Source organism: Mesorhizobium sp. PUT5, assembly GCF_052216645.1.
In the GTDB taxonomy this organism is placed as follows: Bacteria; Pseudomonadota; Alphaproteobacteria; order Rhizobiales; family Rhizobiaceae; genus Mesorhizobium.
This window is the reverse complement of sequence record NZ_JBQOSO010000003.1, coordinates 3,512,155-3,566,222: the sequence shown is the minus strand read 5'-3', so window position 1 is coordinate 3,566,222 and position 54,068 is coordinate 3,512,155. Positions and strand designations below refer to the sequence as shown.

Below are 54,068 nucleotides of genomic sequence, written 5' to 3'. Positions count from 1 at the left end.
GCCAACGGCAGCACCGCCGCCGAAGCGGTGATGGACGTGCAGCACGTGGCAGACGCGGTGGTCCACATGGCCGGTCTGCCGCTCGACGCCAACGTGCTGTTCATGACGGTGATGGCCACCAAGATGCCGTTCGTCGGTCGGGGATAGTCGAGGCGCCGCTTCGGATCTACCAAGGACAGCAGCGTCGCCTGGACAGGAGGGACGGCAATGATCCTCGTGGCTGAAGAGCTGGCTTCCACCACGGATGCCCGCTGGTGCCTGGACCAATATGCGGCGAACCTGGAAAGGCTCTTTCCAGAAGGTTTCGACCAGTCGCGCGGCAACAAGCTCGAACCTTCCGACGTGCTGCCTCCGCACGGCTATTTCGTGATTGCGAGACTGGAAGGCCGCCCCGTCGGCTGCGGCGCGCTCAAGCGGCTGGATCGACGGACGGGCGAGATCAAGCGCGTCTGGACGGCGGAGGCGGTGCGCGGGCAGGGCGTGGCGACCAAGATCATGGCCGCCCTGGAGGAGATCGCGCAAACGCAGGGATTTGAGCGCCTGCGGCTCGACACCAACCGCGCGCTGGCGGCGGCCCAGGCGATGTACCGCAAGCTGGGCTATCGCGAAATCCCGGCCTACAACGACAATCCCTACGCCCACCACTGGTACGAGAAGCGGATATAGGGATTGCCGGGCTGCCCCTCCCCCGAGGGGGAAGGCGCAGGCAGTCGCCCCGAAAAAGGCCGGCCTCAGCGCTTCAGGAACGCCTCGATCCGCTCCAGCGCGCGCAGGATGTTCTCTTCCGAATTGGCGTAGGACAGGCGCATGTAGCCCTCGCCGAGAATGCCGAAATCGGGACCGCCGATCAGCGCCACGCCGGCCTCCTCAAGCAGGGCGGAGGCCAGCTTCTTGGCCTTCCAGCCCGTGCCCGACACATTCGGGAAGGCATAGAAGGCACCTTTCGGGGTGATGCAGGAGACGCCGGGCAGCGCGTTCAGCCCTTCCACCACCACCTTGCGGCGGCGGTCGAAGGCGGCGAGCATCTTGTCCACCTCGTCCTGCGGGCCGTCGATCGCCGCGATGCCGGCATATTGGCTCGGCGCGTTGACGCAGGACCAGCAATTGACCGCCAGCTTGCGGACCTTGTCGTAGAGATGCGCGCCCTTCTCCCCGTTCGGCCAGATCGACCAGCCCATGCGCCAGCCGGTCATCGCCCAGGTCTTGGACCAGCCGTTGAGCACGATCAGCCGGTCCCGGACCTCGGGAAAAGTCAGCAGCGAGCAGTGAACTTCGCCGTCATAGGTCATGACGTCGTAGATCTCGTCGGACAGGATGGCCACGTGCGGGTGCTTCTCCAGCCCCTTCACCAGTTTCTCGATTTCGGCGCGCGGGGTAACGCCGCCGGTCGGGTTGGCAGGTGAATTGAGGATCAGGAGCCGCGTCTTCGGCGTGATCAGGGAAAGCGTCTCCTCCGCCGAGAAGGCGAAGCCGTTCTCCTCGCGGATCGGCACGGGCACCGGGGCCGCGCCGGTGAACTCGATCATCGAGCGGTAGATCGGAAAACCCGGGTCCGGATAGAGGATTTCGGCGCCCGGTTCGCCGAACATCAGTATGGCCGCGAACATGGTCGGCTTGCCGCCGGGCAGGATCATCACGTTCTCGGGCGACACCTCCACGCCGGTCATGGTCAGCGTGCGCCGCGCCACGGCCTCGCGCGTCGCCAGCAGGCCGTTGGCGGGCGTGTAGCCGTGATGACCGTCGCGCAGGGCCTTGATCGCCGCCTCCGCGATATGCTGCGGGGTTTTGAAATCCGGCTGGCCGATGCCGAGATTGACGATGTCGCGGCCCTCATGGGCAAGCTGCGTGGCGCGGGCCAGCACCGCGAAGGCGTTTTCCTCGCCAAGGCGGTCGAAGGCGGCAATGGTGTGGAGCATTTTTGTCGTCCCTGTGGTCTTTGCGTGGGCCGCGCTTTTGTGAGCCTATGGCCGCAAATGTCAAACATAATGGAGCGTGCCATGGCGCAGGACCTCGAAAATTGGCAACCGCGGCCCAGGCCCGAACGCAAGATGATGGAAGGGCGCTACGTGCGGCTGGAGCCGCTGGATGCCGCCCGCCATGGCGACGGCCTGTTCGAGGCATCGAAGGTGCCGGACGCCGACGGCCGTTTCCGCTGGCTGTTCGAGACACCGCCCGAAAGCAGGGATGCCATGCAGCCATGGCTGGAAAAGGTGGCGGCAAGCACCGACCCCCTGTATTTCGTCGTCATCGACAAGGCGAGCGGCAGGATCGCCGGGCGGCAGACCCTGATGCGGATCGAGCCGGTCCATGGCGTCATCGAGATCGGCAGCATATATTGGGGGCCGCTGATCTCCCGCAAGCCGGCCGCGACCGAGGCGCAGTATCTGTTCGCGAAATATGTCTTCGACGACCTCGGCTACCGGCGCTACGAATGGAAATGCCACAACGACAATGCGCCCTCCAAGCGTGCCGCCGAGCGTTTCGGCTTCAAGTTCGAAGGCATTTTCCGACAGCACATGGTGGCGAAGGGTGAAAACCGCGACACGGCGTGGTATTCGATCATCGACAAGGAGTGGCCGGCGTTGAAGAAGGCGTATGAAGCCTGGCTCGAACCGGCCAATTTCGACGCCGAGGGCCGGCAGAGGAAGCGTTTAGAGGAGTTGCGCGCCGAATTCGGCGCCTGAAGGGATCGTTGCCGATGGCCCATGACCATTCCCACGAGCACGGTTCGCATGGGCACAGCCACGGCGGCCCCGGCCATGTGCATGGGACGACCGACAAGAAGCGCGTGCTGCTTGCGGCGTGCCTCACCGGCGGCTTCATGGTGGTGGAGGCGCTGGGCGGCTGGCTGACCGGCTCGCTGGCGCTGCTGGCCGATTCCGGCCACATGCTGACCGATGCGGTCGCGCTGTCGCTGGCATGGTACGCGTTCCACCTGGGCGACAAGCCGGCGACGAACCGGCTCACCTACGGTTTCGGCCGGGTCAAGACGCTGGTCGCCTACACGAACGGCCTCGCCATCTTCGTGGTGGCGTTGTGGATCTGCTACGAGGCCTGGCACCGCTTCCAGGCGCCGCCGCCGGTGCTGGGCGGACCCATGCTGGTGGTTGCCGGGTTCGGCCTTGCCGTCAATATCGCCGGCTTCCTCATCCTGCACGGCGGCGACCGCGAGAACCTCAACATGCGCGGCGCCATACTGCATGTGCTGGGCGACCTGCTGGGCTCCGTCGCGGCGATCGCCGCCGCCCTGGTCATCCTGGCCACCGGCTGGACGCCGATCGACCCGATCCTGTCGGTGCTGGTGGCGGTGCTGATCCTGGGCACGGCGTGGCGCCTGATGCGAGAGGCCGCGCATGTGCTGCTGGAAGGCGTGCCGGCCAGCCTCGACCGCGACGACATCGCCGGCGATCTCGAAAAGAACGTGCCCGGCCTGCGCGAAGTGCACCACATGCATGTGTGGACGATCGACGGCGACAGGAACATGGCCACCCTGCATGCCTGCCTGCACGAGGGCGTGGACGCACACCGGGCCGTGGCCGCCATCAAGGCGCGGCTGGCCGCCGAACACGGCATCGACCATGCCACCGTCGAGCCGGAATACGACCATTGCGCAGACGGTCACCTCGTCGCCCCTGTGCAAGAGGATGCGCCGGCCGACCGGCGGCACTATCATTGAACCGACATTGGACGACAGGAACCTCATGGATCGCGATACCCGCAACGCGGCATTGGCTGCGCTGAGCATACTTTTGCTGTTCGGCCTCTTCGCCTATTGGCTGCCCACTCTCATGAAGGCGGCCGTGGGCGTGTCGGTCTATCTGGCCGGTGCGCTCGCCGTCGTCTTCGTTGCGGCCTTCTTCATGATTTTCTGGCTGCGGAGCCGGCGACGGCGCGGAAAGGACGGCTGAAATGCGGATTCTCGTCACCGGCGCGGCCGGCATGATCGGACGCAAGCTCACGGCGCGGCTGGCGCGTGACGGCGTGCTTGGCGGCCGGCCGATCACGGCGCTCGACCTGCACGACATCGTGCCGGCCGCCGCGCCCGACATGCCGGGCGTGGACATCGCCGTCCACACCGGCAATCTTGCCGCGCCCGGCGCGGGCGAAAGCCTCCTTGCCGGCCGGCCCGACATGGTCTTCCACCTCGCCGGCGTCGTCTCGGGCGAGGCCGAGGCGAATTTCGACCTCGGCTACCGGGTCAACCTCGACGGGACGCGCGCTCTGTTCGATGCGATCCGGCTGGCCGGCCACGCGCCGCGCGTGGTCTTCACCTCGTCGATCGCCGTATTCGGCGCGCCGTTTCCCGACGTGATCCCGGACGAATTCCACCTCACGCCGCTGACGTCGTACGGCACCCAGAAACTGGTCGGCGAGGCGCTGCTTGCCGACTATACGCGGCGCGGCTTCCTCGATGGCGTCGGCATCCGCCTGCCCACCATATGCGTGCGGCCCGGCAAGCCGAACAAGGCGGCTTCCGGCTTCTTCTCCGGCATCATCCGCGAGCCGCTGGCGGGGCAGGAGGCTATCCTGCCGGTGCCGCGCTCGGTGGTGCACACCCATGCCAGCCCGCGCTCGGCGGTCAATTTCCTCATCCACGCAGCGGAGATCGACGGGGCGGCGGTCGGGCCGCGCCGCAACCTGACCATGCCGGGCGTGGCCGTCTCGGTGGGCGAGCAGATCGAGGCGCTGGAGCGCATCGCCGGCGCGAAGGCGGCGCGGCTGATCCGCGAGGAACACGACGAGACCATCTGGGCTATCGTCAAGGGCTGGCCGACGCGCTTTGCCGCCCGCCGGGCGCGGGAATTCGGCTTCAAGGCCGAGGAGAGCTTCGACGAGATCATCCGCGCCCATATCGAGGACGAACTGGGCGGGAAGATACCGGCTTAGGTGCTGAGGCTGGCCGACAAAAGCAGCAGGCCGAACAGGAAGACCAGCGCGGCCCCGCCGATCTCGACCGTGGTGTGCACGCGGTTGCCCAGGCGGCCGTCGCCGGCCAGCGCCACCGCCCAGTCCTTGGCCGTGACCGCCATTGTGGCGAGCAGCGACACGGTGATGGCCGTGCCCACCGCCATGGCCAGGACCGACAGGATGCCGCCGGCCCACAGCCCGTTGAGGAAGGCGAAGGACAGCACGATCAGCGCACCCGAGCAGGGGCGGATGCCGACCGCCACGATCGCCGTCCAGGCCGTGCGCCAGTCGAAACGGTCGCCGGAAAGCAGCGCCGGGTCGGGCGCATGCGCATGGCCGCAGGTGTCGCACACCTCGGTTGCCGCGTGGACATGATGGTGGGCGTCGTGGCCATGCCCGCAGGAATGGTCGTGCGAATCGTGAGCATGGGCATGATGGTGGTGATGCTGTGCGTGCCCGGCATGCGAATGGCCGGCATGGGCGGCCGACAGGCTGTGGGCAGGGGCGGCGCCAAGCAGGCGGCGCAGAGGCGGTCCGGCCTTCTTCCACAGCAGCCAGGCGCCGAACAGCGTGACCAGCACATAGGAGGAGATTTCGAGGAACCGGGCAGCGTCGGTCATCGAGATCGCGGTGCCGCGCAGCACGAAGAAGGCCAGCAGCATCACGGCAATGGCGGTGGCCGCCTGCAGGAAGGCCGAGATGAAGGACAAAAGAATGCCGCGTCTGAGCGCCACTTCGTTGGCGACCATGTAGGAGGAGATGACCGCCTTGCCGTGGCCTGGGCCGGCCGCGTGGAATATGCCGTAGAGGAAGGAAAGCCCGATCAGCAGCCAGAGCTTGGAGCCGTCCTGCCGCATCGCCTTCATGGCGTCGGCCAGCGCGCGGTAGAATTCCTGCTGCTTCAGGTTGATCCACATGAGCTGCCGGGCAAACAGGCCGGTGCCGGAGGGCATGGCGTCGTTGGTGCCGATGCCGAGCGAGCTTTGGGCATGGGCATGGCCGACAAGGGCGACGGTCACCAGGACGATGGCCGCGATGGCGGGCAGGGTGCGCGAGGGCAAGGGTCGCATGGCGGCTATCCTTCCGGCGGGCAGGTCAATTCCAGCCTGGTGGCGAAGATCTTGGACATGTCGGTGCCCATCGGATCGTTGAAGAAGGCCTCGGTCAGGGTCTTCTGGTTCTCGGCGATGGCGGTGCCCGGGTCCGGGCGGATGACGGTGCGGGTGCAGTTGGCCGGCAGGCCCTCGACCGCCATATTGGCGTCATCGGCGAAGTCGATCGCCGTGTAGAAGGTCGGGTCGTAGACGCCGAAATCGATCTTGCCGCCGAGCTTGAGCGGCGTGGCCGGTTCCGATTCGAACAGCACGATCAACTGGTTGTTGTCGAAATAGGCCATCAGATGCGATGGCGCCTTCATGTGGAAATCCTTGCCGTTGACGGTCACGACCTGGAAATAATCGTAGTCCGCCAACGAGGAGAAAATGGTGCCGGCCACCTCCTTCAATTCGGCGTCGTCCAGCGCCAGGTCGGCGTTCTTGTCGAACTCCATCAGCACGGTGGAGGAAAACAGCTCGTCGAAGCGCCACAGATGGCGAAGCGAAGCCACGCTGCCGTGGTCGGGGGAAAGCACCACGTCGAGGCGTGCCTCGGCAAAGACATGCGGGTGCACCTCGGCCGGCGCCGTCACGGCCAGCAAGGCCGCGCAGGTCGCGGCGGGCACGCAGATCGCTCGCGTCGGGCGCATGCTCGGGCGTGATTCCCCTCTTCTCGGCAGGTCGCGCCGACAGTTACCAGAAAGCAGGCGAAATTGGGACCTTGCCGGCCGCAAGTGTCAGGCCGCGCTGCGCGTCCGGAACCATTGCGCCAGGAAATCGACCAGTACCCGCACTTTCGCCGGCAGATAGCGGCGATGCGGATAGACCGCGAAGATGCCGCCGCCCTGGAGGATGCGGTCGTCCAGCACCGGCATCAGCCGGCCGCTGGCGATCTCCGGCGCGGCGATGAAGTCCGGCAGCACGGCAAAGCCCAGGCCGGCGACGGCGGCCGCGCGCGCGGCGATCGGGCTGTTCACCTCGATCGGTCCCGATACGGCGACGCTGATCGTGTCGCTCTCCTCGCCACGAAAGGGCCAGTTGGAAAGCCACCGGCCGTTGGTGTCGATGATACAGGGCAGCTTGGCCAGTTCCTGCGGGCGGGCGGGCATGCCCTTGGCCGAGATCAGCCCCGGGGCGGCGCAGATCCTCACCGAAAATGGGGCGAGGCGGCGCGCGATCAGCGAGGAGTTCTCCAGCCGGGTGATGCGCACGGCCAGGTCGAAGCCTTCCTCCACCATGTCGACGAAGCGGTCGTCGAGATGGATCTCCAGAACGATGTCGGGATGCTGCTTGGCGAAATCGATCAGCGACTGGCCGATATCGGCATCGGCGAAGGTGCGCGGCGCCGACAGCTTGATGCGGCCGCGCACGTCGCCCGATGATTCGCGCACGGCGTCGGCCAGGCTGTCCACCTCGCGCACGATCTCGGAGGCGCGGCGATAGTAGGTGTGGCCCGCCTCGGTCAGGGAGAACTGGCGCGTGGTGCGGTTGAGCAGCAGCGCGCCCAGTTCATCCTCCAGTTCGCGCACATATTTCGACAACAGCGCCTTGGAGCGGCCGATCTTGCGCGCGGCGGCGGAAAAGCCTTCCGCTTCAACGACATCGATGAAGGCGCGCATGCGCGTGAGTGTGTCCATTCCGGCTGGCCCCTTGCTGTCTTCGTCCAAGCGTCGTTCGCCCGCTGGAGACGATCGCAGCAAGGTTGTTCGATGAGCCGATTTTTTCAAGCCGCACGCGGATTTTATTTGATTGTAACGGCGCATGTCCCTATATCCGCCCCTGCCCAAAGTCGCACGTGCCTGTGGGCGTCCCCCGGCTCCTCGAATGGCGAGGACAGTCGGGACGGTACCCGGGAAGTAACGAGCCCGGTCGGTCAAGCGGCCAACCGCCTGTCCGAGGACGTCTTGAAGCAACGACGGTGCGGGCCTTTCTGGTGTCTGCCGATCGTCCATAGATCGGGGTTACTGAAGAGGCACACCTTCATTGCCGGCAGTGCGGACGGGATTCCCCTTCAAGGAAGCCTGGCCAAGCCAAGGCAGACAAAGCGAGCCGAAACCCGGCCGGGTTCAAATCCGGCAAGGTCAGGCTCAACGCCGCGAGACGGCGTTCCGTGGTTCCGGCACCTCCACCCGTCGGCTCCGCGGATATCCGCTTCGCCTTTGTCCACCGCGTGTTCGCGAGGCCGTGCGCCCGCGTGACCGCAGCCTTTGCGCGCGCCGGCATGGCGCGATGGGAGAAAACCGATGGCAACCCAGCGCATCCTCGATTTCCTCGCCACCCGACGTCCCGAAGGCCCCTGCCTCGTGGTCGACCTCGACGTCGTGCGCGATAATTTCCACGCCTTCGAAAAGGCGCTGCCGCAGTCGCGCATCTTCTATGCGGTGAAGGCCAACCCGGCGCCCGAGATCCTTTCGCTGCTCGCCTCGATGGGCTCGTGCTTCGACACGGCGTCCGTTGCCGAGGTCGAGATGGCGCTGGCCGCCGGCGCGACCCCGGACCGCGTCTCCTTCGGCAACACCATCAAGAAGGAGCGCGACGTCGCGCGCGCCTACGAACTCGGCATCCGCCTGTTCGCGGTCGACTGCGTGGAAGAGGTGGAGAAGGTGGCGCGCGCTGCACCGGGCGCGCAGGTGTTCTGCCGCGTGCTGACCGACGGCGCCGGCGCCGAGTGGCCGCTGTCGCGCAAGTTCGGCTGCGTGCCTGCCATGGCCGTGGACGTGCTGCGCCGGGCGCGCGCGCTCGGCCTCGACGCCTATGGCGTGTCCTTCCATGTCGGCTCGCAGCAGACCGACCTCGACGCCTGGGACCGCGCGCTGGCCGACGCCAAGGCGGTGTTCTCGGCGCTGGCCGAGGAGGGCATCGTGCTGCGCATGGTCAATATGGGCGGCGGCTTTCCCACCCGCTACCTGCGCGACGTGCCGGCGGCCGAAGCCTACGGCCAGGCGATCTTCGAAGCGCTGTCGAAGCATTTCGGCAACCGCCTCCCGGAGACGATCATCGAGCCGGGCCGCGGCATGGTCGGCAATGCCGGCGTCATCAAGTCGGAGGTCGTGCTGATCTCGAAGAAGGCCGACAACGACAATGTGCGCTGGGTCTATCTCGACATCGGCAAGTTCGGCGGGCTTGCCGAGACGATGGACGAGGCGATCCGCTACCCGATCGTCACCCCGCGCGACGGCGATGCGGTGGAGCCTTGCGTGCTGGCCGGCCCGACCTGCGATTCGGCCGACGTGCTCTACGAAAAGGCGCCCTATCCGCTGCCGCTGTCGCTGACCATCGGCGACGAGGTGCTGATCGAGGGCACGGGCGCCTACACGACGACCTATTCGGCCGTCGCCTTCAACGGCTTCGAGCCGCTCCGATCCTACGTGATCTGACGGCTCGTTCCGGGCGCCCGTTCGCGGGTGCCCGGCAGCCGCCAGATCATCCTGCCCGCCGGCGGAGGCCGCCGGCGGCGGGCTCGCTCGTGGAAAAGAACCTCCGCTTGTGAAGGATCGCGGAAATGGAATTCGCAGAAAACCTCCCGACCGCCGCACCGGCTTTCCAGATCGTCGCCGAGGCTCCGTGCGACGTCGCCGCGCGCGAGGCGCTGCTCGATCGCGCCATGGGTCCCGGCCGGCGACGCAAGTCGTCGGAGAAGTTGCGGCGCGGCCGCGAGCCGGCGCAAGGACTGGCCTTCGTCGCCCGCGACGCCATGGGCACGCTCGTCGGCACGGTTCGGCTGTGGGACGTGGGGTTCGAGCGGGATTTCTCGCCCTTTGAGGGGGAGATGGCCGGCAAGGCGCCGCGCATCTGGTCCGCCGCCTTCGGAGACACCTCCGCAAGGGGAGAGGGAAGGGCGCTGCTGCTGGGGCCGCTGGCGGTCGAGCCGGCGTGGAAGAATGCCGGCATCGGCTCGGCGCTGATGCGCCACGCCGTCGCCGAGGCCCGGCGGCTCGGCCATGGCGCCATCTTTTTGGTGGGCGACGCGCCCTATTATGCGCGCTTCGGCTTCTCGGCGGAAAGCACCAGCCAACTCTCCATGCCCGGGCCCTACGAGCGGCAGCGCTTCCTGGCGCTGGAACTGGCCGAAGGCGCGCTGGACGGCGCCCGGGGGACGCTCATGGCCACGGGCCGCCGGACGAGATCGGCGAAGTTTCGGCAGGCGGCCTGACCCGTCAGGCCGCAAGCCGGCGCTGTTGCGCTCAGCCGATCAACTGGCCGAGCGCCATGGCGACCGACATGTCACCTTCCACCTTCAGCTTGCCCTGCATGAAGGCCATGGTCGGGTTCAACTCGCCGGCGATCAGCGATTCCAGGTCGTCCAGCGAAAGCTTGATGGTGCAATCGGCGGGGCCGTCCTGCGTGGAGACGGTCGCGCCGTCGATGACGATGACGCCGTCGGCGCCAGTGTCGAGCTTCACCGACCGGTCGAAACCGGCACCTGCCACCTGCGGCTTGAGCTTGTCGGCAATTTCCTGGACGCTCATTTTCATCTTCCTCGCTGTCAGCCGGCCCCGATCGAGCACCCATCCATAAACGAGTATTTACGTTTACGTCAACGTTATTGTCGGCGTGGAGTGCCTATTCCTCGGCGGCATATCCGGAGGCCGCGTCCTGGGCGGCGGCGGCCGCTGCCTTGCGCCGCCGGATGGCGTTGTCGCGGATTTCGTCCTGCGACAGATAGCTCATCTGCTCGACCAGCACCTCATGCACGAAGGTGCCTCCGACGCGCGCGTTGATGGCGTCGCGCACGGAATTGCGGAACGTGTCCAGATCCAGCGGCGTCTTGCCGTCCAGGTCGATCTGCGGATGGGCGTAGAGATAGGAGTAGACCTCGTCGGTGATGAGGGCGGGCGCGGGAACGGACAGCTTGGCCAGTTCGGCGGGCTCGACCGTGTAGACCAGCTTGGTCAGGAAATAGCCCTGTATGGCGGAATCGCGGATGAGCGGCACCGAGATCATGCTGGTGCTGACATAGTCGAGCCCGCCCAGCAGTGGCTTCGGCGCCTCGTCCTTGCGCTCTCCCGCCGCCTGGAAGGAATAGAACACGGCGCCGATGGTGACGGCGCAGATCCACAGCGCTGCGACGATGAACTTGACCATCGGCTTTCAGTCAGCGCGCCCAGCCGAATTCGCCGGCGGAATAGGTACCGTCGGCTTCGGCATGCTGGATGGCTTCCTTGAGGAGGGTGGCGACCTCGTTGACGGCGTTGAGATGGGCCAGGATCGCCGCCTCGTTGCGGGCCAGCTTCTGGCGCAGCCGCAGCAGCCCCTCGCTGTGCTGGGTGAGATATTCGACGCTGATGCCCTTCATGGCGCGATTCAGCTCGTAGAGATAGCGGCTCTTGCGCGCGTTGGACGCCTTCAGGTCGTAGGAGGTGTCGATGCGGATCGCCGCAGTTTCCTCCTCCACCGCTTCCTCGATCCTGGCGAGCAGGCCCGCGAGGTTGCCGGGCTGGGCCGCAACCGCAATGGGCGCGGCGGCCGCCGTGCGAACTGATGGTTTCGGGTGGGATCGGATTTGATCGGTCATGGATTAAACCTTGTTGGCCGTCTCGGTTGTTGCCTGACCGTCGCCCAGCGAGCCGACGATCCTGCGTTGCAATTCCTGAACGAGCGAGGTCGACAGGCGCGTCTGCGCGTCGATCTCGGCCTTTTGCGGCCCGCCTGCGACGGGGCCGACAGGCACCTTGTGCTTGCCGTTCATGTAGTGGTCGGCCAGCATCGATCTGGCGATGCCGATGCCGCCGCGGTCGGCCATGACGTCGGCGAGGCGCTCGGCGAGCTGCGACTTCCACATGTCGCCGGCCAGCCCCTTGCCGTACACGTTCTCGGCATCCTTCGGCATCATGTTCTGGATGAAGGTCTGAAGCACCATGGCCTCGAACCGCTTGTACTGGTTGCCGGCGTCGGTCTCGGCCGGCGCGGCGGCGCGGTGCGGCGCGGCCGTTCCCGGCTCGAAGGCCGCGGCGGCGGCGCCTGCGCGCTGTTCCAGGCGGGCACGGGCCATTTCGATATCCGCCGGACCGGCGGCGCGCGCCACGTCCAGAACGATGTCGCTGGGGGGAGAGATCGCCAACTGATCCGCCTTCCTCAATTCCGTTTGCCGCATAATCGCCTTGCAAGCTTGTGGCAGGCTTACTCGGCCTTGCGTTTCTGCTCGATCAGCTCCAGCCGCTCGCGGTCGGCGCGCTGGCGCTCGTCCATGTCGCGCGCGTGACGGTAGGCGCGTTCCACGATCGTCGTGCGCGCCGTTGCCGTCGCCGCCATTCCGGCTTCCCGGCGCGCGTCCTCCAGATTGGCGTCGCGCCGTGCCAGCTCGCCGGAAATGCGGCGGTGATAGAGTTCCGGAAACAGCGCCGAAAGCGACCCGGCCTCGTCGAAGCGCTGCGCGAGCGCCTCCGCCTCTGCCTCGGCTGTCGCGGCGTCGGCCAGGAAACGCGCGCGGCGCGCCTCGTGCAGCGCCTTGAGCTGCTCCTGCACCTCGACCAGCTTCTTCAGGCGGTCCTTGCGCGCGCTCATTGGTTCACCTTGCCAGCGTGAGGTCGACGAAGCCGTTGACGAACAGCGACAGCAGCGCGCCGATGGCGAAGTAGAAGATGATGAGCCCGCCCGCCACCACGAAGGGCAGCGAGATGAAATAGACCGGAATCTGCGGCACCAGCTTGTTGACGAGGCCGATCGTCAGGTTGATCAGGATGGCGTAGGCGATGAAGGGGCTGCCCAGCCGGATGACGAGGAAAAAGGATTCCGAGACCGTGTCGGCGATGTCGACGAGGGCTGCCTGCGGATTGAAGAAGACGTCGAGCGGCGCCACGCCGTAGGAGGCGACCAGGGCCTTGATGACCTCGTGATGGAAGTCGAAGACGAACAGGAGAAGCAGCGCCGAGAACGAGATCACGGCCGCGAGCGCCGCCTGCGGCTCGGCTTCCTCGATGGCCGGGCCGCCCATGTTGTTGAAGCCGATCAGCATGGCCATGGACGAGCCGATGAAGCGCAGCGCCTCCATGTACAGCCTGGTCATGGCGCCGATGAGGCCGCCGACCAGCAATTCGGAGACAACCATCGGCACCAGCACCGACGGGCGGGGATCGACGAAGGGATAGATGCGGTCCCACAGAAAGGCGAGCAGGCCGCCGGTGACCGCCACCGCCACGTATAGGCGCACCTGCATGGGCACGCGCACGCTCGAAAGGCCCGGCATCAGCATGAAGCAGGCGCCGACGCGGCAGAAGGCCAGGAACGCCGCCAGGATGACGTTCTGCGCGAGGCCGGAAAGCGCGCCGCCGGTCACGAGATGGTTCCGAGCACCCTGATCTCGACCCCCCTGGCGATCTCGACATGCGAAAGCACCGGCAGCGTGGCGAAAAGCCGCTCGACGATCATGCGCACATAGGGTCGCGCGTCGGGAGCGGTGACGAGCACGAAGCGCTCGCCGGCCTCCAGATGCTGGCGGATCGCCTTGCTCGCCTCCTGCCCGAATTCCTCGAGTTGGCGCGGGTCGATGTCGAACTCGCGCACCTCGCCCTTGGCGTCGCGCTTGAGGCTCTGGTGGAAGGCGAGGTCCCAGCGGTTGCCCAGCCGCAGCACCTTGAGCACGCCGCCCTCGGTCAGGTCGCCGCAGATCTGCTGGGCCATGCGGATGCGCACATGCTCCACGATCTGCTCGGTGCGGCGCACATGCGGCGCGATCTCGGCGATGGCCTCGATGATGAGATGCAGGTTGCGGATCGAAACGCGCTCGGCCAGAAGCAGCTTCAGCACCGCCTGCAGGCCCGGATAGGAGATGTGCGAGGAACAGATCTCGTCGGCCAGCTTGCGGTATTCGGGGTCCTGCCGCTCCAGCAACGCCTTCATGTCCTTGTAGGAAAGAAGCTGCGGCAGGTTGTTGCGGATCACCTCCGACAGGTGGGTCAACAGCACCGACATGTTGTCGGCGAAGGTGTACTGCTCGCGCTTCAGGTCTTCCGCGAAGGTCTCCATGACCGAATAGGCGCGCATGCCGAAGGCCGGCTCGCGCACCTCCTCGCCCGGGATATCGGGCAGGTCGCGGGTGCCCAGCAGCACCATCAGCTCGCCCACCCGCAACTCGTGCGAGGCCACCACGGTGCCGTGGATCTTGATCTGGTAGCTCTTGGGCGGAATGGCGAAGTCGTCGGCCAGCCGCACCTCCGGCACGACGAAGCCGTACTGGGTGGCGAACTTCTTGCGCATCTTGGCCATGCGGAAGGCAAGCTCCTGATGCGCCGTCACCAGCCGCGTGGAAAGCTGCTTGCCGATCAGAAGCTCGATCTCGGCCGTGGCCAGCGAGGCCTTGACCGAATTCTTCTCCTCCTCGACCTTGGCCATCGCCTCCTTTGCCTTCATCTCCTGCTCTTCGGCGACGCGGCGGTTATGGCGCATCGGGATGATGTAGCCGAGGCCCGCCATGGCGCCGGCCAGCGTCATGAAGGGAAACATCGGCAGACCGGGCACCAGGCCCAGCACCGCCAGCAGCGCGGCGGCCACGTAGAGCGCGCGCGGATAGGCGCCGAGCTGGCCGAAAACGGCCTGGTCGGCCGAGCCGCGCGTGCCGCCCTTCGAGACCAGCAGGCCGGCGGCCAGAGAAACGATCAGCGCCGGGATCTGGGTGACCAGGCCGTCGCCGACCGACAGCTTGATGAACACGTCCGCCGCCTCGCCCATGCCCATGCCGTGGCGCAGGTAGCCGATGGCGATGCCGCCGACGATGTTGATGGCGGTGATGATGAGGCCGGCGATGGCATCGCCGCGCACGAATTTGGAGGCGCCGTCCATGGAGCCGAAGAAGGAGGATTCCTCCTCCAGTTCACGGCGGCGCGCCTGCGCGGTCTTGTCGTCGATCATGCCCGCCGACAGGTCGGCGTCGATCGACATCTGCTTGCCGGGAATGGCGTCCAGCGTGAAGCGGGCGCCGACTTCGGCGATGCGGGTGGCGCCCTTGGTGATGACGATGAAATTCACCACGATGAGGATCAGGAACACGATCAGGCCGATGACGAAATCGCTCGACATAACCAGCTTGGAAAAGCCGGAGATGACGTAGCCGGCCGCGTGCGTGCCCTCGTTGCCGTGCGACAGGATCATGCGGGTCGTGGCGATGTTGAGCGACAGCCGCAGCATGGTGGCGATCAGCAGCACGGTCGGGAAGGAGGAGAAATCCAGCGGGCGCTGGATCCACAGCGCCACCATGAGGATCAGCACCGAAAGCGCGATGGAGAAGGCGAGGCCGACGTCGATCATGAAGGCGGGGATCGGCAGGAACAGCACAGCCAGGATGACGACGATGCCGAGCGCGAAGAAGACGTCGCGGCCATTGCGCGGGGTCGCGCCCGTGGAAATACCGTCGCTGATGGCCATCCTGTCCCCGCGCATGCCTTGCCGGCGCCGCCGTGACGCCAGGGCGCCAACCTAGCTGGCCAAGCTTGCGCGAGGATTGGGCTGGGACGCGCAAGCCCGCGCACACGGAGCGGCCGGCGTTGCCGCAAGTGTGAGCAGGCTGCCGTTGTCATGCCACATTGCGCACTGTATCAGGCGCAATCGATTTCCACGCCGCCCTCACGTCCGCGAGCCGCCCGTTGCTGTCGCCCGACAAACTGCCTGTCCATGCCCGCCGGGCCCGAGCGCTGCTCGTGCGCTATCTGCCGATGCTGGAAGCGCGCGGCATCGTGGTGGTGCTGCTGGCCGCGCTGGTCGGCACCGTTTCGGGGATGCTGGTGACGGCGATGAGCCAGGCCGTGCAGTGGCTGCACTGGCTGCTGTTCGGCCTTCCGCCGGGCGCGCGGCTGTCGGCGATGTTCTCGCTGAGCAGCCCCGTCCAGGCGGCGATGCCGGCCATCGGCGGCATCCTGCTCGGCCTCACCTTCATCTGGCTGCGCAAGCACCGGTTCCGCACGCCGGTGGACCCGATCGAGGCCAATGCGCTCTATGGCGGGCGCATGTCGCTGACCGACACGGCCATCATCACCGTGCAGACCATGATCTCCAGCGGCTTCGGCGCGTCGGTGGGCCTGGAGGCGGGCTATACGCAGGTAGGCTCCGGCCTGGCCTCGCGGCTGGCGCGCCTGCTCAGGCTGCGGCGCAACGACGTGCGCGTGCTGGTGGGCTGCGGCGCCGCCGGCGCCATAGCGGCGGCGTTCGATGCGCCGCTGACGGGTGCCTTCTACGGCTTCGAGCTGATCATCGGCATCTATTCCATCGCCAATCTGGCGCCGGTGATGACGGCGGCTATCTGCGCCTCGCTCAGCGCGGAATTTTTCGGCGGCGTGCCCTTTCCCCTCGAGTTGGCCGGCCTGCCGCAACTGACGGCGAGCCAGTACCTGCCCTTCATCCTGCTCGGCCTGCTGGGCGGAGCCGTCTCCATCGCCATCATGCAACTGGTCACGCTGGTGGAACGCCTCTTTGCCGGCCTTTCGATCGATTCCTCGCTCAGGCCGGTCATCGGCGGCTGCGCCGTCGGCCTGCTCGGCCTCATCACGCCGCAGGTCCTTTCCAGCGGGCACGGCGCGCTGCACCGCGAGTTCGCCATGAATTACGGCCTCGGCGTCGTCGCCAGCGTGTTCCTGCTGAAGCTGGCCGCCTCGGCGATCTCGCTCGGCTCGGGCTTTCGCGGCGGCCTGTTCTTCGCCTCCCTGTTCCTTGGGGCGCTGCTCGGCAAGATCTTTGCCGGCGCAATGGCCTTCGTGTCGCCCGCAACCGGCATCGATCCGGCAGTCGCAGCCGTGGTGGGCATGACCTCGCTGGCGGTCGGCGTGGTCGGCGGGCCGCTGACCATGACGTTCCTGGCGCTGGAATCGACGCGCGACCTGACGCTGACGGGCGTGGTGCTGACGGCTTCCATCATGGCCGCGATGCTGGTGCGCGAGACCTTCGGCTACTCGTTCTCGACCTGGCGCTTCCATCTGCGCGGCGAGACCATCCGCAGCGCGCAGGACATCGGCTGGATGCGCAGTCTCACCGTCGGCCTGATGATGCGCAAGGACGTGCGCATGGTCGACGCCTCCATGACGCTGGCCGAGTTCCGCGAGCAGGTGCCGCTGGGCTCGGCCCAGCGCATCGTGGCGCTGGATGCCGAGGGCCGCTATGCCGGCATGCTGATCGTGGCCGAACTCCACAGCGAGCCGGCCGAGCCCGGAAGCACGGTGCTCACGCTGGCGCGGTTCAAGGATGCGGTGCTGGTGCCGGCCATGAACGTGCAGTCGGCGGCCGAGACGTTCCGGCGCGCCGGGGCGGAGGAACTGGCGGTGGTGGAGGATTTCGACGACCGCGTCGTGGTCGGCCTGCTCACCGAAGGCCACCTGCTGCGGCGCTACGCGGAAGAACTGGACAAGGCCAGGCGGGACCTTTCCGGCGAAGGGTGACCGGCGCGCCTCGTCGCTGGTGCGATCAATGATCGGCGGCGCCCTTGTGCGGGGCAAGCGAGCCGGCCACAGTGGTTGGGCGCTCGATCATGCGGCGCACGCGCGGCCGTTCCGGCCCGACATGCAGCGCGCGGATGCGCTCGGTGATGGCGGCATCGGCGTGGGTGGCGCGCTTGTTGTGGCGGATATAATCCAGCCATGTCGGCGTGTGATAGCTCTCCATCCACAGTTCCGGGTGTTCCAGGTCGCGGGCCAGCACCCAGTTGCGCGCGCCGTCGCGGCGGCGGATGCGCCCGCGCTCTGCCATCACCTTGAGGAATTCGGGCACGTCCTCCTCGCGCACCTGGTATTCGATCATGATGGCGATGGGGCCGCTGCGCGGCCTCAGGTCCAGTGCCAGCATCGGCTCGCGCCAGCGGTCGAGCGGGTCCAGATTGGGCGCCATGTGGCGCGGCAGGGGCAGGACGATGCCGATCGCACCGCCGGCCAGCATGGCCAGGCTCGACGCCATCAGCGCCACGTCGGCGCCGTGGACGTCGGCCACAACGCCCCAGATCCAGCTTCCGAGCGCGATGCCGCCGAAGGTGGCGGTCTGGTAGATCGACAAAACGCGTCCCACCACCCAGCGCGGGGTCGACATCTGGACGGTGACGTTGAAGTGGGAGAGCGCAAGCACCCAGCAGGCGCCGCCGACGACGAGGCCGAGCGAGGTCTGCCAGGCCTGGGAACTCACGGCCGCGACGAAGCCGCACAGCGCAAAGCCTGCAAAGGCCCAGCGCACCATGACCTCGCTCGTCAGGATTTGGCGCAGGCGCACGCTGGCGAGGGCCCCGCCGACCGCGCCAACCCCGAAGGCGCCCAGCATGACGCCGTAGGTCAGCGCTCCGCCATGCACGAGATCGCGCGCCACCAGAGGCAGCAGCGCCAGCACGGCGCCGGCGGTGCAGCCGAAGACGGCGGCGCGCACCAGCACCTTGCCGATGTCGGGCGACATGGCGACATAGCGCAGGCCGGCGCCCATGGCCGGCCCCAGGGCCTCGCGCGGCAGGCCGGAGGGCGGCTCCTGGCGCTTCCAGCGGGACAGCACGACGATCAGTCCGATATAGCTCAGCGCGTTGACCGCGAAGGCCGCCGCCGCCCCGGCCGCGGCGACGATGATGCCGCCGATGGCCGGCCCGACGCTTCGCGTCAGGTTGAAGCCCATCGAGTTCAGCGCCACGGCGGCCGGCACCTTGCGGCGCGGCACCATGTCGCCCACGGAAGCCTGCCAGGAGGGGCTGTTCAGCGCGGTGCCGCTGTCGATCAGGAAGGTGAAGGCCAGCAGCGTCCACGGCGTTATCAGGTCGTACCAGGTGAAGGCGGTCAGCAGCACCGAGGCGACCAGCATGAAGGTCTGCGCCACCAGCATGACCTTGCGGCGGTCGAAGGAATCGGCGATCGCGCCGGCGACCAGGGCAAAAAGCATGATCGGCAGGGTGGTCGAGGCCTGCACCAGCGCGACCTGAATCGAGGAGGTCGCGATGGTGGTCATCATCCACGCCGCGCCGACCCCCTGGATCAATCCGCCCAGGCTCGAAACCAGGTTGGCCGACCAGACCGCGCGAAAGATGGGGTGCTGGAACGGCGCCAGCGCGGATGCGCGCTCGACCTCCGGCTCGTCCTCGATCATCGGCTCGCTGTCGTGCGCCATTCCCTTCCTCGCAAATCATCGCCGCCGCAATGCTTGCCGACAAACTAGCCGAGCAGGGAAAAAACGCGAACGCCTTTTGCGCCCGACGCTGGTCCACCAGCGCTCGAGGACAGGATCAGAAGCCGGTTTCGATGCGCTCGAAAATGACGTTGGTGAAAGAGGATATCTGGCCGCCGATGAACGGTCCCGTCAGCGCCAGCACGAGCATGATGGCGACGATCTTGGGCACGAAGGTGAGCGTGATCTCCTGCACCTGGGTGAGCGCCTGGACGAGCGCGATGCCGATGCCGACGATCATGGCGACAAGCACGACCGGCGCGGATGCGGACAGCACGGTCCACACCGCGAACTGGGCTATGTCGAGGGCATCGGCCTCGTTCACGGAAGCGGCTTTTAGCTTTCGGCCGAACGCAGGGTCAGGCCGGGCACGACCGGAACCTCGGTCCCGTCGTCCAGAACCGCGATCAGCCCGTCGCTGGCAAGACGCACCTCCTTGACGGTGCCGGTGACGCTGCCGTCGGCCGAACTGATCGAGCGGCCGATCAGCGTGTCGGCCTGGGCCAGCGCCGAGGATTGCAGGATGCTGTCCAGCTTGGAATTGGTCTGCATGGCCTGCTCGACCTGAGAGAAGGTGGCGAGCTGGGCGACATATTGGGTCGAATCCATCGGCTGGGTCGGATCCTGGTTCTTCATCTCGGCGATGAGGAGTTTCAGGAAGGACTGGTAGTCGACCGAGGTCTTGGACTTGGCGGTGGCCTGGTTGGCACCGGCGGGTATGGAGGTCGTCATGTCCACGTTCATGTCAGTTCACTCCCATGGCGGCCGGACGCGGGGCGCCCTCTTCGTCGAGGTCGCTGGTATCGAGCGCGATCCGTTCGAGCGGATATAGCGAGCGGATCGTCTTCAGCGCCTCGTAGACGTGATCCTCGCCGACCATGCGGTCGACCTGCTTGAGCCCGGCGCGGATGCGCTCGTCCTCGAAGCTGGCCAGCATCAGCGGCAGCGAGCGGCGGAACATGGCGCGAGCCTCGTCGGCGCCCTGCGGATTCATCAGCATCACCTGCAGGATGAAATAGAGCTGCCTGAGCGGAGTGCGGGCGTCCTCCGCCTGCAGCACGTGGCCTTCGAGCAGGAACTGCACGTCGTTCAGCAGCTCGATGCTGACCTTGCGGTCCACGCGGATCACCGCGCCGTTGAGGTAGATCTTCTCGTTCGGCTTCAGCGAGAGCCTGAGCGTGTTCTTCATCGAATGCCGTCCCGGATGATCTGGGACACTTCGATCAGCCCTTCGAAGCTGTCCGAGCGGCCCTGGCGTATGTCCTCGGCCTCGCGCAGCAGCCACAGGCCGATGGAGATGAGATTGGCGCGAAGTTCCTTGGGCAGCCCGTTCTCGCTCGAACCGAGATCGTCCAGCAGGTTCGTCCACAGGCGATTGGTGAAATGCAAGGCCTCCACGGCCGTCGAGGAGCGGGAGCCGGCTTCCGCCGCCGCCGTCAGCAGGTCGATGGAGCGGCTCAGAAGCTGGCGCTCCCTGTCCTTGGCCTCCGCCGCGGAGTCGACCTGGATGTCGGAATAGGAGAATTGATACATCGCCGTTCGGTTTCGCCACTCAGGTCAGGAAGTTGAGCAGGCTGAGCTGCTGGATGCGCGCGGTGAGCGCGTAGGACGTCTGGATGTGCGCCACGAGATCGTTGACGCGATTGGCCGCCTCGTATCCATCCACGCCCTCCAGGTCGAGAATGTGCCGATTGAACAGATCGATCTGCATGTTCATGCGGTCGCTGGCGTCCGATACGCGCTTCTCGATGATGCCGGTCTGAGCCTGTGTCTGGGTAAGGTCGCTGACCGCCTCGCCCGCCAGGGAAAGGGCTCGCTGCGCCACCGCCTGCCTGGCGCCGTCACTGAGATTGGCATCGAAGAGGTCGGAAACGATGGCCGCTGCCATGGCCAGCTTGCGCACGCCGTCAATGTTGGCGCTGACCGAAGTCTGGCTCGTGTCGCTGAGCGCGATGCGGCTGGTGATGGTCTGGTCGGTGGCGCTCGACCAGTTCGTCCAGTCCGCGCCGAGGAACTGATCCGTCACGCTCGGGTCGTTGAGGAAATCGGTCATCTGGGCAGCCGTGATGTTGGCGGCCTGGAGATCGGTCTGCGAAAAGGTGAAAAAGTTGGTGAACGCCGTTTCGAACGCGATCTTGGCGGCCGACGTTGCGGAGAAGTCGGCCAACGGTTTCGTGTCGGTGTTGATGCCGGCAAACAGATATTCGCCGTTCACGCTGGTGTTGAGGATCGACGTCAGCGACTGCAGCGTCGCCGTGCCCGTATCGCGCACCGTGGTCGCTGCGGCATCGCCCGAGATCGCCGTGGTCAGCACCGACATCAGGTTCTGCGCGAAGTCGGAAAGGTTGCCCAGCGCGGCCTGGGTCGAGGACAGACGCGAAGTCACCAGCGCGTTGGAATCGACGATGCCCTGCAGGCGGTCGATGTCGCGGTGGAAGTTGATGGACTGGGCGGAGCGCGCGCCGAGCGCCAGTCCGAGGTCCGCCACTCTGGACGTGTCCATTTCCTTCATGGCCTTGACAAGGTCCACCTGCATGCGCGCGTTCGAATAGCGTAGCGCGTTGGAGATGGCGGCGGAAGAAACGGATACGGCTTTCATGGCCTTAGCGAACTGCCTCCAGAAGTGAATCCAGCATCTGGTTCACCGTGTTCAAAACCCGGGCGGAAGCCTGGTAGGCGTGCTCAAGGTCGAGCAGCAGCGCCAATTCGTTGTCGACATTCACGCCGGTGTCGTTGGACAGCGCCTCGGCCGTGCGGGCGGCCAGCGCTTCCTTGTTGTCGGCGGCGACCTGCGCGCGCTGGCGCACGCCCTCGAACCAGCCGATGGCGTTGGCGGAATAGGAGGTAACGCTGGAGGTCACCGTGATGCCGGCCGAGGGCGCGAAATCCATCGGCTCGTCCAGCCGCTCGCTATAGGCGATCAGCAGGTCGGCATAGGAAGACCCGTCGCTGTTGACCACGTAGGCGGCGCCGTTGATGCCGCCGTCTCGCAGCAGGGAGGGATTGTTCGCCACGGCAGCGTTGACGCGGATCTGGCCGGCGAGGCCGTCGACCAGTGTCCCCGAGGTGGGGATCGCCGGTGCGCCGGACCAGGTGAACAAGCCGGCCGCATCGGGCGGATCGCCTTCGGCGAAGGCGGTGATGAGCCCGCGGGCGATCTCGTCCAACTGCGCCTGCATGGTGGAGGCGACGCCGTCGCGGAGCTGGAGCATGCCGGCAAGCTTGCCGTTGGCCTCGGCGTTGTTGGCCGGTCCCGCCGAAAGCGGCACGTTGTCGATATAGATGGTGTTGCCCTGTGCGCCGGCCGCATAGCCGGAGGAAGGCGTGAAGCTCACCGTGCGCGGCACGGTTTCGAACAGCATCGTGCCGTCGCCCGTGGTGATGACCATGTCGTTGTCGCCGCGCGTGAAGGTGGAGACCGGCACATATTCGGCGATCTTCTTCAGGATGGCGTCGCGTTGGTCGAGCGCGTCGGAGACGTCGGTGCCTGCGCGGGTGCCGTTGACGACGGCGCGGTTGGCGGCCTCGAACTGGCCGAGCAGGTTGTTGAGCTCGCCGACCGCCGTCGCAATCTCACCGTCGGTCTGTGTGCGGAAGTCCTGGAGAGCTTGCGTGCCGTCATTGAGCGTGCGCACGACCTGCTGCGCGGCCACGATCACGCTTTGGCCCAGGCTCTGATTGGACGGCGAGGTTGCGTAGAACTGCAGCGCCTGCTGCAGCGCCCCGATCGCGGTCGAGGCGGAGGCGGAATTGTCGGCGCCGTTGACGGCCAGCTGCAGCCTGTCCATGCCGCTCGACAGTGTGCTCTGGCCGCTCCATGCCGAAAGAGCGGCGACGTATTGGCGGAACAACTGCTCGTTGGCGCTGCGCTGGATCTCCACCACGCGCGCGCCCGGGGCCATGCTTGCGACGACCGCCACGCGGCGCGCATAGTCCGGATCGTGTGCGTCCGAGACGTTGCGGGACACGACGCTGGTCTGCAGCGACGTGGCTCGCAACGACGACTGGGCGATGTTCAGTGCGGTGCTCAGAGACATGCGCGGCTTCCGGATATGATGACCGTCGGCCGGCACCCGCGGGGCCGGCCGCGATGACGGCTATTCATCTCTTCAGGTTGACAAGGACATCCATCAGGTCGGCGCCCGTCTGGAAGACCTTGGAATTGGCGGTGTAGCTGCGCTGGGCAGCGATCATGTTTGTCAATTCCTCGGCGATGTTGACGTTGGAGCTTTCCAGCGCGCCGGAGACGACGCTGCCGAGACCGCCCTCATTCGCGAAGCCGATGCGTACCTGCCCGGAGTCCGGGCTCTGCACGTAGACGTTGCCCGGCAAGGCGGTAAGCCGATCGGGGCTCGGAACCGTGGCGAGCGCGATCTTGTAGAGCGCTGCCGAAGAGCCATCGGCGTAGAGAGCATAGACGGTGCCGTCCTTGCCGATCTGGACCTTGTCGATGGTGCTGGGCCCGTTGCCGTTCACCCTGGCATCGGTGACCGTGAAGCCGGTGCCGAGCTGGGTGAGACGCGAGAGATCCAGCGTGAAACCGGTTGCGCCGTTGGGAACGTCGAGCGTCACTTCGGCAGTGCCAGTGATCTTGCCGGTCGTACCGTCAAAATTAAGAGTAGTAGAGCCCAATAAGCCGCCGGTGTCGTAAGGGAAGGAGGCTCCTGCCGCTGCCTTGGACTGGTCGAAGACAGCCACTTCCCAAGTGTTGTCGGCGGTCTTGGTGTAATAGACGTCGAGCAGCAGCTTGTTGCCGAGATTGTCATAGACGACCAGCGAGGACTTGTTGGTGTATTCGGCGGCGGTGCCGTTGGCAGATGGCAGGTTGGCCGTGACCGCGTCCGCACCCGACGGCAGGTTTCCAAGATAGTAACCCTGGGTGCTCGCGTTTGCGGTCATGTCCTGGGCGTCGATGGTGATCGGCACCAGTCCTTCGAAGCCGTTGGCGGTCGCTGAGGGGATGCCGTTGGCGTAGCTGTAGCCCATGAGCTGGTAGCCGGCAGCGTTGACCAGCCGACCCTGGGCGTCGGGCACGAAGGAGCCTGCACGGGTGAGAACCGGCGTGCCGTTGGCGTCCTGCACGATGAAGAAGCCGTCTCCGTCGATGGCTAGGTCGGAAGCCGAGGTCGTGTATTGCAGAACACCCTGGGCGCTGATGCTGGAGCGCACCGTGGTGTTGACGCCGCCGGAATTGTAGGCGCTGCCGGCAGAAGGCATCAGCAGCGTGGAAAATTCCACGGAAGAGCGCTTGTAACCGGTCGTATCCGAGTTCGCGATGTTGTCGGCCACCGTCGACAGGCGGTTCGCCTGTGCGTTCATACCGGAAATCCCGGTCCGCATCATGCCATACAAGCTCATCGGATTACCCCTTCATTGCCCATGCGTGCGGCGAGCGTAGCGGCTGTGTCTTGCGCGAGGCTGGTGCGGATGGCGCCGGCGCGCATCACACGACCAGCCGGTAGCCGAGGAAGCGCTTGGAATCGATCGGGTCGTGGCCGAGGCGCTCGCGCAGCTTCTTGCGCAGCTTGGAGATGTGGCTTTCGACCACGTTCTCCTCGATGTCCTCGTCGAAGATGCCGTAGATGGCGTTGAACACCTGGGTCTTGGTGACCCGCCGGCCCAGATTGTCCGCCAGGAATTCCAGGATGCGGCGCTCGCGGCGCGGCAGCGGCAGCGGCTCGCCGTTGATTTCGGGGTCGCGGCCGTCGAGGAAGATGCGCATGGCGCCGATCTCGGTAAAGGCCACTTCCTCCTGCGCGCGGCGGCGGATGGCGGTGATGCGGGCCAGGATCTCGCGGATATGCACCGGCTTGCGGACGACGTCGTCCACGCCGGATTCGAATAGGCGCAGGGTGTTCTCCAGCGAGTTCTGCTCGCTGAGCGCGATCACCGGAGCACCCGTGCGGTCGCGGATCTGGCGCGGCGATACGGTGCCCTCCCGGCAGTCGCCGATCAGGAAGGCGCGAACCGACTTCAGATCCTCTTCGGCCGCGCTCGACACCCATTCGTCGAAGGCGGACGGCGCAAAGCCCGCGCTCGCCACGCCTTCCCTGTCGAAAAGGGAGTTGAAACCTTCCGTTACAAGCTCGCGCTCGTCAACGATCACGATCATCGGCCCGCCCTCCGAATCAATGCATCTGCCCCGTGGGGAAAGGGGTATCCGCTGGCGGGAATCGTTAACAACCGTTAATTCTTGTAGCCGATTTCTTGGGAGTCACGCATCGCCATGGTTGCAACGCGCGCGGCCGGGACGCGACAGTCGGTTCCCGACGGGGGCGACCGCAATCGTTCGGAGGGACCGAAGCGCCTGCAGGCGCACGGCATCTAGGGGTTGCAGAAGGCGCGGGCGTTGGGCGTCCATCTGCCGAACCCCACCGCCACCATATTGCTGATGACGCGGCAGACATAGACCTTCTGGGCGGGGTCGTTGTCGGGACCGGCATGGTAGCGGGCGACCGCCATCGACCAGGTCTGGTGGCGGGCGTGCAGGCTGGCCAGGAAGCGGGCGGCGTAGTCGACGTTGCGATGCGGGTCCAGCATGTCGGCGACATTGCGGAAGTGGCCGGAATGATAGTGATGGTTGATTTGCATGCAGCCGAGGTCGATCAGCGAGCGGCCTTCGCGGCGCGCGTTCTCGAATGCGGCAACCGCCGCTGTCCGGCTTGCGGGGAAGACAGCTTTCCCCTCTATATTCAATGCGTTGGGCTGAAGGCTGCCCTTCTTGCCGGTTTCGGTCAGGCCGACGGCATATAGGATGCCGGCCGGGATGCCGTAGCGATCCGCGGCTCGCAGTATCTCGGCTTCACAGGGATTGGCCGCCGCCAGCGCAGCGCCCGCGGCAAGGCTAGATAAACAGGCCGCCGCCAGCACGCTCGCGAATCTGCGGCGCAGTGCGGCCGCCGTCCTGCCCATCGTCATGGCGCTCGCCTCTCCATTGCTGACCTTCCGCTCCGGCACCGCCGCCATTGCTTCCCGCCTGGAAGGAAGGCTGGTCGCGGCCGGGTTGCATGCCGGCATGGCCGGCCGCATCCGTACGCGCCGCCGGCGCCGCCGCCAGTGATGGTTGCAGGACCGTGACCCTGTCGATGTCGAAGCCGAGGCCGCGCAGCGACTTGACGATCGCCTCCGAATCCGCCGACAGCTTGCGGTAGGCCTCGTGGGTTTCCGGCCGCACTTCAATCGACAGTTGCTGTCCCGCCATGCGCAGGCTGGCCGTCACCGAGCCAAGCTCGGCAGGATGCAATTCTATCTTCAGGGCGTGTGCCGGAGAGGTCACGGTAGCGGCCGGTTGCAGGGCCGTTGCGGAGGCGGCCGCTGCCTGTCGCCAGCCCGGATCAGAGGTCATGGCGCCCACGAGCTGCGAGGCGGTGCGGCTGAGCGCATAGGGGGCCGGTGCAGGAAAGCTCTGCTCGGCCACCACATTGGCCTGCTGCAAGGCGGCGGCCCGCGTGGCCGGGGCGAGGCGGACGGCACCGCGCTGCAGCGGCGCGGCTTCGTCGGGCGATCCGGCCTGCCCGGACGGAGAGCCGGGTACTTCGGAGACGGCCTGCACCTGCGGCCTGACCGTGTCCATCCCCGGAAGGACCGGGCCGCGCCCGATGCCGCTCTGCAACATGCCGGGCCCAACCGCCTGCCTGTCCTGCGGCGAGGTTCTGGCAGCAGCATCGGCGTCCTGCACCCCGGCCGTGTCAGGGCGGGTCCGCTGCGTTTCCGCCCGGTCGCGGCGGGCCGGGCCTTGTGCGGTCGCCGCCGGCTGGCTCTGACCCATCGCCCCCTGGGCCAGCAACGCCATCGTCGCCGCCGTGGCGTCGGCATTGCCGTCCGGCGCCGGCACCTGGGCCGCCGTCTCGTCATTCGCGTCCGCTGCTTTTTCGTCTTCCGCTGCCTCCGGATGCCGCGGCAGGCGTTGCAGCGCGCTCATCAAGGGAAAGCGGTCCCGCAGCGGGGCGTCGCCCGCGGTCCGGTCAGCCCGGCTGCGGACGGGAGCGGCCTGCGCCGCCCCGGCGTCTTCGTCATCGGCTGGGGCAGGCTCGGCATCCTTGCCCCGCGTTTCTCTGCCGGCCAGCATCTCGCCGAAGGCGGATGCGTCGTCGGCCTCGCCTGCGGAGGCGCGAGGCGCCGCCTTGCTCGCCATGCCTGTCTCGGGAATGTTCGGACCCACGATCGTCGTCATTGAGGTGATGCTCCCAGCATCCGGTCGATGGTTTCGAGCTTGCGCCGCGCGTCGGCGATCGCGTTGTCGGTGGCGTCGCCGGCCGTTTCCGCAACGGCGGGCGTGTCTGCCCGCGGGGGCGGCGAGGCCGCGATCGGGGCCGCCTGCGGCCCGGGTGAGACGCCAATGGCCGGCTGTTCCGCCACCGCGCCTTCGACCGGCGGCAGGCCGGCATCGTCGGGCGGATCGCCCCGCCGGCTCGCGGCCGCACCGGACGGCTCGATCGGCGGGGCGATGACCTCGTGGGTTACGGCCCGGGCGGCGTCGAGCAGCGAGCGGTCGTTCTCGGAAAGCCGGTTGCGGTCGATGCCGTCCAGCCGCTCCTGCACCGCGCCGATATTGTCGGAGGTAAGGATGGAAAGGCTGGCATAGAGCTGCGCGCGAGGGTCGTCCGGATCGTCCTCGCCGGCGCCTTCGGCCCTTGCCGAGGCGAATGTCGACAGATCGGTCAGCCCGTCGATGGCGGCGCGCCGCGCGATACGCAGATAGATCACCTTCTCGCGCTCGGGGTCCATCATCGAGGTGATGTCGGCGAGCCTGCCCAGGTCGATCGCCGGGTGCAGCGCGACCGCCCCCGACACGAAGCTGTCCGCGAACTGGCTTGCATAGGGCGAATGCAGGAAACGCCCGACATACTGGGTGGAGGCCAGGAGAAAGCGGTCGGCATCGCCGTTGAGCGCCGCGATCCGGATCGAACGGCGCAGCGCGGCTTCCTCGACCAGCGTTCCCGGGCTGAGCAGCCGGGCCTTGTCGAACAGGGACAGCGCTTCGGCGGGCTCTTCAGTTGCGAGCAGCGAGCCCTTGATCAGAGCAGTGAAGGCGCCGAGTTCCTCGGGCAGGCTCATCGGATCCACGTCGCGCAAGGCCGCCACCGCACCGGCCGGGTCGCCGCTCAGATAGGAAACGACGCCCTGGAAGACCGCCTGGTTAGCGGGGTCCAGCTCGACGCGGGCGACCGCGGCCTGGACGGTTGCCGGGTTGCCGCCGCTCATGCCGTAGACCAGAAGGGCACGCAGGTTGAGGGGCTGGTCGAGCTCGTCCGGCCCCGCGCCTCGAAAGCGGGCATCGGCAAGCTCCAGCAGCTTGGCCTGCATCGGCAGCGCGGCATGGTCGCCGGCCGCGAGCCGGTCCTGCACCAGTTGCAGGGAGCGCACGAGCTGATAGGGCTGCAGCGGCTCCGCGGCCCGGACGCCCCCCGCCGCCGAAAGCGCGGCCACGAGCGCGGCCAGCCCTGCAGCGCGGACTCCGGCGGCGGAGGCCCGGGCAGGGCGCCTCATCACTGCGCCTCCAGCAGGATCTCGATGCGGCGATTCACGGCGGCGAGCGGGTCGGCGGCGTCCTTCGGCTGCCGGTCGGCAAAGCCGGCGACCTCCGCGATGCGATGTTCGTCGACGCCGCTGCGCACCAGCATGTAATAGGCGGCATGGGCGCGCGCGGTGGAAAGTCGCCAGTTGTCGTATGTCTCGCTGCGGAACGGGCGCGCGTCGGTGTGGCCCTGGATGGTGAGCTTGCCCTTCTGGCCGTTGACGATACGGCCGATCTTGTCCATGGCCAGAACCAGGGCGCGGCTGGGCAGCGCCGAGCCGATCTCGAACATGCCGAAGTCGAACTGGTCCGTGATGGAGATGACCACGCCCTTGTCCGTGGCCTCGACCGAGATGCCCGGGCCGGTCTTGTCGTCACCCTTGAAGCTTTGGGCAAGCTCGGCCTTGATCGCCGCTGCCGCCTTCTGTGCCGCCGGGCTCGCTGCCTCCCCGGCCGGCGCGGGCGCGTCGGCCGCAGGCGGGGCGGTCCTGGCGCCGTCTGCCAACGGCTCCAGCGGAATGTGCTCCAGGGCCGGCGCAGCGGCGGGTTGGGGCGCCTTTACCGGCGGCGCCGATGTCTCGGCCGTCTTTTCGTCCGGCTTCGGCGGCTCGCCATCGATCTTCGCACGCTCGGCGCTGGCTTCCGCCAGGGGCTCGGCCATCTGCTGCGACCAGAAGTCGGGCGCGAACGGGTCGCGATAGGACTCGCCGCCGGAAGCGCCTGTGGCAGGCCCTGCCTTCTGCACGCCGCCCTCGCCGCGCAGGCTGACATTCTGCATCGTGCCGGTCTCGGCGGCGATCTCGGCCAGAACCGCATAGGGATCGGCGAAGAGACGCTCCTCCGCGCCGATCGCCTGTTTCACCGGCGTGGCCTTTTCGTTGCCGTCCTGGGCCTTGCCGGAATTGCCGCTGCTGTCCTGGCCTGTCTTGGGAGCCGGCCTTTGCGCCTCATGCGCGCTGGGGTCGGCATCGCTGGGGTCGTTGGCGGCATCCTGCAGGCCCTTGCGGCTGGAATCGCGGTCCGTCAGCGGCACCGGGTTGAAATAGCTGGCAAGGGCCGATTTGGTCTTGTCGTTGGCGGCGTTGATGAGCCACATGACCAGGAAAAAGCACATCATGGCGGTCATGAAGTCGGCGAAGGCGATCTTCCACACCCCGCCGTGATGGCCGTGATCGTCGTCGTCGCGGTTGCGGCGGACAATGATGATTTCCTGGCGGTGTTCGGTATCCTGGACCGCGCTCATGACAGCACCTCTGACAGGGCTGCCGCCCACTCGGACATGCGGGTTTCGAACACCGCATCATCGATCGACACCGTGAGATCGAGGCCCGGCGCCTCGGTGAAATGAAGCTGGGCGGTGCGCGCGCCCAACGCGGCCTTCAGCGGCTCGAACAGGAATTGCGGGCCGCTCACGCGTATGCCGACGGCTTCGGCATCGCCCAGGGCAGCGCCGATCGTGCCGGCGAGCGCCGCCAGCGAGCGGGCGCGCAGGTCGTCGCCGAGCACGCCGCCCAGCACGCGCGCCACCGCCTCCTCGGTCGAGGCGGTCAGGCGCGTCTCCATGGCGGCGATGCCGGCGGTGACCGCGGCGGCCATCTCGCCGCCGAGGCTCGCAAGCGATGCGGCGGCCGCATCCGCGTCAGCCTGCCGCTGGGCTTCCAGCGCCTCGGCATGCGCGGCCTCGAGGCGGGCGGCAAGCGCTTCCTCGGCTTGCTCCACGGCCCGGGCGACGAGCGCGTCGACGTCGGGCGGCGGTTCGGCCGTCGCGACCGGCTGCGGGGACGCAATTGGCTGGGCGCGGGCGGGATGTGCACCGAAATCCGGCAGCAGGTCGTAGAGCGAGGCGGTGCGCATCACGCGGCAGCTTCCTGGGCCGCCCATTTGCGCAGGATATGCGCCGTGCGCTCCTCATTGATGTCGACCATGCGGGCCAGCCGGTCCTGCGGCGCGGGCCGCAGCTTGCGGCGCAGATCGTCCAGCGGGGCGGGGCCGGCGCCGGGCAGGGCGGCCTGCGCCGCGCCTTCGGCCGCGTCCGGGGTGGGAAGCGAGCGCTGCACGTCGTCGAAGCTCGGGCCGGCAACCTCGGCGGGCTTCGGAGCCAGCGCCGCGGCCATCGGCCTGAGGCCGAAGAAGGCCACCAGGAACACCACCACGATGAAGGCGGCGGCATTGATGAGGCTGCCCGTATATTGGCCGACGGTTTCCAGAATGTTGGGGCCGGCCGCGGCCTGGCCGTCCAGCCCGTCGATGAACTCGACCGCCGACACCTCGATGACGTCGCCGCGCTTCTCGTCGAAGCCGGTGGCGGATGCGACCATCTTGCGGATTTCGGCGATGCGCTGGTCGACCTGCTCGGACGTGGCGTCCTGACCCAATACGGCCGCCAGCCGTCCCTTGTTGACCACCACGGCGATCGACATGCGGGTTACGGAATAGCCGTTGGAAACGGTGGCGATGCGCTTGGAATTGATCTCGTAGTTGGTGATCTCCTCCTTGCGGTCGTTCTGCGAGGAAGATTGCGGGCCGTCAGTGGCGGTCGCCTGGGCTTCGGGCAGGTTCTGCTCCACGGTGGCGGGGGTGGAGGCCTGCCTCTGGCTGTTGGCCTCGTTGGCGCGCACCGACTGCACCGAGCGCTCGACCCGCGATTCCGGATCGAAGATGGTCTCCTCGATCTGGCGCGTGTCGGTGTTGACGTCGGCCTTGACGCTGGCGCGGAAGTTTTCCGGGCCGAGATAGGCGGTCAGCGCGCGGCGGATGTTGTCGCCGATCTGGGCCTCCACGGTCTGCTCGACGCCGAGCGCGCGCGCGGCACTCGTGTTGGAAGGGTCGTCGCCGGCGGCCAGCAGGTTGCCGGCTGCGTCCAGCACCGTCACCTTGTCGGCCGACAGGCTGGGAACGGCCGCCGCCACGAGATGGCGGATGGACATGGCCGTCTTCTCGCCGTCGATGCCGGCATAGCGGATGACCACTGAGGCGGAGGGCTGCTGCTCGTCGCGGCGGAAATTGGCCCGTTCGGACATGACGATGTGCACGCGCGCGGCCTTGATGCCGGCCAGCGACTGGATGGTACGGGCGATCTCGCCCTCCAGCGCGCGCACGCGGGTGATCTGCTGCATGAAGGAGGTCAGGCCGAGCGAGCCGACATTGTCGAACAGCTCGTAGCCGGCATTGGCGCTGGTGGGCAGGCCCTTCTCGGCCAGGAGCATGCGCGCCTGTGCGGTCTTGCCGGCCGGCACCAGAACGCTGGTGCCGTCGGCGCCCACGTCGAAGTCGAGCCCGGCTTCGGAAAGCACCATGCCGATCTGGCTGACGTCGGATCGCTCCAGCCCGACATAGAGGGTCTCGTAGGCCGGCCTGTTGAGATAGACCGAGGCGACGCCGATAATGGCGATGACAAGTGCCGCCATGCCGCCGAGAATGGCGAGCCGCTTCGGGCCGAAGCCCTGGAGATTGATGATGATGGTCTTGATCTGTTCCGGCACGGATCGGAAGCTCCCGCATGACTGCCCTCCGTCAGACTAGTGCGCGAAGCTTGTGCGAAAATGAAATGGGCCGCGCTCGAAGGAGCGCGGCCCATCATTGTCCATGATGCCGTCCGGTCAGTTCCTGAACAGGGCCAGGATATTCTGCGAGTTGGAGTTTGCGATCGACAGCGCCTGGATGCCGAGCTGCTGCTGCACCTGCAGCGCCTGGAGCCTGGTCGATTCCTGGTTCATGTCGGCATCGACGAGCTGGCCCACGCCGCGGTCGATCGCGTCCGTCAGCTTGGAAACGAAATCCTTCTGCATGTCGATGCGGGACTTGGCGGCGCCGAGGGTCGCGGCAGCATCCGCCATCGCGGCGAGGGCTTCTTCGACGTTATCCAGGAAACCCTTGATATCGTCGTCTGTGACCAAGGCTCCGGAAATGTCGATCCCCATCACGTCATCGAGAAGTCCACCTGCTTCGCCGTCCGCGTCGGTCAGCACGACAGTGCTGAGATCGATCGATATGGTGCCGACGGATACGGTCCCGTCTCCGGCGCGGTTGTAGGAGGACACGATCTCCAGCGGATCGGAGGGGCTGTCATTGGCCAAGACGTTGGTTCCGGCATAGTTGGCGCCGGTGGCGATGCCTTTGAGCTGATCCTGCCTGGTAAGGATCTCGGTATGGATCTTGGCTCTATTGTCTTCCGAGGCGCCGAGGGCCGCGAGCAGCTTCTGCTTGATCTCGTCGACCACCTCGATCGCCTTGTTCATGGCGGTGTAGGCGATATCGATCTTGCCGGCGCCGAGGCCGAGCGCGTCCTGAACGGCGGAGAAGGCCTTGTTGTCAGAGCGCATGGTGGTGGCGATAGACCAGTAGGCAGCGTTGTCCATCGCCTCGGCTACGCGATAGCCTGTAGAAATGCGGCCCTGGGTCTGCTCGAGCGCCTTGTTCGTCGCCTTCAGGCTCTGCAAGGCCGTCATCGCAGATGCGTTCGTTAGAATGCTCGACACTGTCCACCCCTCGATCTACGTCTCTCGTCCGCACTGCGCGAAACGATCGGTTAACCATAGCTACGCTTCCATGGTTAATAGACGATTAAATGAGAGTGGTGCGAGGAAAAGCTGACAAAATAAAAATAGCCGCGCTTCGGGCGAAGCGCGGCTTTTTTTGCCTGTAGAGGAGCCGGACGAAGCCGGCTGTCTCGTCTTAACGGAACAGCGACAGGATCGACTGCGAGTTGGAATTCGCAATCGACAGCGCCTGGATGCCGAGCTGCTGCTGCACCTGCAGCGCCTGCAGACGCGTCGATTCCTTGTTCATGTCGGCATCGACGAGCTGGCCCACGCCGCGATCGATAGCGTCGGACAGCTTGGAAACGAAGTCCTTCTGCATGTCCACGCGTGCCTTGGCGGCGCCCAGTGTAGCCGCTGCGTCGGCCATCTGCTTCAGGGCATCTTCGATGGTATCGAGATGTGCCTGGATGCCGTCATTGTCTTCCGTGCCATCGAGTTCGATGGCCATCACGTCCGCGAGGATGCCACCGTCGGTGCCCGTCTCGTCGAGAAGCTGCGTTTTCGAGAGGTCAACCGTGATCGTGTTGACCTTGACGGTGCCATCGGCAGTCCGGTCGTAGGACGAGACGATGTTGAGCTCGGTTTCGGTCTGGTCATTGGCGATCAGGTTGCCGCCGGCGTAGTTGGCGGAGAGGCCGATGCTGGTGAGCTGGCCTTGCAGTTCCTTGATTTCGCCCTGGATCTTGAGCTTGTCGTCTTCAGACGCGCTCATCGCCGTGACCAGCTTCTGCTTGATCTTGTCGACCACATCGATCGCCGAATTGGTGGCGGTGTAAGCGACGTCGAGGCGGCCGGCACCCAGACCAAGAGCGTCCTGAACCGAAGACAGGGCCTTGTTGTCAGAGCGCATGGTGGTGGCGATCGACCAGTAGGCGGAGTTATCCGAAGCTTCGGCAACGCGCAGGCCGGTGGAGATGCGGCCCTGGGTGATCGAAAGGTTCTTGTTGGTGGCGGAGAGGCTCTGGAGAGCGGTCATCGCCGAGGCATTGGTGTTGATCGAAGACATGGATACACGTACCCGTTTTTACACGTACATTTATGGGGAACATGCCGGCTCGGCCGGTATGGCGGTGGGCTTCATGCCAATGATCGCCGAAAAGGATCACCCGCCATCTGAGTGCGACTATGGCCGGGCAGTTCCTGCCAATTCGATAAGCGGTATGGTTAACGAAAAAATAAATTCGGCGATGGGACGCGCGCAGGATGCCCCCTCCCAGGCTCGGGCTTCGCCCAGGCTCGGCGAGGTACGGAGGGGTGTTGGAATGCAGCCGCGACGCGGCCGTGCTAGGTGAAGGAGCGCACCAGCGATCCGACCAGCAGGTTCCAGCCGTCGATCAGCACGAAGAACATGATCTTGAACGGCAGGGAGATCACCGTGGGCGGCAGCATCATCATGCCCATGGCCATGGTGATGGTGGCCACGATCAGGTCGATGACCAGGAAGGGCAGCACGATCAGGAAGCCGATCTCGAAGCCGCGGCGGATCTCCGAGATCATGAAGGCCGGCACCAGGATGCGCAGGTCCACCGTGTCGCGGGCCACCTCCTGGCCGCGCTCGCGCGCCAGATCGGCGAACAGGTCGAAATCCTTGTCGCGGACGTTGTGCAGCATGAAGCTGCGGAACGGGTCGGAAATCTTTTCCAGCGCCTCGGCCTGGCCGATCTGGTTTTCCATCAGGGGCTTCACGCCGGTGTTCCAGGCCTGGTCGAAGGTCGGCGCCATGACGTAGAACGTCATGAACAGCGAAAGCGAGATCAGGATCAGGTTGGCCGGCGTGGATTGCAGGCCGATGCCGGCGCGCAGGATCGAGAACGCGATGACGAAGCGCGTGAAGCTCGTCACCATGATGAGCAGGCCCGGCGCCACCGACAGCACGGTGATGAGGCCGAACATCTGGATGATGGTGGCCACCGTATCGCCGCTCGCCTGGCCGATGCCGCCGAGGTCGAACTGCTGTGCGGATGCGGTCGTCGCGGCGGCCAGCAATACGGCCGTCGCGGCAAGCGGAAGCGTGAGCTTTTTCATTCGAACAGCAATGTCCTGATCAGCACGTCCCGGGCGTGGCCGTCGCTGCGGATCGCCGCGCGCTCCTTGAGGTCGGCCTTGAGATGCTGGAAGCCGCTGGCGCCCTCCACCTGGTGCATCCGGACCGTTCGCAGGAAGGCCAGCATGTCCTGATGAATGGCCTCCACCGTTTCCGGCGGCTGCGGGCCGTCGAAGACGACGGTGGCGTCCATGCGCACCCACACGCTGGCGGGGGCCGCGAGATTGGTGGTGATGGACGGCAGTTCCGCCAGCGTGACGCCGCCTTCGCCGGCCTGCGGGAAGCCGGCGGGCTGGGGCTCGGCCGCCTTGTCGTGGTTCTGGGCTGCTGCGGGCGGCGGCACCTCGGTGCCCTTCAGATAGGAGCCCGCCATCCAGCCTCCGCCCAACGCCGCCGCCGTCATGGCGGCCAGAATGCCGATCTGCACGAGGAGGGGTGGCTGCTTCGGCGCCCTGATCTGCTCGGTGTTCGCCATCTGCGCGCCCGCCTAGAACGGAAGGACCTGGTCGAGAACCTGCTGGCCGTAGCCCGGCTGCTGGATCTCGCTGACGCGGCCGCGCCCGCCATAGGAGATGCGGGCCTCCGCGATGCGCTCGTAGGAAATGGTGTTTTCCGCGCCGATGTCGGACGGGCGCACGATGCCGGCGATGGTGAGCACCCGCAGTTCGGCGTTGACGCGCACCTCCTGCGAGCCGCGGATCATCAGGTTGCCGTTCGGCAGCACGTCGGTGACCACGGCGGCCACGTTGAGCAGGATCGATTCGGAGCGCTCGATGGCGCCGTCGGCCTTGGTCTCGGTCTTGGAATCCAGGTTGCCCTTGGCCGAGCCGCCGGCCTTCCACTTGTCCCAGCCGATATCGGCGCCCAGTCCCAGCGTGCGGGCGGAGGTGCGGCTCCTGTCGTTCTGGTTCTTGAAGCGGGCGCGGTCGTTGATCTTGATGCGCACGGTCAATATGTCGCCGGCCTGCAGCGCGCGCGGATCGGTGAACAGGCGGCTCTGCCGGTCGTCCCACAGCGAGAATTTCTTGACCGGCGCCGACGGCGTTTCCGGATAGCGATAGACGGAGACCGCGCCTTGCTCGATGCCGGCGCCGACCGGCGAAAGCGACGGTTCACGGCCGATCTCCTTGGGGTCGGTGGCGCAACCGGCAAGGGCAGCGGCAGCCGCCAGCAGGATCAGGCTGTTGCGGATCATGACGGGTCCATCCTGCGTGCGGCGCTCGCCATGATGCCGGTCAGCGCGGCGGCGGCCTTCTTGTCCATCTCGTCGAGGATGAGGCTGGCCTTGCGGGCGTCGAGCTTCATCAGGATCGCGGCCGCCAGCTCGGCATGCACGCCGGCCAGGCGCTCGGCGGCGGCATCGGGCTTCATGCCGGCATATATCTTGACCACGCCGTCCTCGGCGCGGGCCAGGAAGACCTCGCGGCGCTTGAGCCATTCCTCATACTCGGCCCGCTTGGCCTCCAGCGTGGCGATGCGCTTGTCCACGTCGGACTGCAACTGCTTCAGCTCCGCCGCCTGGAGCGCATAGCGTCGGTCGCGCGCGGCATCGGCGATATTGGAGCAGAAACGCTCGATCTCGCTTTCCTCGGCGGGCGGCGGCGTGGTTCCGGTCACTTCCTGCGACACAGCGGGTGCCGAAACCGCGGGTGCGGGAATCGCGGGCGCCGTACGCACCAGCTCGGCGGGAGCCGCTGGCGCGCCGGGCAGAACCTGGCGCACCGACGCGGCCGACGCGGGTTCGTTCCCTGCGAGGGCCGGGCCGGCCGCAGCCAGCGCCAGCATGGACAGGGCGACGATGCGGGGGAGACGGCGGGAAAGGGGGCGTGCGGTCATTGCTTGCCTCCTATTGCAGCACGAGGTCGGCCTGAAGCGCGCCGGCCGACTTGATGCCCTGCAGGATGGCGATGATGCCGTCCGGCTTGACGCCGAGGCGGTTCAATCCCGAAACCAGCGTTTCCAGGTCGGGCCCGTCGAGCACGGCCACGCGGGCGTTCGGCTGGGCGATGTCGATGGCCGTGTTGGGCTCCACGGCGGTCACGCCCCGGGAGAAGGGTTCCGGCTGCACCACGCGCGGCGCCTCGGTGATGCGCACGGTGAGTGTTCCGTGGCTGATGGCCACGCGCGAGATCTTGACCTGGTTGCCGATGACGATGGTGCCGGTGCGCTCGTCCACCACCACGCGGGCCGGCATGTCGGCCCCCACCACCAGGTTTTCGATCTCGGCGTAGAAACGCGCCGCCGAGATGCCCTTCGGTTTCTTGATGGAGACCGTGCGGGCGTCGCGCTCGGCCGCCAGGCGGGAGCGGAAGCGCTGGCGCGTATATTCGTTGATGGCGTCGGCGATGCGCACGGCGGTGGAGAAATCGGGATTGCGCAGTTGCAGGGTCAGCACCGACTGGTCGCCGAACTCGGCGGTCACGGCACGCTCGACGATGGCGCCGTTCGGCACGCGGCCGGCGGTCGGCACTCCCTGCGTGACCTGCTCGGCCTGGCCCTGCGCGGTGAAGCCGGAGACGATGACGGCGCCCTGGCCCACCGCGTAGATCTCGCCGTCCGCTGCCTTCAGAGGCGTCATGATCAGCGTGCCGCCCTGGAGCGATGTCGCGTCGCCCATGGACGAGACGGTGACGTCGATGCGTGCGCCGGACTGCACGAAGGGCGGCATGTTGGCGGTGACGATGACGGCGGCGACGTTCTTGGCGCGCGCCCGTCCGCCTTCCGTGGCGATGCCGAGATTTTCCAGCATGGCGCGGATCGACTGTTCGGTGAAGGGCGAGTTGCGCAGCGAATCGCCCGTACCCTGAAGGCCGATGACCAGGCCGTAGCCGACGAGCTGGTTGTCGCGCGCGCTCTGCAACTGCGCCACGTCCTTGATGCGCGAGGCCACCTGTCCGGGCGGCAGCGAACTCGGCCCGCTCGGCACCTCGAACATGCGCCCGGCGGTGGCCGCGTCGTAGGAGGGCTCGTCGAGCACGCCGCCGTTCCTGGCGGCGATCTCCTGCCTGGCCTTGGCCGTCAGGCCGTCGGCGAGGCCGGGCTGGGCGCAAAGCGCAACCGCGAACGCAAGGGAAAGCCGGCGCAGTCTCATGAGGCGCCGATCCGCACGGAGCCGTCGGCCATCACCGTGCCGGTGATGACCTTGCCGCTGTCTGCATTGCGGACCTTGACGAGATCGCCGGCGGCGCCGGGCTGCAGGGTCACGCCGGCGGCCGAAATGGTGAGCGGGCCGGCCTCGAAATAGACCTGCACGGAGGCGCCCTGCTCGACCAGCCAGGCGTCGCGGACAGCGTTGGCGGGGATGTAGCGGCCGGGCAGCAGCGTGCGCCGGGCGACCTTGCCGTCCAGTTCGGCTGCCGCCGTTGCGACGGCGTCCGGCTTGTGGCGGCCGGCTGCGAGCGTTACCTGCTTGAGGGCGGCAAGCCCGATCGTCTCGCCCGGATAGATGACTCGGGCGGGAATGAGCACGACCTCCTGCGCCGCCGCCGGCAGCGTGCCGGCAAGCAGCGCCAGCGAAAGCGCCAGCCGGCGCAGGACGGGAGGGGAGGCGTGCAGGCGCATCTTGCTTACCTGATGTTCTTGGAGACGACGGCGGCCATCTCGTCGGCGGCCTGGATGACCTTGGAGTTCATCTCGTAGGCGCGCTGGGCCGAGATCAGGTCGGTGATCTCCTTGACCGGATCGACGTTGGAGTTTTCCAGATAGCCCTGCTCGATGGTGGCGAAGCCCGGGTCGCCCGGAATGCCGACATTTGCCGGGCCGGAAGCGGGCGTCTCTTGGAAGAGATTGTCGCCCAGCGGCGCCAGGCCGGCCTCGTTGGAGAAGGTGGCGAGCGTGAGCTGGCCCAGTTCCATCAGATCGACCTGGTCGTCCATGCGGGCGAAGACCTGGCCGCTCTTGTTGACGATGACCTCGACGGCGTCGGCCGGCACGGTGATGGCGGGAATGAGGCTCGCGCCGTCCATTGTCACCAGTTGCCCGGTGGCATTGGTGTTGAAGGTTCCCGAACGGCTGTAGAGCGTGCTGCCGTCGGCGGCTTCGACCTGGAACCAGCCCTTGCCGTTCAAGGCCAGGTCGAAGCTGTTGCCGGTGTTGGTCAGGCCGCCCTGGATGTGGACGTTGCGCACGGCGCTGGTCTTGACGCCGAGGCCGATCGAAACGCCTTCGGGTACGACCGAGGCGTTGGCGCGGTTCGGCACGCCCTGCGTGCGGTCGACCTGATAGAGAAGGTCGGAGAATTCGGCGCGGGCGCGCTTGTAGCCGGTGGTGTTGATGTTGGCGATGTTGTTGGCGATGACTTCCAGATTGGTCTGCTGGGCGTTCATGCCGGTGGCGGCTATGGCAAGGGCTTTCACGGGCGCGGCCTTCAGATCTGCATGCGGCTGACGTCGAGCCACGCGCTGACGATCTTGTCGCGGATGGCGATGGTGGTTTGCAGCGCTTGCTGGGCGTCCATCACGGCGTCGACCACCTGGCGGGTGTCGGCGCCGCCGGTCAGCGCCTGCAGCGACATCTTCTCGGCGGTCTCGAGCGTGTCGACGGTCCTGGTCGCGGCCTGGCTCAGCGCTTCCGCGAAGGTGGCGGGAGAGCCGAAGCCTGTCGCGGACGCCGCGCCGCCGGGCGCCAGCTCCGATGCAGGGTCCGACCCTGCCGCAGGTGTCAGTCTGAGTGAGCCGATACTGCCGATCATCCTTGTGTCCTCATCAGATCTATCGTCATGGAAATGAGGTCGCGCGCCTGCTTGATGACCTGAAGATTGGCCTGGTAGGAGCGGTTGGCCTCGTTCATGTCGGCCATCTCGACCAGCACGTTAACATTGGGCATCTTGACGTAGCCGTTCGCGTCGGCGGCCTCGTTGCCGGGCTGGAACTCGACGGGAAAGGCGGACGGATCGCGGTCGATGGAGTTGACCTCCACCAGCGCGCCGCCCGAAGCGCGGTCTAGTTCCGACACGAAGCTGATCGTCTTGCGCCGATACGGATCGGCCTCGGGCGTCGTGCCGGTCGACTGGGCATTGGCCATGTTTTCCGAGACGACGCGCAGCCGCTCCGACTGCGCGTTGAGGCCGGAGGATGCGATCTTGAGGGCAGCGGTCAGCGCGTCCATAGCCGGTTATCCTTTGACCGCGCTGATCATCATGGCGTGGAATGCCTTGACGATGGCCGTGTTCAACTCGAAGGAACGGCGGATCTCGCCGGCCTTCAACAACTCGTTCTCCAGCACGACCGTGTTCTTCGACGGCATGAGCGCGCCGGTGTATTCCTGCGGCTTGGCGACATAGGCGGCCTGGGTGATGCCGCCGAGATGGCCGCTCTGCGTGGCGCTCATGCGCATGGGCGAACGGTCAAGCACCTTTTCGAACGGCTCGACGTCGGTGGCGACGTAGCCGGGTGTGTTGGCGTTGGCGATGTTGCCGGCAACGGCAGACTGGCGCACCGACAGCCATTGCGACTGTTTCGATGCGAGACCGAAAAGGTTGACGGGGTCCATGGCGGCTCTCCGGACAATTCCCGGTCACACTAGGTGGCCAGTCTTGCGCGGGCCTTGCGTGTGCGCGACGCCTTGGAGCAGGTGCGGTTTTGTGAAACGCGCTATCTTCTTGTTTTTATGAGATCCCGGACGGGAACCGGGTTCCCGCCTTTGCTAGAAATTGCTCTATTTCGTCATTTCCAGCACGCTATCCGCGCTCGTCAGCAGCACCCATCTGCCATTGCGCTTCTCGATGGCGCGCACGCGGCTGGCGTCGGGCAGCACCGAGCCCGGCTGCACCACCCACAGGCCGGCGTCGTCCTCGATCATGGCGCGGCCGTTGGCGACATGGACGAGGCGGAAGGCCGGGACCTCGGCGGGGAAGGGCTGCCGGTCGAGGCCGGGCGCGTCCTGGGGACGCATGGGAGTGCTCTGCAGGGTGCCGGTCGCGAAGGGGTCGAGATCCGGCGAAAGCGCCTGTTCGTCAGGCGTGGCGCCACCGCTGTCGAGGCCGTAACCGGCTACCGAGCGGCCCGCATTGCCGCCCTTGCCGCCGAATTTCATGGCCTGGACGCCGAACTGCTCCTGGTTGAAGAAGATGTACCAGGGAAACACCGCGCAGGTCAGGCCCAGCGCCATGCCCAGCGTGGCCATGATGAAATCGCTGCGCCTGTTGCGCTTCTGGCGCTCGACGTCGGGCAGCGGGAGCGCTGGCGTCCGCCCGGCTGCCGCGGGCATGGAAAACAGCTCCTCCAGGGCGTCGTCGGCGCCGCCGGCCTCATCAGGCTTGGCGGGGGCGGGCTTGCGGCGGCGCAGCAGCAGCCGCCCACCTTGCAGCAGGCCGGCGAGCGGAGAGCGGGGGCGGGCCGCCCGCTCGGCCGCCTGCGCCTGGGCAAGCTTTTCGCGGAGCAGGCGCTCGGTCGCCTGCAGCTCAGTTTCCAGCGTCGACATTCTGCTTCACCTTCAGGTGGCGTGCGAGGTCCGCGAACGGGTCGGGCGAAGGGCGGTCCTTCGGCGATTGCGTCAGCGCCTCGTAGATCAGCGGCACCTGGCGCACCGCCATGTCCAGTTCGGCGTCGACGCCGCCCTGGTAGGCGCCCAGCAGGCGGATGTCGCGGGTGTCCTCGAAGCGCGAGATCATGGATTTCAGCCGGGTCACCAGCACTTGCTGCTCCGGGCTCCACGCCTTGCCGGCCAGACGCGATATGGAGGAGAGCGGATTGACCGGCGGGTAGCGGCCCTGTTCGGCGATGGTACGGTCGAGCACGACATGGCCGTCGAGGATGCCGCGCACCGAATCGGCGACGGGGTCGTTGTGGTCGTCGCCATCGACCAGCACCGAGATGATGGCGGTGATGGAGCCGGAGCCTTCCGCGCCCGGTCCGGCGCGCTCCAGAAGCTTGGGCAGGTCGGTGAAGACGGAGGCCGGATAGCCGCGCGCCACCGGCGGCTCGCCCGCGCCCGTGGCGACCTCGCGCAGCGCATGGGCGAAGCGGGTGATGGAATCCAGGACGAGCAGCACGCGGTGGCCCTGGTCGCGGAAATGCTCGGCCACGCGCATGGCCGTATCCGGCGCGCGCCGCCGCATCATGGCGCTCTCGTCGCTGGTGGCGACGACGGCGACCGTCTTGGCCATGCTTGTCGCGCCGATCGTGTCTTCGAGGAATTCGCGCACTTCGCGGCCGCGCTCGCCCACCAGCGCCACCACCACCGTATCGAACGCGTCGGCGGCGGCCAGCATGGCGAGCAGGGTCGACTTGCCCACGCCGGAGCCGGCGAAGACGCCCAGGCGCTGGCCGAAGCAGAGCGGGGTGAAAATGTCGATGACGCGCACGCCGGTCACGAACGGGGTGTCGACACGCTGGCGCGAGAGCGCCGCCGGCGCGGGATCGTGTCCTGCGTCTGCCTGCTGGGGCATGCGCAGGAGCGGGGCGCCGCCGTCGATCGGACGGGCGAGCGCGTCGATGACGCGGCCGCGCCAGGACGGGTGCGGCATCACCGTCAACGGCCCGCGGCGGAAGACGACATCGCCGATGCCAGTGTCCGTGCTGTGCTCGAAGGGCGCGACGACGACCGCGTCGGCGCCGATCCGCACGATCTCGCCGCGCCGCACCGCGCCATGGCCGCGATGCTCGACGAGGTCGCCGAGCCGTGCCACCTCGGACAGGCCGCGCACCTTGTATTGGGTTGCCGAAACCTCGGCGACGCGGCCGCCCCGCTTGAGGGGCGGCTGGCCGGCATGGAAGCGGTGCCACACGCTTTCCAGCATCGCCAGGCGCGACGGTTCCGCGTGGTCCGTGCGACGGATCGGAAGCTGCGGTTCCGGCGGTATGGGGCCGGCGCTCATGTCGGGACCAGTCACTTCGTGGCCGTCCGTCACTTGGAGCCGAGCGTCTTGATGGCGTCGTCGGTGGTGGATTCGGTCTGGCGCATCAGCGCCGCGACATTCTCGAAGGCGCGCTGGACCTGGATCAGCCGCGTCATCTCAAGGACCGGGTTGACGTTGGACTGCTCCAGGAAACCCTGGGAGATGCCGACGTCGATACGGTCGGCGATCGGTTCCGGCTCGCGGTCGGCGAGAATGCCGGAATTGCCGTAGCGCACGAAGTTGGGGCCCGGCTCGAAGCCGAACAGACCGATCGCCCCGACGGGCTGGTCGCCCTGAAGCAGCATTCCGTCGGCGCCGGCCCGCGGCGGGCCGCCCCGGGGATCGAGCTGGATCGGCGCGCCGCCCGCATCGAGCACGGGATGGCCCTCGATGGACAGCAACTGTCCGTTCTCGTCCATCGAGAAGCGCCCGTCGCGCGTCATGACCGTGCCGGCGGGTGTTTCGAGGCCGAACCAGGCGTCGCCCTGGATGGCGAAGTCGAACGGATTGCCGGTCTCGGTCATCGAGCCGTGGGCGGTCGAGAGGAAGCTGTCGCCGGGGGAGGCGAAGGAAACCGCCTTCTGGCCGGTGCCGGAAACCACGTCCTCGAACTTCACGCCGGTGCCGCGGAAGCCGACCGTGGAGGCGTTGGCCACGTTGTCGGCGATGGTGTTGAGGCGCTTTTCCAGCGCGAGCTGGGACGAAAGGGCGACGTAAAGGCTATCCTGCATGAGACCCTCAAATCGGCTTGAGTTGCTGCATGGCCATCAGCAGGTCGGTCGAGACGCCGATCTCGGTCGGCTGCGCGAACAGCACGCTTACCGAGGTCAGCGCGGTGGAGGTCGGGTTCTGGATCTCGTAAAGGGTGGTGAAACGGTTGATGAACTTGCCCAGCTTCTGCGGATCGGCGAAGTCGGCGATGTCCATCCTCTGCTCGAACAGCTTCACCTGCTTGTCGATGTCGGCGGAGGCGAACGACTCCGGCAGGCCGAAAGCGGTGCGCACCACGCTGGCCAGCGCCTTGTCGGCCAGCACCTCGTACCAGTTGGTCAGCGTGGATGCCTTGCGCTGGAAGTAGAGGGCCAGGCGCACGCCTTCGTTGCTCTGGCCGGCATCCTCCTCCAGCGTCTGGCGCATGTATTTGTCGACCACCGGCTGCTGGCTGGGACGGTAGGTCGTGGCGTCCTCGCCATACTGCTCGAAGTTGAAGGCGGCGACGAAGGCCATGTAGTTCTTGTCGCCGAGTTTGTTCACGGGGCTGTCAGGGTCGCGGACGCCGCCCTCCAGCATCAAGCGGATGCGAGCCGGATCTTCGGTTTTCGGGTCGAGCCCGAAGGCGGAGAGCGCGTAGTTCAGCACGCGCTTGTTGGCCATGAGGTCGTCGATGGACGTCATCTTGGCCACGGCTGCCTGATAGTAGTCGCTCTCGGCCTGCACGTAGCTGGCCGGCGGCTTGACCAAGCCGAGCCCGTCCATCGTCGCGTAGCTGGACGGCGTCGCGTCCAGTACCTGGGAACGCGAGGTCGTCTGCGTGCCGTATTGCTGGAAGTCGAAAGCCGCCACGAACGCGAGGTATCTCGGGTCGCCCGACCGGTTGGCCGGGCTCTGCGGATCGGAGACGCCGCCTTCCAGCATCGCCTTCACCTTCGCCGGGTCCTCAGCTGAGGCGTCCAGCCCGAAGGCGGCCATGGCGTAGGTGAGAAGCCTGTCGTCGGACATCAGTCCGCTGGCCGATCGCACCTTTGCGATGTTGGCCCGGAAATAGGCGGTTTCCGGATTGGCGTTCTCGACATGGTAGCGGGGCGTCTGATCGAGCACCTCGGCGCGCGATGTCGTGGCGTCCCCATAGGTGTTGAAGTCGAAGGCGGAGACGAAGGCGGCATAGCGCTTGTCGCTGGACAGGTTCGCGGGGCTGTAAGGGTCGCTGACGCCGCCGGTGAGCATGGTGCGAACACGATCCACCGACACCGTCTTGGCGTCGAGGCCATAGGCGCTCATAGCATAGCTGAGCAGTCGCTTGTCCGACAGCAGGTCGTTCACCGATTTCACCTTGCCGATGTTGGCGCGGAAATAGGCGTTCTCGGGATCGGAACTCTGAAGGTAGAGGGCAGGAACGGCCTGGGTGACGGCGTCGCGCGTGGTCGTGGCGGAGCCGTATTGGGCGAAATCGAAGGCTCGCACGAAAGCGGCATACCGCTTGTCCGAAAGCTGGTTGGCGGGGCTGGCCGGGTCGCTGACCCCGCCGGCCAGCATGGCGCGGACCGTGGCCGACGGCTCGGTTTTGGCATCGAGCCCGAACGCCGCCATCGCGAAGGTGAGCAGGCGCTTGTCGCTCATGAGGTCGCTGATGGAGGTGACCTTGCCGATATTGGCGTTGAAATAGTCGACTTCGGCCTGATCGGCGGCGGACCCGGCGTTGAGCGAGGTCAGGCCCGAGGCGGCGAGATAGGCTTGCGGCGTTTGCGACAGCACGGCGGCGCGCGAGGTGGTCTGGTCGCCGTATTGCGCGAAGTCGAAGGCTGAGACGAAGTTCGCATAGCTCTTGTCGTAGAGCTTGTTCGCGGGGCTTTGCGGATCGCTGACCCCGCCTTCCAGCATCTGGCGGACCGTGTCCGGCGACTCCTTGTCCGCATCGAGCCCGTAGGCGGCCATGGCGTAGGACAGCAGGCGCTTGTCGGCCATCAGGTCGTCGATGGACTTCACATTGCCGATTTTGGCCAGGAAGTTGAAGGTTTCGCCCCGGTCGTAGTTGAGCCCGGTCTGCAGGGCGCCGACTTCAACCTGCAACAAATAGTTGTTGGTCACACCCTGCTGGGCGGGGTTGTAGCTGGTCGCGGCGGCGCCGTAATCGGCGAAATTGAAGGCCCTGACGAATTCGGCATAGCGCTTGTCGGTCAGCTTGTTGGCGAAGCTGTTGGGATCGGAGACGCCTTCCTTGAGCGCCTTTTTCATGAACGCCTTGGCATAGTCCATGTCGCCGAGGCCGAAGGCCTTCATGGCATATTTGAACAGCCGCGTGTCGTTGACGAAGTCGTCGATCGACGTCACCTTCGTGATGTTGTCGAGAAAGTATTTGGTTTCCCGATCCACGAGCGGCTGCTTCTCGATCCTGTTGATCGACTTGTCGATATCCCTCGTTATGAGCTGATAGCTCATGTAGGTACTCAGCATCGCGCGTCTCCGGCCGAAACAATCGCCGCAGAGTAAGCCAAGTTCCTTGCGCGAAACTGAATCGGGGAACATCGCCCTTTCAAGCTTCACGCAAGGCACGCGCGATATTCCGGTCATCCTGACGTGACATGCGGAAGGACCTCAGGTGGGCATTCTGATCGGACTGGTGGTGACGCTCGGCTGCGTCCTTGGCGGCTTCATGGCCATGGGCGGGCATCTGCACGTGCTCGCGCAGCCGTGGGAGGCGGTGGTGATCTGCGGAGCCGCGCTGGGCACGTTCCTGGTGGCCAACCCCATGAAGACGGTGAAGGACACCGGCAGGGGCATTCTCGAGGCGTTCAAGCAGTCGGTGCCGAAGGAGCAGGACTATCTGGAGACGCTGGGGGTTCTGCATGGCCTGATGCGCGAACTGCGCTCCAAATCCCGCAGCGAGGTCGAGACCCATATCGACAATCCGGAGGAGTCGCCGATCTTCCAGGCGTTCCCGACCGTGTTGAAGAACCAGGACCTGACCAATTTCATCTGCGACTACTGCCGCATCATCATCATCGGCAATGCCCGTCCGCACGAGATCGAGGCGCTGATGGACGAAGAGATCCAGACCATCCGCGCCGACAAGCTGAAAGCCTATCACGCGCTGGTGGCGGTGGGCGACGGCCTGCCGGCCCTGGGCATCGTGGCCGCCGTGCTTGGCGTGGTGAAGGCCATGGGCGCGCTCGACCAGTCGCCGGAAATCCTCGGCGGCCTCATCGGCGCGGCGCTGGTCGGAACCTTCCTCGGCATCTTCCTTTCCTACACGGTCGTCGGACCCATCGCCACGAAGATCAAGAGCGTGCGCGACAAGAAGAACCGGCTCTACGTCATCGTGAAGCAGACGCTGCTGGCCTACATGAACGGCTCGCTGCCGCAGGTGGCGATCGAGTTCGGGCGCAAGACCATTTCCGCGCATGATCGCCCCTCCATCGACGCGGTCGAGCAGAGCACGATGAATTTCGGTGGCGCCGAGAAGAAGGCGGCCTAGGGGATGAACGGTAAGGAACAGGATATGGCCAAGGCTGCGGAGCGCACGGCGCCATGACGGGTCCGGGCTCGGCTTCTCCGGCCCGCTCGCCGGTCATCGAGCGCCTGATCGGCGACAGCGCCGAAGCCTCGTTGGTCCTCGGCCGCGCGCGCTCCCTGGCCGAACGCGCCCTTCCGGCGCTGCAGAAACGGCTGGTGGAGGAGATCGCCCCATCGCTGGCGATCGACTTGAAGGCGGTGGAAGTGGACCGCACGAGCGCCGCCCGCGCGCATGTCGGCGAGGTGTTCGCGCTGACGGTGGTGCCGTCTTCCCTTTCGTCGGATGCGCTCACCATGGTGATGGACAGCCAAACCATCGCCGTGGTGGTGTGCGCCATGTTCGGCGGCGATCCGGCCGCTGCCGCAGCCCCCATCGAGCGCGAGCTTTCACCGATCGAGACGGACGTGGCCAGGCTGGTGTTCGAACAGGTCGCCCAGACGCTGAACGGGTCGGGCCAGCGCTCGCTGGACCTGCGCCTGCCGCTGGCCAAGGCGCTTTCAGGCGCGGAGGCCAGGCGACGCCCGCTGCGCGACGGCGCGGCGGTGCGCATCGACTTCGCCGTCTCGACCCAGGCGGACATGGGGGTCGTGTCGGTGCTGGTGCCGCAGCGGGTGCTGATTTCGCTGCGCAGCGATGCGGTCGCGGACGGCGGCCAGGCCGTCACCGGCGCCGACTGGCGCGCGCGCTTTTCCGAAGAGGTCATGCGCTCGACGGTCAGGCTTGAGGCGACCATGCCGCTTGCCCGGCTGAAGCTGGGCGAACTGGCGATGCTGGAGGCCGGGCAGGTGATCGAGATCGAGCCGAAAGCCCGCTCCTGCGCCCGCCTTTCTGCGAAGGACAAGACGTTGTTCATATGCGAGTTCGGCAAACTCGGGCAGAATTACACGGTGCGAATCGACCGTACCTACGATGCCGGCCAGGAACTCATGGACGGATTGCTGCCGGATTGATGCCGGCCGATGACAGTTGGAGACGACGCATGAGCGACAATGAAGACACGCCAGAACCCGAAGCGCCCGACGAGCAGCTCGATCGCGCCATCGAAGAGCTGCGCGGCGTGCTGAAAGACGAGGAAAGGCGCGCAAGCGCCAGCGAGGAGAAGGGTCGCCCGTCTCATTCCGGCGTCATCATGGACATTCCCGTCGACGTGCAGATCGTGCTCGGCAGCGCCGAGATGCCGGTTTCGCAGCTTATGACGCTGGAAAAGGGCTCGACTGTGGCGCTCGACAGACGCATCGGCGAGCCGGTGGACGTGGTGGTCAACGGCCGTCGGATCGCGCGCGGCGAGATCACGGTGCTCGAAAGTGATTCCTCGCGTTTCGGCATCAGGCTGACGGAGATCATCGCTCAGGCGAAGAGCGCCTGAGCATGCCGGCGGCCCATCCATTCGTGCCAGGGAGGACGATGCCTTGACGACGCAGCTTGCGCTGACGCGCGCGCAGAAGGCGGCCGCCATACTGGTCGCCATGGGCAAGCCGTCGGCCAGCCGCCTGCTGAAATTCTTCAAGCAGGAGGAATTGAAGGCGCTGATCGAGGCGGCGCGCCTGCTGCGCACGATTCCGCAGGCCGATCTGGAACGCATCGTGGCCGAATTCGAGGCCGAGTTCACGGAAGGCGCGGGCCTGCTCGACTCGGCCGACAACATGGACGCGCTCCTGAGCGAATCGATGTCGCCGGAAGAGGTCGACGCCATCATGCGGGGCAAGCGGCCCGAGCTGCCGGCCGGCCCGCCGCCTATCTGGCCGGAATTGGAGGCGCTGGACCCCGCGCGGCTCGGCGCCTTCATTGCGGGGGAACATCCGCAGACCTCGGCCATGATCCTGTCGAACCTGGCTTCCCAGGCCACGGCCAAGGTGCTTTTGACGCTGGACAAGGGGCTGCGCAGCGAGATCCTCAAGCGCATGGTCACCTTGGGCGACGTGCCCGAGAAGGCGACCGCGATGGTGGAGAACCAGCTCCGCAGCCGCGTACTCTCCGACAAGTCCACCAAGGACACGACCGCCGGTCAGGCGCGGGTGGCCGACGTGCTCAACGAGATGGACAAGTCCCAGCTCGACGAGACCATGCGCGATCTGGAAGAGGCCGGAACCCCCGACCTCGCCGGGGTTCGCGCCCGCATCTTCAATTTCGAGGACATGCCGCTTCTGGTGCAGAAGGCGCGGGTGCTGGTGTTCGACGGGCTGTCGACGGAAGTGGTGACGCTGGCATTGCGCGGCGCGCCTGCGGACCTGACCGAGGCGGTGCTGTCCTCGATCGGCGCGCGTGCGCGCCGCATGATCGAATCCGAGCTCGCGCAGGCTGCGCAGGGCATCCAGCCGGCCGATATCGTGCAGGCGCGCAAGACGGTCGTCGCCGCCACGATACGCCTGTCGCGGGAGGGCCTGTTCGATCTTCCTGCCGCGCAAGCCGCCGGCGAGGCCAAGGAAGCCGACGCTGCCTGATCCGCTTGCGTAGGGAGGCAGCGCCTTGGCCGAAAACGACGACAAGGAGTCCAAAACCGAGGAAGCCACGGAAAAAAAGATCCGCGACACCATCGAAAAGGGCAAGCTGCCCCATTCGAAGGAAACCGCGATCCTGGCATCCTTCGTCGCCATTCTGGTCTTCACGCTCTTCTATGCCAAGGACGGCATCGTCGGGCTGGGCATGTTCCTGTCGGTGTTCATGGAAAAGCCGGAAGCCTGGCCCATGGATACTGCCGCCGACGTCATCACCATCTACCGGGTCGTGCTTCTGGAGATCGGCCGTGCCGTGGTCGCGCTGCTGGTGCTGCTGGTGGTGGCCGGCATCGGCGCATCGGTCTTCCAGAACGTGCCGCAATTCGTCGGCGAGCGCATCAAGCCGCAATTCTCCCGTATCTCGCTCGCCCAGGGCTGGAAGCGGCTGTTCGGCGCCCAGGGCTTCGTGGAGTTCCTCAAGTCGGTGGCCAAGCTCGGCTTCGCCATCGCCGTGCTGGTGTTCACCCTGGCGGACGACCCGCGCCGGCTGCTGGCCGGGATGATCACCAATCCGTGGGAATTCGGGCTGGTCATCCGTTCGATCGCCGTCGACATCCTGCTGGCGATCGTCTTCGTCATGGGCGCCATCGCCGCCTTCGACCTCGTGTGGTCGCGCTTCCGGTGGAAGTCGGACATGCGCATGACCAAGCAGGAGGTGAAGGACGAACTGAAGCAGTCGGAAGGCGACCCGATCGTGAAGTCGCGCATCCGCTCGGTCGCCCGTGATCGGGCGCGCCGGCGCATGATGACGGCGGTGCCGCGCGCCACGCTCGTCATCGCCAACCCGACCCACTATTCCATCGCGCTCCGATATGTGCGCGAGGAGGACGCGGCCCCCGTCGTTCTGGCCAAGGGACAGGACCTCGTGGCGCTGAAGATTCGCGAGATCGCCGCGGAGCACGGCATCCCGGTCTTCGAGGACGTCGCGCTCGCCCGCTCCATGTACAAGCAAGTTTCAGTTGATAGCGTGATCCCGTCACAATTCTATCAAGCGGTCGCAGAGCTTGTGCGAATCGTCTACTCGAACAAGGCCGAGCGCCGGTAGGTGTCATGGATCGACAGCCGCACGCATTTTCCCGCGAGGTCATCGTTGCCCGGTCCATCGAGCAGGTGGTGGTCGAGCTGCGCCTCATCGATGTCGCCGACTACATCGCCTTCATCCGGCTTGAGCATTTCGCCTGCCTGTCCGACCTGGTCGACTCGGCTTCCGAACTGTTCTTCATGCCGGGCACCTTGCGGCTCGGCCATGGCGGCGAAGCGCATGTGGATTGGAGCGGCAGCCCGCGCATCGTGCTGGACCTGGAATTGAGGCCGCGCGGCGTGACCGTCTATTTCCAGCTCACGCTGACCGAGCACGAAGCAGGCGTGGTGCTGAACTACGTCTCCTTCGAACAGCCGCACGAGGACCCCGCCACCAACACGGACTTCCTTGCCGCCGCGCTTGAGGCGGCCCGCCTGCGCCCGAGCAAGGCCAGTCCTGCCGCCGCTGCGGCGCGGTGACCCGCCTTTCGGGATCGAGCCCTATTCGATGAGCCCGAGCCGCAGCGCCTTGGCCACCGCCTGCGTGCGGCTGACGGCGTTGAGCTTCTGCGCCGACTGGGTCAGGTACTGATTGGCCGTGTGGACCGACAGCTTCAGCGCGCGGGCGATCTCCTCGCTGGTGTAGCCGTTGGCGGTCAGCCGCAGGCATTCCAGCTCGCGCTTGGACATGGCTCGATGGTGTCCCGGCTCGTTGAGGCGTAGGCGGGCCACGGCCCCGAACAGCGAAAAACAGCGGGCATGCACATCGCACAGCCCGTCGTCGTCCAATGCAATGTCCGCGCCGATGAAGATCGCCAGTCCGCAATGCCCGCGATCGGCATGGACGGGGAAGGCGATGCCGGCCGTTCCGGGCACAGGCTGCGCCACCGGCTGCGCCCAGGCCAGCGTCTGAAACCCGGCCTGCGCGCCCGCGGCCGGCCCCTCGGCCCACCAGCATGGCTGCGTGGATGCCCGCGCATGCCGGGCGATCTCGCCGGCCGGGCCGTCGGAAAGCGCGCGGGTGAAGGCGCTGATGCCGGGATAGTCGGAATCGAAGCACGCCACCAGCCGCATCCGCTCGACGGCGGGGCCGAGCGTGTAGAGGCCGAACGCTGTGGCGCCGATATCGGCGGCGACCCAGCGGAAACGGCGCACCACATCGGGCATGGAGGGCGCCTGGAGCGCGTGGATGCCGGGGGCGAAGGAGCCAGGCAGGTCGCTGCTCTCGTCGGGCAGGGCGTGGGCAGGCATCAGATGATTCCGTTCCTCATCGCCGTCGCGATCGCCATGGGGCGGTTCGAGGCCGACAATTTCTGCATGGCGTGCGTGATGTAGCTGTTGACGGTGTTGGCCGAGACACCGAGGATCACGGCGACCTCGTCGGTGGTCTTGCCTTCCGATACCCAGAACAGGCATTCGCGCTCGCGCTCGGAAAGCGTGTCCTGCGCGGCAGTGTCGGTCACGAGTTGCGGGGTCTGGGAAAGCGCGTAGCAGCTTTTCAACTGGGCGCGGGTGAGGCCGGTCTGGTCGATGCTTCCGGCTTTCTCGGCGGAAAACAGCATGAACAGGCGCTGGCGCCCGACATCGAGCTGCAATGCGTAGATCTCGGCATGGCCGAGTACGTCGAGCAGCCTCGCTTCCTCGCCGGTGACGACGCCGTCGGCCGCGGGCGCTTCGGCCGCCAGGAGCGGCAGCGCCGGCATGCCGGGGGCGGCGGTGTGCGGGCCCTGGGCGAGCGCGGCGATCAGCCGCCGGCCGATCAGTTCGATGGTGTCGAAGATCCAGTTCGAGGCCACGATGCGGGCGTTGCTGCGGGCCTGGGAAGGAACGGTGGCGACCAGCATGTAGCTGTCGGCGCCGATTTCGGCGGCAAGCTGCATGAGAAAGGCGGTCAGGTCGCCGCGCGATGCCAGGCGCGTTGCCAATGTGTCCGGACAAAGCTGCGCTGCGGTTGCTGTCATCTTCTCTGGCAGGCCCGAATCCATTCTCATGCCCGGCGCTGGCATGACCAGCGGCCGGACGCGGGTACGCGTCGACTTCACATTGGAACACCAGGCACGACAAATGTGCCCGACCGGACGAATCCGTCAGGGGCAACGCGAAGCCGTCCGCGCCTTGTGCCGGAAAATCCGGAACATCACAGTTTTGGTGGTTCGCCCCGCCCCCGGGAAACGCCTGATTCGGTGTTAATTTAACCTTACTCGAATCCGACGGCAAACAGGAATTGACAAAAAGCGCCAACGGAGTCCGTCCGCGACTCATCGCCCGCGGGCGGGGTCCGTCAGACCGGTTCGGCCACCTTGCTGAGCAGCCAGTCGCGGAAGCTGACCACGGGCGGATGCAGGCGCTTCTCGCGCGGCACGACGAGATAGTAGGCGCTGCGGCTGCGCATCGGGCCGCCCGGCGCCGGCACGAGCTGGCCCCGCTGCAACTCGCCCTGGATCAGGAACAGCGGCAGCAGCGCCACGCCCAGCCCCGCCAGGCAGGCCTGCGCGGCGGTCGAGAAGTGCTCGAACCGCATACCGGGGCCGGAAGGGGCGCTGAGGCCTTGGTGCTCGAACCATTGCGCCCAGGCGTCCGGGCGCGAGGCCATGTGGAGCAGCGGCTGGCGGCCGAGGTCGGCAGGAACTGCGATGGCGCGGTCCTTCAGGAAGTCGGGGGTGGCCACCGGCGCGACCTCCTCGTTCATCAGCAATGTCGAATCCGCGTCCGGCCAGTCCGGCTGGCCGATATGGATGGCGGCGTCCAGGCGCTCGCGGGCGAAATCGAAGCGGCCGATGCGCGTGGCGAAATTGATGGTGATGTCGGGGTGCCTGGCCACGAAATCCGGTACGAGCGGCATCAGCCAGCGCGTGCCGAATGTGGGCAGGATGGCGAGATTGAGCGTTCCGGCATGCCGGCCGCTCATCAATTGCACCGCCGCTTCGCGCAGTTGCGCCAGCGCCGAGCGGACGGTCTCGGCATAGGCTTCGCCCTCGGTCGTCAATTCGACGTTGCGGCTGTCGCGCCGGAACAGCGGTCGTCCCAGTTGCGCCTCGATCTGCTTGATCTGGCGGCTGATGGCGCCCTGCGTCAGGGCGAGTTCGCGGGCGGCTGCGGTGAAGCTGCCGAGGCGCGCCACGGCCTCGAAGGCGGCAAGCGCCCCGATGGGCGGAAGCAGGCGGCGTTGGACACTCATGATCCATTCCTAATCCTCATTGATCGCCGAGGCAATTTCATTTGATTTTTCACTGTCAGGGGCCGATAAGCCGCCATCATCGGTTTGGAGACGGTG

60 protein-coding genes (1 of these 60 running past the window's edge) are annotated in these 54,068 nt (G+C 66.6%); 15 read left to right on the top strand and 45 right to left on the bottom strand.

What is annotated here, in order from left to right:
* Positions 1–147, top strand: partial view of an SDR family oxidoreductase gene (locus ACTDI4_RS19025; RefSeq protein ID WP_442842633.1) — the end only. Its footprint begins 624 nt before the window's first position; 147 of the gene's 771 nt are visible here — the last part of the coding sequence; the start codon falls outside the window, past its left edge; it ends in the stop codon at positions 145–147.
* A gap of 60 nt (positions 148–207) precedes the next feature.
* Complete coding sequence (locus ACTDI4_RS19020) at positions 208–666, top strand: GNAT family N-acetyltransferase (protein WP_442842632.1); 459 nt, start codon at positions 208–210, stop codon at positions 664–666.
* 65 nt (positions 667–731) lie between these two features.
* On the opposite strand, the gene ACTDI4_RS19015 is transcribed toward ACTDI4_RS19020, so the two are convergent.
* Entirely contained in the window at positions 732–1,916 is a 1,185-nt protein-coding gene (locus tag ACTDI4_RS19015; protein WP_442842631.1) for a pyridoxal phosphate-dependent aminotransferase, read from the bottom strand.
* 81 nt (positions 1,917–1,997) lie between these two features.
* Between ACTDI4_RS19015 and ACTDI4_RS19010 the strand changes: the two genes are divergently transcribed.
* Genes ACTDI4_RS19010 through denD form a run of 4 tightly spaced genes read left to right on the top strand, consistent with a single transcriptional unit; the run spans position 1,998 to position 4,887 of the window.
* The gene (locus ACTDI4_RS19010) at positions 1,998–2,684 is read left to right on the top strand and encodes a GNAT family N-acetyltransferase (RefSeq protein ID WP_442842630.1); all 687 of its coding nucleotides are present in this window, start codon (positions 1,998–2,000) and stop codon (positions 2,682–2,684) included.
* Positions 2,685–2,698: 14 nt separating this feature from the next.
* Complete coding sequence (locus ACTDI4_RS19005; protein ID WP_442842629.1) at positions 2,699–3,676, top strand: cation diffusion facilitator family transporter; 978 nt, start codon at positions 2,699–2,701, stop codon at positions 3,674–3,676.
* Positions 3,677–3,701: 25 nt separating this feature from the next.
* Positions 3,702–3,908, top strand: coding sequence for a hypothetical protein (locus tag ACTDI4_RS19000; protein ID WP_442842628.1), 207 nt, complete (start codon positions 3,702–3,704; stop codon positions 3,906–3,908).
* Position 3,909: 1 nt separating this feature from the next.
* On the top strand, positions 3,910–4,887 hold the full coding sequence (gene denD / locus ACTDI4_RS18995; RefSeq protein WP_442842627.1) for a D-erythronate dehydrogenase: 978 nt from the start codon (positions 3,910–3,912) through the stop codon (positions 4,885–4,887).
* Here denD and ACTDI4_RS18990 read toward each other — a convergent pair.
* From ACTDI4_RS18990 to ACTDI4_RS18980, 3 genes are all read right to left on the bottom strand, one after another.
* Positions 4,884–5,978 (bottom strand): nickel/cobalt transporter, encoded by a 1,095-nt coding sequence (locus tag ACTDI4_RS18990; RefSeq protein ID WP_442842626.1) that lies wholly within the window; start codon positions 5,976–5,978, stop codon positions 4,884–4,886. The two genes, denD and ACTDI4_RS18990, sit on opposite strands and share 4 nt — an antisense overlap.
* Before the next feature lie 5 nt (positions 5,979–5,983).
* Complete coding sequence (locus ACTDI4_RS18985; protein WP_442842625.1) at positions 5,984–6,652, bottom strand: DUF1007 family protein; 669 nt, start codon at positions 6,650–6,652, stop codon at positions 5,984–5,986.
* A gap of 87 nt (positions 6,653–6,739) precedes the next feature.
* Positions 6,740–7,639, bottom strand: coding sequence for a LysR family transcriptional regulator (locus ACTDI4_RS18980; protein WP_442842624.1), 900 nt, complete (start codon positions 7,637–7,639; stop codon positions 6,740–6,742).
* Positions 7,640–8,245: 606 nt separating this feature from the next.
* Here ACTDI4_RS18980 and odc2 point away from each other — a divergent pair.
* Positions 8,246–9,379: an ornithine/lysine decarboxylase gene (gene odc2 / locus ACTDI4_RS18975; RefSeq protein WP_442842623.1), complete on the top strand. Its 1,134-nt coding sequence runs from the start codon at positions 8,246–8,248 to the stop codon at positions 9,377–9,379.
* Between the two features lie 125 nt (positions 9,380–9,504).
* Positions 9,505–10,155: a GNAT family N-acetyltransferase gene (locus tag ACTDI4_RS18970; protein WP_442842622.1), complete on the top strand. Its 651-nt coding sequence runs from the start codon at positions 9,505–9,507 to the stop codon at positions 10,153–10,155.
* A gap of 31 nt (positions 10,156–10,186) precedes the next feature.
* Here ACTDI4_RS18970 and ACTDI4_RS18965 read toward each other — a convergent pair whose 3' ends face one another.
* The 7 genes from ACTDI4_RS18965 to flhA all read right to left on the bottom strand — a co-directional run bounded on the left by ACTDI4_RS18965 (position 10,187) and on the right by flhA (position 15,362).
* Positions 10,187–10,471 (bottom strand): SCP2 sterol-binding domain-containing protein, encoded by a 285-nt coding sequence (locus tag ACTDI4_RS18965; protein WP_442842621.1) that lies wholly within the window; start codon positions 10,469–10,471, stop codon positions 10,187–10,189.
* A gap of 94 nt (positions 10,472–10,565) precedes the next feature.
* A complete protein-coding gene (locus tag ACTDI4_RS18960) occupies positions 10,566–11,087 on the bottom strand; it encodes a hypothetical protein (RefSeq protein ID WP_442842620.1) in 522 nt (173 codons plus the stop codon).
* A 10-nt stretch (positions 11,088–11,097) separates the two neighbouring features.
* Positions 11,098–11,517: a hypothetical protein gene (locus tag ACTDI4_RS18955; RefSeq protein WP_442842619.1), complete on the bottom strand. Its 420-nt coding sequence runs from the start codon at positions 11,515–11,517 to the stop codon at positions 11,098–11,100.
* 3 nt (positions 11,518–11,520) lie between these two features.
* Positions 11,521–12,063, bottom strand: a complete 543-nt coding sequence (locus tag ACTDI4_RS18950) for a rod-binding protein (RefSeq protein WP_442842618.1) — start codon at positions 12,061–12,063, stop codon at positions 11,521–11,523.
* A 59-nt stretch (positions 12,064–12,122) separates the two neighbouring features.
* Entirely contained in the window at positions 12,123–12,506 is a 384-nt protein-coding gene (locus ACTDI4_RS18945; protein WP_442842617.1) for a hypothetical protein, read from the bottom strand.
* Positions 12,507–12,510: 4 nt separating this feature from the next.
* The gene (fliR, locus tag ACTDI4_RS18940) at positions 12,511–13,194 is read right to left on the bottom strand and encodes a flagellar biosynthetic protein FliR (protein ID WP_442843405.1); all 684 of its coding nucleotides are present in this window, start codon (positions 13,192–13,194) and stop codon (positions 12,511–12,513) included.
* Positions 13,195–13,274: 80 nt separating this feature from the next.
* On the bottom strand, positions 13,275–15,362 hold the full coding sequence (gene flhA / locus ACTDI4_RS18935) for a flagellar biosynthesis protein FlhA (RefSeq protein ID WP_442842616.1): 2,088 nt from the start codon (positions 15,360–15,362) through the stop codon (positions 13,275–13,277).
* Positions 15,363–15,649: 287 nt separating this feature from the next.
* Here flhA and ACTDI4_RS18930 point away from each other — a divergent pair, with 287 nt between their 5' ends.
* Positions 15,650–17,362: a chloride channel protein gene (locus ACTDI4_RS18930; RefSeq protein ID WP_442843404.1), complete on the top strand. Its 1,713-nt coding sequence runs from the start codon at positions 15,650–15,652 to the stop codon at positions 17,360–17,362.
* 25 nt (positions 17,363–17,387) lie between these two features.
* On the opposite strand, the gene ACTDI4_RS18925 is transcribed toward ACTDI4_RS18930, so the two are convergent.
* The 31 genes from ACTDI4_RS18925 to ACTDI4_RS18775 form a co-directional block, all read right to left on the bottom strand.
* The gene (locus ACTDI4_RS18925) at positions 17,388–19,052 is read right to left on the bottom strand and encodes an MFS transporter (protein ID WP_442842615.1); all 1,665 of its coding nucleotides are present in this window, start codon (positions 19,050–19,052) and stop codon (positions 17,388–17,390) included.
* A gap of 115 nt (positions 19,053–19,167) precedes the next feature.
* Complete coding sequence (gene fliQ, locus ACTDI4_RS18920; protein WP_442842614.1) at positions 19,168–19,434, bottom strand: flagellar biosynthesis protein FliQ; 267 nt, start codon at positions 19,432–19,434, stop codon at positions 19,168–19,170.
* Between the two features lie 11 nt (positions 19,435–19,445).
* Positions 19,446–19,853, bottom strand: coding sequence for a flagellar hook assembly protein FlgD (gene flgD / locus ACTDI4_RS18915; RefSeq protein ID WP_442842613.1), 408 nt, complete (start codon positions 19,851–19,853; stop codon positions 19,446–19,448).
* A 1-nt stretch (position 19,854) separates the two neighbouring features.
* Positions 19,855–20,298, bottom strand: coding sequence for a flagellar biosynthesis repressor FlbT (gene flbT, locus ACTDI4_RS18910; protein WP_442842612.1), 444 nt, complete (start codon positions 20,296–20,298; stop codon positions 19,855–19,857).
* Entirely contained in the window at positions 20,295–20,642 is a 348-nt protein-coding gene (gene flaF / locus ACTDI4_RS18905; RefSeq protein WP_442842611.1) for a flagellar biosynthesis regulator FlaF, read from the bottom strand. The genes flbT and flaF overlap by 4 nt, the downstream gene beginning before the upstream one ends.
* 19 nt (positions 20,643–20,661) lie before the next feature.
* Positions 20,662–21,708, bottom strand: coding sequence for a flagellar hook-associated family protein (locus ACTDI4_RS18900; RefSeq protein WP_442842610.1), 1,047 nt, complete (start codon positions 21,706–21,708; stop codon positions 20,662–20,664).
* Between the two features lie 4 nt (positions 21,709–21,712).
* A complete protein-coding gene (gene flgK / locus ACTDI4_RS18895) occupies positions 21,713–23,146 on the bottom strand; it encodes a flagellar hook-associated protein FlgK (RefSeq protein ID WP_442842609.1) in 1,434 nt (477 codons plus the stop codon).
* A 64-nt stretch (positions 23,147–23,210) separates the two neighbouring features.
* Complete coding sequence (locus ACTDI4_RS18890; RefSeq protein ID WP_442842608.1) at positions 23,211–24,467, bottom strand: flagellar hook protein FlgE; 1,257 nt, start codon at positions 24,465–24,467, stop codon at positions 23,211–23,213.
* An 85-nt stretch (positions 24,468–24,552) separates the two neighbouring features.
* Positions 24,553–25,221, bottom strand: coding sequence for a response regulator transcription factor (locus ACTDI4_RS18885; RefSeq protein ID WP_442842607.1), 669 nt, complete (start codon positions 25,219–25,221; stop codon positions 24,553–24,555).
* Between the two features lie 212 nt (positions 25,222–25,433).
* The gene (locus ACTDI4_RS18880) at positions 25,434–26,021 is read right to left on the bottom strand and encodes a transglycosylase SLT domain-containing protein (RefSeq protein ID WP_442843403.1); all 588 of its coding nucleotides are present in this window, start codon (positions 26,019–26,021) and stop codon (positions 25,434–25,436) included.
* On the bottom strand, positions 25,954–27,243 hold the full coding sequence (gene fliK / locus ACTDI4_RS18875) for a flagellar hook-length control protein FliK (RefSeq protein ID WP_442842606.1): 1,290 nt from the start codon (positions 27,241–27,243) through the stop codon (positions 25,954–25,956). The genes ACTDI4_RS18880 and fliK overlap by 68 nt, the downstream gene beginning before the upstream one ends.
* Positions 27,244–27,278: 35 nt before the next feature.
* Positions 27,279–28,598, bottom strand: a complete 1,320-nt coding sequence (locus tag ACTDI4_RS18870) for a chemotaxis protein MotC (protein ID WP_442842605.1) — start codon at positions 28,596–28,598, stop codon at positions 27,279–27,281.
* Positions 28,598–29,869: a MotB family protein gene (locus ACTDI4_RS18865; protein ID WP_442842604.1), complete on the bottom strand. Its 1,272-nt coding sequence runs from the start codon at positions 29,867–29,869 to the stop codon at positions 28,598–28,600. The genes ACTDI4_RS18870 and ACTDI4_RS18865 overlap by 1 nt, the downstream gene beginning before the upstream one ends.
* Positions 29,866–30,480 carry a hypothetical protein gene (locus tag ACTDI4_RS18860; RefSeq protein ID WP_442843402.1) on the bottom strand — a complete coding sequence of 205 codons (615 nt, stop codon included), beginning with the start codon at positions 30,478–30,480 and terminating at the stop codon, positions 29,866–29,868. Before ACTDI4_RS18860 ends, ACTDI4_RS18865 begins: the two co-directional genes overlap by 4 nt.
* Positions 30,480–32,108, bottom strand: coding sequence for a flagellar basal-body MS-ring/collar protein FliF (gene fliF, locus ACTDI4_RS18855; RefSeq protein WP_442842603.1), 1,629 nt, complete (start codon positions 32,106–32,108; stop codon positions 30,480–30,482). The genes ACTDI4_RS18860 and fliF overlap by 1 nt, the downstream gene beginning before the upstream one ends.
* Positions 32,109–32,225: 117 nt before the next feature.
* On the bottom strand, positions 32,226–33,104 hold the full coding sequence (locus tag ACTDI4_RS18850) for a flagellin N-terminal helical domain-containing protein (RefSeq protein ID WP_442842602.1): 879 nt from the start codon (positions 33,102–33,104) through the stop codon (positions 32,226–32,228).
* 196 nt (positions 33,105–33,300) lie between these two features.
* Complete coding sequence (locus tag ACTDI4_RS18845; RefSeq protein ID WP_442842601.1) at positions 33,301–34,173, bottom strand: flagellin N-terminal helical domain-containing protein; 873 nt, start codon at positions 34,171–34,173, stop codon at positions 33,301–33,303.
* A 278-nt stretch (positions 34,174–34,451) separates the two neighbouring features.
* On the bottom strand, positions 34,452–35,192 hold the full coding sequence (gene fliP, locus ACTDI4_RS18840; RefSeq protein ID WP_442842600.1) for a flagellar type III secretion system pore protein FliP: 741 nt from the start codon (positions 35,190–35,192) through the stop codon (positions 34,452–34,454).
* On the bottom strand, positions 35,189–35,686 hold the full coding sequence (locus ACTDI4_RS18835) for a flagellar basal body-associated FliL family protein (protein WP_442842599.1): 498 nt from the start codon (positions 35,684–35,686) through the stop codon (positions 35,189–35,191). Before ACTDI4_RS18835 ends, fliP begins: the two co-directional genes overlap by 4 nt.
* A 12-nt stretch (positions 35,687–35,698) precedes the next feature.
* The gene (flgH, locus tag ACTDI4_RS18830; RefSeq protein WP_442842598.1) at positions 35,699–36,406 is read right to left on the bottom strand and encodes a flagellar basal body L-ring protein FlgH; all 708 of its coding nucleotides are present in this window, start codon (positions 36,404–36,406) and stop codon (positions 35,699–35,701) included.
* Positions 36,403–37,047 carry a MotE family protein gene (locus tag ACTDI4_RS18825; RefSeq protein WP_442842597.1) on the bottom strand — a complete coding sequence of 215 codons (645 nt, stop codon included), beginning with the start codon at positions 37,045–37,047 and terminating at the stop codon, positions 36,403–36,405. The genes flgH and ACTDI4_RS18825 overlap by 4 nt, the downstream gene beginning before the upstream one ends.
* A 10-nt stretch (positions 37,048–37,057) precedes the next feature.
* Positions 37,058–38,302 carry a flagellar basal body P-ring protein FlgI gene (locus ACTDI4_RS18820; protein WP_442842596.1) on the bottom strand — a complete coding sequence of 415 codons (1,245 nt, stop codon included), beginning with the start codon at positions 38,300–38,302 and terminating at the stop codon, positions 37,058–37,060.
* Positions 38,299–38,772, bottom strand: a complete 474-nt coding sequence (gene flgA / locus ACTDI4_RS18815; protein ID WP_442842595.1) for a flagellar basal body P-ring formation chaperone FlgA — start codon at positions 38,770–38,772, stop codon at positions 38,299–38,301. The genes ACTDI4_RS18820 and flgA overlap by 4 nt, the downstream gene beginning before the upstream one ends.
* 5 nt (positions 38,773–38,777) lie before the next feature.
* Complete coding sequence (gene flgG / locus ACTDI4_RS18810; RefSeq protein WP_442842594.1) at positions 38,778–39,566, bottom strand: flagellar basal-body rod protein FlgG; 789 nt, start codon at positions 39,564–39,566, stop codon at positions 38,778–38,780.
* 11 nt (positions 39,567–39,577) lie between these two features.
* Positions 39,578–39,901, bottom strand: a complete 324-nt coding sequence (locus ACTDI4_RS18805; RefSeq protein ID WP_442842593.1) for a flagellar hook-basal body complex protein FliE — start codon at positions 39,899–39,901, stop codon at positions 39,578–39,580.
* A complete protein-coding gene (gene flgC, locus ACTDI4_RS18800; RefSeq protein WP_442842592.1) occupies positions 39,898–40,317 on the bottom strand; it encodes a flagellar basal body rod protein FlgC in 420 nt (139 codons plus the stop codon). Before flgC ends, ACTDI4_RS18805 begins: the two co-directional genes overlap by 4 nt.
* A 6-nt stretch (positions 40,318–40,323) precedes the next feature.
* Positions 40,324–40,701: a flagellar basal body rod protein FlgB gene (gene flgB, locus ACTDI4_RS18795; protein WP_442842591.1), complete on the bottom strand. Its 378-nt coding sequence runs from the start codon at positions 40,699–40,701 to the stop codon at positions 40,324–40,326.
* A 165-nt stretch (positions 40,702–40,866) separates the two neighbouring features.
* Entirely contained in the window at positions 40,867–41,631 is a 765-nt protein-coding gene (locus ACTDI4_RS18790; protein WP_442842590.1) for a hypothetical protein, read from the bottom strand.
* Positions 41,612–42,949, bottom strand: a complete 1,338-nt coding sequence (gene fliI / locus ACTDI4_RS18785; protein ID WP_442843401.1) for a flagellar protein export ATPase FliI — start codon at positions 42,947–42,949, stop codon at positions 41,612–41,614. The genes ACTDI4_RS18790 and fliI overlap by 20 nt, the downstream gene beginning before the upstream one ends.
* Before the next feature lie 107 nt (positions 42,950–43,056).
* The gene (gene flgF, locus ACTDI4_RS18780; protein WP_442842589.1) at positions 43,057–43,779 is read right to left on the bottom strand and encodes a flagellar basal-body rod protein FlgF; all 723 of its coding nucleotides are present in this window, start codon (positions 43,777–43,779) and stop codon (positions 43,057–43,059) included.
* Between the two features lie 7 nt (positions 43,780–43,786).
* A complete protein-coding gene (locus tag ACTDI4_RS18775) occupies positions 43,787–46,219 on the bottom strand; it encodes a DUF1217 domain-containing protein (protein ID WP_442842588.1) in 2,433 nt (810 codons plus the stop codon).
* A gap of 145 nt (positions 46,220–46,364) precedes the next feature.
* On the opposite strand from ACTDI4_RS18775, the gene motA reads away from it, so the two are divergent.
* Genes motA through ACTDI4_RS18745 form a run of 6 tightly spaced genes read left to right on the top strand, consistent with a single transcriptional unit; the run spans position 46,365 to position 51,274 of the window.
* Positions 46,365–47,240, top strand: a complete 876-nt coding sequence (gene motA, locus ACTDI4_RS18770; protein ID WP_442842587.1) for a flagellar motor stator protein MotA — start codon at positions 46,365–46,367, stop codon at positions 47,238–47,240.
* 53 nt (positions 47,241–47,293) lie between these two features.
* Entirely contained in the window at positions 47,294–48,229 is a 936-nt protein-coding gene (locus ACTDI4_RS18765; protein WP_442842586.1) for a FliM/FliN family flagellar motor switch protein, read from the top strand.
* Positions 48,230–48,258: 29 nt separating this feature from the next.
* A complete protein-coding gene (gene fliN, locus ACTDI4_RS18760) occupies positions 48,259–48,645 on the top strand; it encodes a flagellar motor switch protein FliN (RefSeq protein ID WP_442842585.1) in 387 nt (128 codons plus the stop codon).
* A 43-nt stretch (positions 48,646–48,688) separates the two neighbouring features.
* Positions 48,689–49,720 (top strand): flagellar motor switch protein FliG, encoded by a 1,032-nt coding sequence (locus ACTDI4_RS18755; protein ID WP_442842584.1) that lies wholly within the window; start codon positions 48,689–48,691, stop codon positions 49,718–49,720.
* 25 nt (positions 49,721–49,745) lie between these two features.
* Positions 49,746–50,819: a flagellar biosynthesis protein FlhB gene (gene flhB, locus ACTDI4_RS18750; protein WP_442842583.1), complete on the top strand. Its 1,074-nt coding sequence runs from the start codon at positions 49,746–49,748 to the stop codon at positions 50,817–50,819.
* Between the two features lie 5 nt (positions 50,820–50,824).
* Positions 50,825–51,274 (top strand): hypothetical protein, encoded by a 450-nt coding sequence (locus ACTDI4_RS18745; protein WP_442842582.1) that lies wholly within the window; start codon positions 50,825–50,827, stop codon positions 51,272–51,274.
* A 21-nt stretch (positions 51,275–51,295) separates the two neighbouring features.
* Here ACTDI4_RS18745 and ACTDI4_RS18740 read toward each other — a convergent pair whose 3' ends face one another.
* From ACTDI4_RS18740 to ACTDI4_RS18730, 3 genes are all read right to left on the bottom strand, one after another.
* Positions 51,296–52,045 (bottom strand): LuxR C-terminal-related transcriptional regulator, encoded by a 750-nt coding sequence (locus ACTDI4_RS18740; RefSeq protein WP_442842581.1) that lies wholly within the window; start codon positions 52,043–52,045, stop codon positions 51,296–51,298.
* Entirely contained in the window at positions 52,045–52,755 is a 711-nt protein-coding gene (locus ACTDI4_RS18735; protein ID WP_442842580.1) for a helix-turn-helix transcriptional regulator, read from the bottom strand. Before ACTDI4_RS18735 ends, ACTDI4_RS18740 begins: the two co-directional genes overlap by 1 nt.
* A gap of 320 nt (positions 52,756–53,075) precedes the next feature.
* Positions 53,076–53,972, bottom strand: a complete 897-nt coding sequence (locus ACTDI4_RS18730) for a LysR family transcriptional regulator (protein ID WP_442842579.1) — start codon at positions 53,970–53,972, stop codon at positions 53,076–53,078.
* Between the last annotated feature and the right edge of the window lie 96 nt (positions 53,973–54,068).

What these genes read in the sequence shown, in the direction of transcription:
- ACTDI4_RS18890 (WP_442842608.1), bottom strand. Translation starts at nt 24,467, where the DNA reads ATGAGCTTGTATGGCATGATGCGGACCGGGATTTCCGGTATGAACGCA.
- ACTDI4_RS18970 (WP_442842622.1), top strand. Translation starts at nt 9,505, where the DNA reads ATGGAATTCGCAGAAAACCTCCCGACCGCCGCACCGGCTTTCCAGATC.
- ACTDI4_RS18930 (WP_442843404.1), top strand. Translation starts at nt 15,650, where the DNA reads ATGCTGGAAGCGCGCGGCATCGTGGTGGTGCTGCTGGCCGCGCTGGTC.
- flgH (WP_442842598.1), bottom strand. Translation starts at nt 36,406, where the DNA reads ATGATCCGCAACAGCCTGATCCTGCTGGCGGCTGCCGCTGCCCTTGCC.
- flgA (WP_442842595.1), bottom strand. Translation starts at nt 38,772, where the DNA reads ATGCGCCTGCACGCCTCCCCTCCCGTCCTGCGCCGGCTGGCGCTTTCG.
- flgB (WP_442842591.1), bottom strand. Translation starts at nt 40,701, where the DNA reads ATGGACCCCGTCAACCTTTTCGGTCTCGCATCGAAACAGTCGCAATGG.
- denD (WP_442842627.1), top strand. Translation starts at nt 3,910, where the DNA reads ATGCGGATTCTCGTCACCGGCGCGGCCGGCATGATCGGACGCAAGCTC.
- flaF (WP_442842611.1), bottom strand. Translation starts at nt 20,642, where the DNA reads ATGTATCAATTCTCCTATTCCGACATCCAGGTCGACTCCGCGGCGGAG.
- ACTDI4_RS19020 (WP_442842632.1), top strand. Translation starts at nt 208, where the DNA reads ATGATCCTCGTGGCTGAAGAGCTGGCTTCCACCACGGATGCCCGCTGG.
- ACTDI4_RS18865 (WP_442842604.1), bottom strand. Translation starts at nt 29,869, where the DNA reads ATGAGCGCGGTCCAGGATACCGAACACCGCCAGGAAATCATCATTGTC.
- ACTDI4_RS18955 (WP_442842619.1), bottom strand. Translation starts at nt 11,517, where the DNA reads ATGACCGATCAAATCCGATCCCACCCGAAACCATCAGTTCGCACGGCG.
- ACTDI4_RS18735 (WP_442842580.1), bottom strand. Translation starts at nt 52,755, where the DNA reads ATGACAGCAACCGCAGCGCAGCTTTGTCCGGACACATTGGCAACGCGC.
- ACTDI4_RS18870 (WP_442842605.1), bottom strand. Translation starts at nt 28,598, where the DNA reads ATGAGGCGCCCTGCCCGGGCCTCCGCCGCCGGAGTCCGCGCTGCAGGG.
- ACTDI4_RS18945 (WP_442842617.1), bottom strand. Translation starts at nt 12,506, where the DNA reads ATGAGCGCGCGCAAGGACCGCCTGAAGAAGCTGGTCGAGGTGCAGGAG.
- ACTDI4_RS18740 (WP_442842581.1), bottom strand. Translation starts at nt 52,045, where the DNA reads ATGCCTGCCCACGCCCTGCCCGACGAGAGCAGCGACCTGCCTGGCTCC.
- ACTDI4_RS18825 (WP_442842597.1), bottom strand. Translation starts at nt 37,047, where the DNA reads ATGACCGCACGCCCCCTTTCCCGCCGTCTCCCCCGCATCGTCGCCCTG.
- ACTDI4_RS18845 (WP_442842601.1), bottom strand. Translation starts at nt 34,173, where the DNA reads ATGTCTTCGATCAACACCAATGCCTCGGCGATGACCGCTCTCCAGAGC.
- ACTDI4_RS18775 (WP_442842588.1), bottom strand. Translation starts at nt 46,219, where the DNA reads ATGCTGAGTACCTACATGAGCTATCAGCTCATAACGAGGGATATCGAC.
- ACTDI4_RS18745 (WP_442842582.1), top strand. Translation starts at nt 50,825, where the DNA reads ATGGATCGACAGCCGCACGCATTTTCCCGCGAGGTCATCGTTGCCCGG.
- flbT (WP_442842612.1), bottom strand. Translation starts at nt 20,298, where the DNA reads ATGAAGAACACGCTCAGGCTCTCGCTGAAGCCGAACGAGAAGATCTAC.
- fliN (WP_442842585.1), top strand. Translation starts at nt 48,259, where the DNA reads ATGAGCGACAATGAAGACACGCCAGAACCCGAAGCGCCCGACGAGCAG.
- ACTDI4_RS18925 (WP_442842615.1), bottom strand. Translation starts at nt 19,052, where the DNA reads ATGGCGCACGACAGCGAGCCGATGATCGAGGACGAGCCGGAGGTCGAG.
- ACTDI4_RS18765 (WP_442842586.1), top strand. Translation starts at nt 47,294, where the DNA reads ATGACGGGTCCGGGCTCGGCTTCTCCGGCCCGCTCGCCGGTCATCGAG.
- ACTDI4_RS18805 (WP_442842593.1), bottom strand. Translation starts at nt 39,901, where the DNA reads ATGATCGGCAGTATCGGCTCACTCAGACTGACACCTGCGGCAGGGTCG.
- flgF (WP_442842589.1), bottom strand. Translation starts at nt 43,779, where the DNA reads ATGCAGGATAGCCTTTACGTCGCCCTTTCGTCCCAGCTCGCGCTGGAA.
- flhA (WP_442842616.1), bottom strand. Translation starts at nt 15,362, where the DNA reads ATGGCCATCAGCGACGGTATTTCCACGGGCGCGACCCCGCGCAATGGC.
- flgK (WP_442842609.1), bottom strand. Translation starts at nt 23,146, where the DNA reads ATGTCTCTGAGCACCGCACTGAACATCGCCCAGTCGTCGTTGCGAGCC.
- ACTDI4_RS19010 (WP_442842630.1), top strand. Translation starts at nt 1,998, where the DNA reads ATGGCGCAGGACCTCGAAAATTGGCAACCGCGGCCCAGGCCCGAACGC.
- ACTDI4_RS18990 (WP_442842626.1), bottom strand. Translation starts at nt 5,978, where the DNA reads ATGCGACCCTTGCCCTCGCGCACCCTGCCCGCCATCGCGGCCATCGTC.
- fliR (WP_442843405.1), bottom strand. Translation starts at nt 13,194, where the DNA reads ATGCTGATGCCGGGCCTTTCGAGCGTGCGCGTGCCCATGCAGGTGCGC.
- ACTDI4_RS18900 (WP_442842610.1), bottom strand. Translation starts at nt 21,708, where the DNA reads ATGAAAGCCGTATCCGTTTCTTCCGCCGCCATCTCCAACGCGCTACGC.
- ACTDI4_RS18835 (WP_442842599.1), bottom strand. Translation starts at nt 35,686, where the DNA reads ATGGCGAACACCGAGCAGATCAGGGCGCCGAAGCAGCCACCCCTCCTC.
- ACTDI4_RS18820 (WP_442842596.1), bottom strand. Translation starts at nt 38,302, where the DNA reads ATGAGACTGCGCCGGCTTTCCCTTGCGTTCGCGGTTGCGCTTTGCGCC.
- ACTDI4_RS19005 (WP_442842629.1), top strand. Translation starts at nt 2,699, where the DNA reads ATGGCCCATGACCATTCCCACGAGCACGGTTCGCATGGGCACAGCCAC.
- ACTDI4_RS18985 (WP_442842625.1), bottom strand. Translation starts at nt 6,652, where the DNA reads ATGCGCCCGACGCGAGCGATCTGCGTGCCCGCCGCGACCTGCGCGGCC.
- flgD (WP_442842613.1), bottom strand. Translation starts at nt 19,853, where the DNA reads ATGAACGTGGACATGACGACCTCCATACCCGCCGGTGCCAACCAGGCC.
- ACTDI4_RS19000 (WP_442842628.1), top strand. Translation starts at nt 3,702, where the DNA reads ATGGATCGCGATACCCGCAACGCGGCATTGGCTGCGCTGAGCATACTT.
- ACTDI4_RS18730 (WP_442842579.1), bottom strand. Translation starts at nt 53,972, where the DNA reads ATGAGTGTCCAACGCCGCCTGCTTCCGCCCATCGGGGCGCTTGCCGCC.
- ACTDI4_RS18860 (WP_442843402.1), bottom strand. Translation starts at nt 30,480, where the DNA reads ATGCGCACCGCCTCGCTCTACGACCTGCTGCCGGATTTCGGTGCACAT.
- odc2 (WP_442842623.1), top strand. Translation starts at nt 8,246, where the DNA reads ATGGCAACCCAGCGCATCCTCGATTTCCTCGCCACCCGACGTCCCGAA.
- ACTDI4_RS18880 (WP_442843403.1), bottom strand. Translation starts at nt 26,021, where the DNA reads ATGGGCAGGACGGCGGCCGCACTGCGCCGCAGATTCGCGAGCGTGCTG.
- ACTDI4_RS18980 (WP_442842624.1), bottom strand. Translation starts at nt 7,639, where the DNA reads ATGGACACACTCACGCGCATGCGCGCCTTCATCGATGTCGTTGAAGCG.
- fliP (WP_442842600.1), bottom strand. Translation starts at nt 35,192, where the DNA reads ATGAAAAAGCTCACGCTTCCGCTTGCCGCGACGGCCGTATTGCTGGCC.
- flgC (WP_442842592.1), bottom strand. Translation starts at nt 40,317, where the DNA reads ATGGACGCGCTGACCGCTGCCCTCAAGATCGCATCCTCCGGCCTCAAC.
- fliK (WP_442842606.1), bottom strand. Translation starts at nt 27,243, where the DNA reads ATGGCGAGCAAGGCGGCGCCTCGCGCCTCCGCAGGCGAGGCCGACGAC.
- ACTDI4_RS18885 (WP_442842607.1), bottom strand. Translation starts at nt 25,221, where the DNA reads ATGATCGTGATCGTTGACGAGCGCGAGCTTGTAACGGAAGGTTTCAAC.
- ACTDI4_RS18960 (WP_442842620.1), bottom strand. Translation starts at nt 11,087, where the DNA reads ATGGTCAAGTTCATCGTCGCAGCGCTGTGGATCTGCGCCGTCACCATC.
- fliI (WP_442843401.1), bottom strand. Translation starts at nt 42,949, where the DNA reads ATGCTGGAAAGCGTGTGGCACCGCTTCCATGCCGGCCAGCCGCCCCTC.
- ACTDI4_RS18965 (WP_442842621.1), bottom strand. Translation starts at nt 10,471, where the DNA reads ATGAGCGTCCAGGAAATTGCCGACAAGCTCAAGCCGCAGGTGGCAGGT.
- ACTDI4_RS18790 (WP_442842590.1), bottom strand. Translation starts at nt 41,631, where the DNA reads ATGTCGACGCTGGAAACTGAGCTGCAGGCGACCGAGCGCCTGCTCCGC.
- ACTDI4_RS19015 (WP_442842631.1), bottom strand. Translation starts at nt 1,916, where the DNA reads ATGCTCCACACCATTGCCGCCTTCGACCGCCTTGGCGAGGAAAACGCC.